This is a genomic window from Altererythrobacter sp. CAU 1778 (genome assembly GCF_054482795.1).
The window spans coordinates 374,648-432,318 of sequence record NZ_JBTLRP010000001.1 but is presented as its reverse complement, the minus strand read 5'-3'; the positions used below and the strand labels follow the sequence as shown (position 1 = coordinate 432,318).

Genomic DNA, 57,671 nt, shown 5'->3' with positions numbered 1-57,671 from the left:
ACGTGCTGCAGGACTATATCGACCGTGCGCCCGACGAGATGGCGCGCGCCAAGTATTCCGCCAGCCGCGAACGTTCCGTCGGCCTCGGCGTCATGGGCTTCCACTCCTTCCTCCAGTCGAAGAACCTCGCGATGGAAAGCGCGATGGCGAAGGCCTGGAACCTCAAGATGTTCAAGCACATCGAAGGCAAGGCATCGGAAGCCAGCATGATGCTGGCGCACGAACGCGGCGCTTGCCCGGACGCGGAAGAAATGGGCGTGATGGAACGCTTCAGCTGCAAGATGGCAATTGCGCCGACGGCGTCGATCAGCATCATCTGCGGCGGCACCAGCGCCTGTATCGAGCCGATCCCGGCGAACATCTACACGCACAAGACGCTGTCGGGCAGCTTCATCGTGAAGAACCCCTATCTGGAAAAACTGCTTGCTTCGAAGAGCAAGGATTCCACCAATGTCTGGAACTCGATCCTCGAGAAGGGCGGCTCCGTCCAGCACCTCGACTTCCTCAGCCCGGAAGAAAAGGCGACCTTCAAGACGAGCTTCGAAATCGACCAGCGCTGGCTGCTCGAATTCGCGGCCGACCGCGCGCCCTATATCGATCAGGCGCAGTCGCTGAACCTGTTCATCCCGGCCGATGTCGACAAGTGGGATCTCGCCATGCTGCACTTCCAGGCATGGGAGAAGGGCATCAAGTCGCTCTACTACCTGCGGTCCAAGTCGGTCCAGCGCGCGGGCTTCGCCGGCGGCGTCGAAACCGACAACACCAAGGACGCGACCAAGTTCGAACTCACCGCCGCAGCAGCGGGCGAGCAGACGGATTACGAGGAATGCCTCAGCTGCCAGTAAGCAATGACGTGACCTCCAAGGTCACAGGCAAGGGGGCCGCGCGCGCCGCATTGGCGCTCGCGGCCCTTGCCGTGCTGGCATCCTGCGCATCGCAGATCGATGCTGGCGTAGCGCAGAGCGCCGGGACGCCCGGCTTCTGGTGGGGCGTGTGGCACGGCTTCATATTCCCGTGGAGCTTCATCGGCTCGCTCCTTAACCCCGACATCGCCGTTTACGCCGTGCCCAATCGTGGCGGGTGGTACGATTTCGGCTTCTTCCTGGGAGTGACCGTGCTGGGTGGCGGATCGTTCTTCGGATCGAAGAAGCGGGGCGGTTAGGATACGACTGCCGACAGCCGCGCAACCAGCGCCTCGGCTGCCGCGCTGACTTCGCGCCAGGTCCGCTCGAACCCGTCGTCGTCGCCGTAATAGGGGTCGCCGACGGCGCGCCCTTCCTCTCCCGCAACGCAATCGCTCAGCAGGCTCAGCCTAACTTCCGCTGCTTCTGGCCGCAGGGCGATCAGGTCGGAAAGATTGCGCGCATCCATGGCGAGGATATGCGTGAAGCACATGAAATCGTCGCTTGCCACTTGTCTTACGCGAAGGTGCGAAATGTCGATGCCATGTCGCTTCGTCGCGGCGATAGCGCGCGGATCGGGTGGCTTGCCGACGTGCCAGCCGCCGGTCCCGGCAGAATCCACATCCACCTTCAGTCCTGCTTCGCGCGCTGCATGGGTGAACGCTCCCTCCGCCATGGGGGAGCGGCAAATGTTTCCGAGGCAGACGAACAGGATGCGCGCACGGGGCGCTTTCATCAGAGGCCTTCGCCCAGATAGAGCTGGCCTTCGCCATAGAGGAAGGACTGGTTGAAGCGGCCGTAATTCTCCAGCGCATGGCGATCGGGGATCGTCACCCTGCCCCGGCGAAAATCGACCACGCCCTGTTCGCGCAAAGACCGCAGGATGCGGTTCATGTGGATCGCGGTTGTGCCGCAGGCATCGGCCAGATCGGCTTGCGTCAGCGGGAAGTGATAGCCGCTCGCATCCGCCAGCCCGACGTAGTTCAACCGGTGCCACATCTCTGCAAAGAGATGCGCGACACGGCCGTCTGCGTTCAGCTGTTCCATCTTCATGATCCATTCGCGGTGGATCGCTGCATCCAGCAGGGTCGAGAACCACAGCACCCGCGCAAGCCGTGGCTTGTCGCGCATCACCGCCTCGAGCTTCTCGTGAGGGACGAAAGCCGCGCGCGCTGCGCCGACGGTCACGATGTCGTGATCGAGGCGCTTCAGCGCGAAGGCGTGCAGGTCGACGAAGTCGCCGGGCACCTGGATGCCGACGATGTGACGCTTTCCGTCCTCGATGATGCAACGAAGCATGAACCCTTCGACGAGCATGGTGGACACGTCGACATAATCGCCGCGCCGGATCACTGTATGCGTGCTGGAATAGCGCTGATCGTCTGTCGCCAGCGCTTCCAGATATTGCGCATCCTCGACGGAAAAAGTGTGGCGCAAACGCCCCTTGAGGAAAAGACCTGTCAGGGGATAGTTGTCATCCTCGCTCGCCATAAGGCCCCAATGGACCGGCCACGCGATAGTTCCGCCGCAAGGCCGCAGAATTCCTGCCTTTCCTTCGGCATCACGCAATCGGAGGTGGCGGACAGCGGGGAAAGCCTGCCTCGGTCCTCCTGAATGACGGCGGATCAGCCTGCGCCGTTTCAGGGCGTGCCGATTCACCGGAGCGAAAACTGTGCTATGCCTTCGCGGTGCGAAGTGTCACACTGCCGCCAAGGTTTCAGGGGAAGCGCGCATGGCTCAAGACAGATTTCTCAAGGTTTCGCGCAGGAGTGTGCTGGCGGGCGGCGCTGCCACCGCGGCCGCTTCGAAAGCCTCGTTCGCATCCGCGCAGGACATGTCAGCCGCAACACCGGGTCCCGCCAAGATGCCTCTCAGTCTCACGGTAAACGGCGAAACTCGCCGGCTCGAACTCGACACGCGCACGACCCTGCTCGACACGCTGCGTGAGCATCTCCAACTCACCGGCACCAAGAAGGGCTGCGATCACGGCCAGTGCGGCGCTTGCACCGTCATGGTGAATGGGGAGAGGATCAATTCATGCCTCAGCCTCGCCGTGCAGCACGATGGGGACGAGATCACGACGATCGAAGGCCTCGGAACGCCCGACGACCTGCATCCGATGCAGGCGGCCTTCGTGAAGCACGACGGCTACCAATGCGGCTATTGCACGCCGGGGCAAATCTGCTCCGCCGTCGCGGTGCTCGATGAAATTCGCAAGGGCGTGCCCAGCCACGTGACCGACGACCTGACCGGCACGGTGCGGCCGACCAATCTCGAACTGCGCGAACGGATGAGCGGCAATATCTGCCGCTGCGGCGCCTATTCGAACATTGCCGAAGCAATGGCCGAAGTCGGAGGGGCCTGACCATGCGCAGCTTTACGTACGAACGGGCGAAAAACGCGGCGGAAGCGGCGCAATCCGTTGCCTCCACGCAAGGGGCGAAATTCATCGCCGGGGGTACCAATCTGCTCGACCTGATGAAGCTGGAGATCGAAACTCCGACGCATCTCGTCGATGTGCAGGACCTTGGCTTCGACACGATCGAGGAAACGCCCGAAGGCGGTCTCCGGATCGGTGCGCTGGTGTCCAACACCGCGCTGTCCGCCCATCCCAAGGTGCGCCGCGATTATGCCGTGCTGACCCGCGCGATTCAGGCCGGTGCCTCGGGGCAATTGCGCAACAAGGCGACGACGGGCGGCAACCTGCTGCAACGCACGCGGTGCGTCTATTTCTACGACACCAACATGCCCTGCAACAAGCGCAAGCCGGGGGACGGCTGCGCTGCGCTGGGCGGCGCTTCGCGGCAGCTTGGCGTCGTCGGGGTGTCGGACAGCTGCATCGCCACCTATCCCGGCGACATGGCGGTGGCGTTGCGGGTGCTCGACGCGGTGGTGGAGACAGTGAAGCCCGATGGATCGACGCGGGCCATTCCCATCGCGGACTTCCATCGCCTGTGGGGCGAAACGCCGCAGAACGAGACCGCGCTGGAGCCGGGGGAACTGATTACCGCGGTCACTCTGCCGAAACCGCTGGGCGGGAAGCATTTTTACCAGAAGGTGCGCGATCGTCGGTCCTACGCGTTCGCGCTGGTTTCCGTCGCCGCCGTGATCCAGCCCGACGGTACCGGCCGCGTCGCATTCGGCGGGGTCGCGCCCAAGCCGTGGCGCATGGCTCAAGCCGATGCGCTGTTGCCGCAAGGCGCAGGTGCCGTGGTCGCGACGGCCTTCGCAGATGCGCGCCCGACGGAGCAGAACAGATTCAAGATCCCGCTCGCCGAACGCGCGCTCGCGGGCATTCTCAACGAAGCGAGGAGCTGATCCGATGGAATTCAACGCTCCTGCAGGAACGAACCTGTTCGACGATGCGCGGATCGTCGGCAAGTCCACGCCGCGCATCGACGGACCGCTCAAAGTCACCGGCACTGCGCCCTACGCTGCCGAACGGCACGATGTCGCCGCCAACCAGGCCTATGGCTGGATCGTCGGTTCGGCGATCGCGAAAGGCCGTATCAGGACGATGAACCTCGCCGATGCGCGCCGCGCGCCCGGTGTGCTCGCCATCGTCGCTGCGACGGAGCACGACCCCGTCGGGACCAGTCCGTTCAACCAGGCGCCGCTGTTCGGCGGGCGCGAGGTCGCGCATTACCATCAGGCAATCGCCGTCGTGGTCGCCGAAACGTTCGAACAGGCACGCGCTGCCGCAGGGCTGATCCGTACCGAATACGACAGTGTGAAGGGCGTACACGATCTCAGCACGCTGAAGTCGAAATCAAAGATCGGCACTGGTTTCAGCGGCGAGAAGATGCACGAGACGCTGGGCGATTTTGACGCCGCCTTCGGCAGCGCCTCCGCCCGCGTCGATGCCACCTACACCACGCCCGACGAAACCCACGCGATGATGGAGCCTTTTGCCACCATCGCCGCCTGGGAAGGCGAAAAGCTGACAGTCTGGACGTCCAACCAGATGATCCAATGGGGCAAGGGTGCGCTGGCCGGCATCCTCGGCATTCCGCCTGAGAACGTCCGGATGGATTCGCCCTATATCGGCGGCGGGTTCGGCGGCAAGCTGTTCGTCCGGGCCGACGCGGTCATGGCCGCACTCGGCGCGAAGGCAGCCAGGCGCCCGGTCAAGATCGCGATGCAGCGCCCGCTGATGGTCAACAACTCCACCCACCGTCCTGCGACGGTGCAGCGGGTGCGGATCGGGGCGGGATCGGATGGCAGGATCACGGCCATCGCGCATGAATGCTGGTCCGCCAACATCACCGGCGAGAATGGCGAGCACGGCACCTTGCAGACGCCCAAGCTCTACGCCGGCGCGAACCGGCTGGCGGCATCCTACGTCGCGCAGATCGACCTGCCCGAAGGGAGCGCCATGCGCGCTCCGGGCGAGGCACCGGGCCATATGGCGCTGGAAGTCGCGATGGACGAACTGGCCGAACAGCTCGGCATGGACCCGGTCGAACTTCGCATCGTCAACGATGCGGCTGAACGCGTGCCCGGCAATCTCGAAATGAAGATTTCGGACCGCCATCTCGTGCGTTGCCTGACCGAAGGGGCCGAGAAATTCGGCTGGTCCTCTCGCAAGGCGAAACCCGGCCAGAGCCGCGAAGGTCGCTGGCTGACCGGCATGGGCGTTGCGGCGGGTTACCGCGCGGGCCCCGCAACCAAGTCGGCGGCGCGGGTGAAAATGTCGGACGGTGGGCGGTTGACCGTCCAGACAGACATGACGGACATCGGCACCGGCACCTACACCATCATCGCGCAGACCGCGGCGGAAACGATGGGCGTGCCGCTCGATCACGTCACGGTCGAACTGGGGGATTCCGACTTTCCCGTATCCTCCGGCTCCGGCGGGCAATGGGGCGCGGCCAGCTCCACTGCGGGCGTTTATGCCGCCTGCGTCAACCTGCGTCGGCAAATCGGCGAGAAGCTGGGTTTCGATGGCGCTGCCGCGACTTTCAAGGATGGTCGCGCCACCGTCGGAAACGAAAGCTGGGACATCTCCGATGCGGGCGCTCTCAGCGCAGACGACGAGATCACCTTCGGCGATTTCAAGCAGGAATACGACGTCGGCACTTATGCCGCGCATTTCGCGGAAGTCCGCGTCGATGCCTACACCGGCGAGACCCATGTCACGCGGATGCTGGCGGTGTGCGATGCAGGCCGCATCCTCAACCCGCTTTCCGCGCGCAGTCAGGTCATCGGTGCGATGGTCATGGCCGCGGGCGCCACGCTGATGGAGGATCTGCACGTCGACAAGCGGTTCGGCTTCTTCGCCAATCACGATCTCGCGGGCTACGAAGTGCCGGTCCATGCCGATATTCCGCACCAGGATTGCATCTTCCTCGACACGCTCGACCCGATCATCTCACCGATGAAGGCCAAGGGCGTCGGGGAACTTGGCATTTGCGGACCGAACGCGGCGGTCGCTAATGCGGTGTACAATGCCACGGGCATCCGCATCCGCGACTATCCGCTGACGCTGGACAAGTATCTCGAGCAGCTACCTGCCATTGCCTGATGGTGCTGCCGAAATGAACGAAAGTACCGACTGGCTGGTGACCGGGCTGGAAGACGACGTCCGCCCCCGGATGTTCGAGGCTGCGGGACGCGCGGAGCCTTTCGCCCTCGCCACTATCGTGAAGGCCGATGGCGGCCCGCGTCCGATCGGCGCACAGATGGTCGTCACTGCGGCAGGCAGCTGGGGCTTCCTTTCGGGCGGATGCATAGAAGACGACGTCGCCTTGCGATCGCGCGAAGTCCTCGTGGACGGCAAACCGCGCCGCGTGATCTACGGCACGGGCAGCCCGATGATCGACATGCGCCTGCCCTGTGGCGGAAGCATTGAGGTCGCGATCGAACAGGTGATGCCGGACGATCCTGCGCTCGCCGAATTGCAGAAGCTGACGGAGGCGCGACGCCCGGCACGCTGGACCAGCGATGGCCGTTCGCGCCAGTGCCTGCCGAACGATGCGCCAGCCCCGCCAGCCACGATCACCTGCCTTTACGAACCGCGCCAGCGCCTGATCGTGGTCGGCAGCGACCCCTTCGCGCTGGCGATGGCGGGACTTGGCCAGACAATCGGCTGGGAAACCATGCTCCTCACCCCGTTCGGCCCGGAAAGCGCGCCACCATCGGGCGGTGGCTACGACAGGCGGTCGCTGGATGATTCATTTGCCGACCTCCGCGCCGATCGCTGGACGGCCATAGCCGTTGCGACGCACGATCTCGAGAAAGACCATGAGGCGCTCGTTCCGGCGTTGCAGTCGGAAGCGGGGTTCGTCGGCGTGCTCGGCTCGCGCCGCAAGCTCGATACACGGCGCGAGGGGCTGCGCGCGGCCGGCCTGCGCGAGGAGCAGATTGCACGCCTGTCGGCGCCGATAGGGCTCGACATCGGCGCGTCATCCCCTTGGGAAGTGGCGCTATCCGTCATCGCTGAGATTGTCGCTGCAAGGCAGGGCCGCGCTTCGGCAGCGAACAGGATGCAGCAAGGACCCCATGTCGCGGCCTGAGCCGAAGGGCTGCCATGCCGTCGTCCTCGCCGCAGGCGCGGCGAGGCGGTTCAACGGCGCGAAGCTGCTCGCCCCCGTACGTGGTCGCCCTCTGGTGCAATGGCCGACCGCCGCCGCTCTTGCGTCCGGCGTCGAGAGTGTGACGGTCGTCTTGGGCGCGCGCGCGCAGGAGGTCGAGGAGGCGCTCCGCCCGCTGGCCGGGGCGCACCTGTCGGTGGTGACGTGCGCGAACTGGCAGAACGGCCTGTCCGCTTCGCTCCAGTGCGGCGTTGCCACCCTGCCGCCAGACGCGCGTGCCGTGCTGGTGTTTCTCGGAGACATGCCCAGCCTAGATGCCGGACTGGCTGACCGGGTTTTGCACGAAGTGCTCCGGGGCGCCCCTGCGGCCTTTCCGGTGGTCGACGACAAGCCGGGGCATCCCGTTGCCCTGTCCCGTGCCCTGTTCCCGGATATCGCCCGGCTGCGCGGCGATCAGGGCGCGCGAAAGTTGCTCGAGAAACTGGACGGGGTCGTTCGCATTCAGACCGACGACGAAGGTTGCCTGCTGGACATCGACACCGCCGAAGACCTCGCCCACATGGTTCCTCCGCCGGAAGCTTTCTAGCCGGGCTGGGTCGAAATCCTGCGATTGGCAGAGCGACCCGTCAGAATACGGGGTCGCCAGATCGCCAAGCCGGAAATCAGCAGCATGGCGTCTATCAGCACGATGCGCTCGTAAGCGTCGCTGAATACCGCCAGGTGGACAGCAGCGCTGATAGCCAGCGCGATGCCGAGCGGGCATCGCAGGCGGTCGTCAGGCAGCCACGCCGGACGCATTACGGCGGTGGCCCATCCCAGGCCCATTAATCCCCAGAACCCCGCCACCAGCGGGACGTCCGGACCGCCCATGAAGCGCATCCATCCCGTCGCCAGTAGCGCCAGCGGAATGCCCCATACCGTCACTGACCACGCCGCGGCGAGCCGCTGCGTCGGCAGTCCCTTGCGCCGACGCTTGCGCAGCCAGAGCGTGGTTCCGGTGGCCGTCATCACGCTGAGGGCAATTCCGAACGCGATATAGGCCAGCTCCACCGGCAGACCTGCGTAATTGCCGAAGTGCAGATTGTAGGTCGATGCGGCCGCCTGCCTCCCTATTGCTCCGTCCGACACGCCGACCTTGCCCAGAAAATCGCCTGCCCCGTCGAAGGTATAGACTTCCCCGTAGATCAGCCGCCGCGGGTGTTCTGCGATGATCTGCACGAACTGCCCGCGGGTCTTCGGGTCGTGCACGACGACATAGGTGGGGTTCGTGAGGGGGAAACGCTCGGCCACAGTGTCCATCGCGCGCGCGATGTCGGCCATGGGCGCTGGCGTCGGATCATGCCGGGGCTCGTCTCCGAAGATGGTGGCATAGACGGCGTCCGTGTCGTTGCCGGTATACAGATGGGCAAGCGCACCCGCGCCTGCGTAACTCAGCCCGATGAACGCGCCGGTCAGAGTGATCGCGAGCGTGAAGGGAAGCGTCCATACGCCCAGCCGGTTGTGCCAGTCCGCACGTGCAAGCTGTCCGTCATGGCGCGAGCGGAGCCGAAAGGCATCGCGGAAGATGCGCGGGTGGGCGAGCACTCCGGTGATCAACAATGCCGCCAACGCCACGCCCAGCGCACCGACGAGGATCATGCCCCACACGATCGGCAGCGTGAGATTGATATGCAGGGCGGCGACGAACTCCGTCCAGGTGTGCGCCTCGCGCCCGGCGACCCGTCCGGCGCCATCGACGTACCATGCCTTGTTGTCGGTGGTGACGACCGCGCGCGGCAAGTCAGGCGTCGGCATTCTGATGTAGAGATGCTCGGTTCGCGGAGAGTCCTGTTCGAGAGCGAGCACATTGGGGACCGCCGCCTGCGCGGCCTGCGGCGTGAGCGTCAGGCTTTCCGCAATTCCGGGCTGTTCCCAGCGCTGCCATTTTTCGAGCACGACGATCATCGTGCCCGTCACTGCGATGAGGTAGATCAACGCCCCTGCCAGCAGGCCGATCGCAGCGTGGCCGGAAAGCGCCCGCTGCACCAGCGACTGGTCCTTCGTAACGTTCGTCATGCGATCACCCACAGGATTGCGCCGGTCGCCGCGACCAGCAACGGTGGCCGGGCCATTCGGGTCACAGAAGGCAGGCACATCTGCCATATCATCAGGCCAGCCCAGACCAGCGGCTGAAGCATGAAGGCGGTGGCGACCGAATTGGCCTCTAGCGCCCCATCCGCCTTCATCAGCGCGTTGACGCCGAGGGCAAATACCAACGCGGCGACGAAGGACGCTGGCACCACCATGGCGAACACCGCCAGGCGCCGACCGACCGCAGACCGATCCGCGCCTAGCGCAATCGCCGGCTCCTTCGCGCTCCGCCGGACTTTGGCCGGAGAGACTACCGCCGCATGGAGCAACGGTACGAAGGCGGCGGCGATGGCCAGAGTGAAGCCCACGGCGACACCCCATGCGCCCTCGAGGATACCGAGCCAGACGAGAGAAGCGATGCCGATCGCCCAACCGAGATGGGCGATCCGGCTATCGCCGCTCCAGCCCAATCGAAGCAGAGTGACTGCCAGGACGAGGCTCGACAGGGGAAACGCAAGCATCATCAGAACCCGAAGCTGAGCGTGCCCATGACCGAGCGCGGCGCGCCGTAGAAGCTCTGGTCGAAGGTCAGGGACGACAAATATTTCGCATCGGTCAGGTTTCGGACGTTGACGCTCAGTCCGATGCTGTCGGTGACATCGTAATGTGCCATCAAATCGACGATGGCGTAATCGCCCTGTTCGATACGGATGGGCGCGCCGGTGGTCACCGACACCGTGCCGGGCTCATAGTAAAAGTCGCTTTGGTGCCGAAACGAAGCGCCGAACTTCAGCGCTTTCAGGCTTTGCGGCGACCAAACCGCGTTGAGGCGCGCGGTACGGCGGGGCACGAAGGTCCGCGCCGCGTCGCCGTCCGCTCCGCGTACCTTCATTGCAGTGTAGCCTCCGGTCAGTTGCAGGCCCGGCAGCGGACTGCCGGCGATCTCGAACTCGACGCCCTCGGATTTCGCATCGACGCCTGCGTAGATCGTGCGACCAAGTGCCGCATCAAAACCGGCAGCCTCCGCGGTGTTCTTCTGGTTGGCGCGGAATACGGCGGCGCTGGCGAACAGGCGACCGCCCAGCCATTCGCCCTTCAGGCCAGCTTCGACATTGTCGCCGGTTACGGGGTCCAGCAGCCGGTTGTCTGCATCGAACTGCGTCTGCGGATTGAAGATGGTGGCGTAGCTCGCATAGGCCGAGATGTTCGCGGTCAATTTCAGCGTCGCGCCGACGAACGGCAGGAACTTGTCGGCGTCGAAATCCTGCGGCGCGCCGTAGGATGTGCCCTCGCTCTTCGCGTGAGAATAGCTGCCGCCGATCATCAGCTTGAAAGGATCGGCCGAATTCAGGCGGACCAGTCCGTAGACGCTTTCCCGCGTCGAATCGATGTCGAGGCTTTCGGACAGTTCGGGAAAGTCGGGCCGCGGAAACGTCCCGTCAAACAGCGCGCTCAACGGCACCGACACACCGACCGTGGAATAGTCGTAGGCGGACGACTGGACGTAGTTCTGCGTGCCGCGCACGGCGCCGAACATCACGTCGTGTTCACGCCCGCCCGCGGTCACTTTGCCACCGACGTGAGCGTCGAAGGTCAGATTCCGGGTTTCGCCTGAAAACTTGCCGGGATAGCTGAAAATGCCGAGGCCGGTTTCCCGGTCCGGATTTCCGTAGACGTAGAACAGCTCGTCGTCCTCGCTCGCGGCGCGGCGCATCACCGTGGCGCGGACGAACCAGTCTTCGTTGAAATTGTGCGTGATGTCGCCGAAGATCTGGCGATCGATCACCCCCCATCCGGCCCAGTCGGGACCGGTATTGTCGGAGCGGCCGAAGTCGATCCGCGTTCCGTCGGTGTAGACGAGCGGCACGCCGCCCCATTGCGCCCCGCTGCTCTGGTGATCCTGATGGGCATAGCCCGCGCTTGCAACCGTATCCGGACCGAGGTCCGCTTCGACGATCCCGTATCCCGTCCAGCGTTGGAGGTTGTAACGTTCAAGATGGCTGTCGGTGTCGAGATAGGCGCCGACACCGCGCAGGCGGATGCTGCCATCGGCGGTCAGCGGGACACTGACGTCGGCATCCAGCCGCTTGTGGTCGAAGGAGCCATATTGTCCCGAGACCTGCCCCCGCGCTTCGCGATACGGACGCTTGCGAACGAAGTTGATCAGGGCAGACGGGTTGCCGGTCGGCGAAAGCAGTCCGGGCGCACCGCGCACCACTTCGATCCGGTCGTATATGGCCGTGTCGAGTGACCCGGTCTGGATGCCGAACGCGAACGGCAGGCCGACGCCGTCGATCTGGAACGTCTGGATGTCGAAGCCGCGCGCGGAATAATAAACCCGGTCCGTTTCCGCCGCGAGCACGCTGACGCCGGGTACGGTCGCGAGCAACTGGTTCACATCGTTGAGCTGAAAATCCTCAATCTGGGCGCGAGTCACCACGCTGACGGATTGCGGCGTTTCCTTCTGGCTCAACGGCAGGCGGGTGGCAGTGCGCTGCTGCTCTACCGCGTAGTCGTCACGCCCTTCGGAACGGACGCCCGTGACCACGATCTCCGCTCCGGAAGCCTCTACCGGCCGGACTTCGGCAGCGGCAACGCTGCTTGCTGCAACGGTCGCGAACAGGAACGGGGTGACGGGGTCCATCGATGCTTCTCCAGATTGATTCGAGTGCGCCTCTATCAATCTGACGCGCTATTGCAAATCATTTGCAATAGCGTTTTGTGGAACACCGTTGCCGTGAAGGCTGAATAAAAGGGGCGGCGCGACGATCGGTTCGTCACACCGCCCACCATCATTTCCCTGATTATTCTGCGGCGTTAGCGAGCGCGTTTTCGATCGCAGAGAGGGATACCAACTTGAAGTTTTGCGCTTCGCCGCCGTTGACCCCGTCTTGCGCGATGAAAATGCCGCCGGGAAAGGCGGGGCCGAAATCGCCGCTTTTGGCCTCTATGCCGTCGGTTTCCTCGGTACTTCCGAAGCGTCCGGCAGCGATGCGGAACCGGCCCGCCGGTGTCATGTTCGGGAGGGCGAAGCGCATATAGGCGTTGTCGCCCTGGCTCGAGGCGTAGAGCCAGCCGCCTTTCGTGCCGGAAGGCACCAGCGCCAGACCTTCGAGGTCGGCCACAAGCATCCGGTTGTCCACCGGCACGACGAGCTCGCCTGCCGTCGCGCCAGCGGAGAAGCGCCAGATGCCTGCATCTTCCTCCCCGATATAAAGCGTACCGTCGCGCGGATCGATGGCGCAGCCTTCCGGCTGGCTCGGCACCGTCATGGACCGGCGCAAAGTGGCCTTAGGCGCAGCGCCGAGGGTGACGACCCACTTGCCGATGTTTCCCTGCTTGGGCGCGGTGTAGACCACCAGTTGCCCGGCTGAATCGCGGTAGCCGCAGATCCCATACGCCTCCCCCGCTCCGGCCGCGACGCTTCCGAGGGGAGTCAGCGTACCCGGCCCGGTATCGAGGCGGAACAGTGCGATCTTCCCATTGGCCAAGTCGCTGCGGTCGCTGGCGAAGACGATGACGCCGTCGTCGCCCATGTCCGCGAGATCGACATTGTTGAGCCCCGCCTGCGCGTGGAAACTGAGGATGCGGCCCTGCAGGTCGTAGACGTAGAGCCCGCCCTTCTTGTCCGTCGCCACGATCAGGCTCTTCTCCGGCGCTGCCGGATTGCGCCAGATCGCCGGATCGTCCGCCGCGTCCTCGTTTGCCGTGCCGACGGGCTCGGTCTCGGCCACGGCGTACACCGACACGGCCGGGTTGCCGCCGATCGGAATGGTGGCGCAGGCGCCAACCAGTCCGAAAAGCGACAGGGCGAGCAGGGAATGTTCGGCGCGCATCAGAAGGTGAACCTCGCGCCGGCCTTCATGGTCCAGTTGTATTCCTCATACTGGAACGGGTTCTGGCGGCCGCCCAGCGTATTGTAGGCGAAATACTTGGCGTTGTTGATGTTCACCCATTCGTAGAACAGCTGCAGGCGTTCGCTCGCGCGGAACTTGGCCGACAGGTCGAGCTGGAAGTGATCGTCGACGTAGCGATCCAGCGCGGCTTCGCTGCCCAGTTCGTCGAGATACTTGTCACGATAGGTGCCAGACAGGCGGATATCGACCGGCCCCTTGTCGTAGCCGAGTGAGACATTGGCCGTGTGCTTGCTGGTCGATGGCAGCGCGATGTCGCGCGGCCCTTCAGCCGCCACCAGCGTCACCGTGCCGCTCGCATCGGTATAGGTGTAGTTCGCCTGCACGACGATACCGTCGAGCGTCCCGGTGAAAGCCTGCGAAACGCCAAGCTCGACACCGAAGATATCCGCTTCGTCGCCGTTGAACCAGATCGTCGCTTCGTCGAACGGCACGCCGCGGAACGATCCGTTGAAGGGCGCATCGTCGGCCTCGAACGTGGTTTCGACCAGGAAGTCGTCCAGTTGCTTGTAGAACAGCGAAGCGAAGATCGCGCCGTTGTTGCCGAGGTAGTATTCGGCCGCAGCGTCGAAATTCCAGGCCCGCGTCGGCCGCAGGTCCGGGTTGCCGAATTCGCCTTCACGCTCGCCATCGTCGGCTTCCTCCACCGCGACGCGGGGCGCCTGCTGGAAGGGGCCGGGCCGCACGACCGAGCTATAGCCAGCCGCGCGCAGGATCAGGTCGGGCGCCGCTTCGAAGCGAAGGTTAAGGCTCGGCAGCCAGTGGTCGTAATCCTTCTCGATCGAGACGGGAGCGACGATGACCGTGTCATCCGTGGCGATCGCGCCGCCGGGCAGGGTGCCGTCTTCCTCCACCAGCAGAACGTCGTTTCCGCGCAATGTGTTCGAGGTGTTCTCGTACCGCAGGCCACCGATGACGGAGAGCGTCGCACTGTCCCAGCGGCCGAGCAGATACCCGGCGAGAATATCCTCCTCGACGCTGAAATCCCCCACCGCGCTGTCGAAAGCGCTGTCGATGTCCTGCAGCTCGAAGGCGGTACGATTGGCGTCGAAATAATCGCGGGCCTCGCCGAAGCCCGGCACGGGGGCGATGTCCGCGATGCGGTAGGTCGGGCCTGCGCCCAGAACGTCGGCCAGCGTGACGTCGTCCAATTCGTAGAATTCGACCTCGGCATCGTAGCTCTTTTCGCGCCAGCGGCCCTTGACGCCGCCCTGCACGGTAATCGTGCCGGCGTCGGTCGCGAAGCGGCGTCCGAGGTCGAACTTGGCGGAATATTCCTCGTCCTGCGCGTCGGACAGGGCGACATATTCGATGTCGTTCAGCTCGTAGGCGGACGGGTCGAAGAAATCGCCCGGATCGTTCAGCAACGCGTAGGTGGGCACACGCGGGTCCGCGTAATCGAACCCGAGCGTCAGACCTTCGCCCTCGTATTCGCGTTCGAACTGGGCCGGGTCGATGCTGCCGTTCTCGCGCTCGGTCGACTTAGACCAGCTGGCGGAATAATCCGCGAACCACGTGCCCCAGTCGCTTTCGCCGCCTGCCACGATGCTGCGGATTTTCTGGCTTTCGAAGCGGTCCTTTACGTCGCGTTCGACCGTGATGGCTTCGTCATCGGAATAGACCAGCGCGTCGCTGGTGCCAGACACGCTGGCATCGCCCAGGTCGAACGTCAGGCGGCGGCGGTATTCCTGGTCGTCGAACTGGCTGTAGATGCCCCGGACGTAAAGTTCGGTGAAGGCACCGGCCCGCAGGTCCAGACCCAGCGTGGCGCTGATCCGTTCGCGCTCGACATCGTAATCGCGGTACTGGATTTCCTCGGCATAGACCGTGCCGTCGTCGGCGATCTCCCAGTCGTCGGCCTCGATATTGTCCGTCTCGAAGGTCCGCTTGTAGTAGGACAGGCCACCCGACAGGCCGAGATTGTCGCTCACCCTGTAGGAGAAGTCGACGCTGCCCTTCGGGCTGATGGCGTCGGCATAATCGTTGTAGCTGCCTTCGAGCTTGACGGTGAGAAGGTCCTTCTTGCGGTCGAACGCGCTGGTCGTCTCGATCTCCACCGAAGCGCCGATGGTGTCGCCGTCCATGTCCGGCGTCAGCGACTTCTTGACCTCGATCGATTCGATGATGTCGCTCGACACGACGTCGAGCGCGACTGCGCGCGTATCGCTTTCGGGCGATGGCAGGCGCACGCCGTTGAGCGAGGTTGCGTTCAGCGTCGGATCGAGACCGCGCACCGAAACGAAGCGCCCTTCGCCCTGATCGTTGAGCACGTTGGTACCCGGCAGGCGGCGCAGGCTTTCCGCCACGTTCTGATCGGGAAACTGGCCAATGGCGTCGCGGGTAAGCACGTCGGAGACCGTGTCGTTCTCACGCTTGCGGGACAGGGCGCTGGAAAGGTTGGCCGCCTGCCCGACGACGAGGATTTCATCGTCACCGACGCCGGAAAGCGCGATGTTGGCGCGCACCGTGCCGGTCGCGGGAACGCTGACCGCGACTGTCTGGGTCGTCGCGCCGATGTAGTTGACGCGCAGGGTATAGTCGCCCGCCGGAACATCGGCGAAAACGAAGCTGCCATCCCGTTCGGTCACCGCGACGCGGCCCAGTTCGACAAGCTCGACCTGCGCGGAACGCAGGGCGATGGTATCTGTCGTATCCGAAACCGAACCGGCGATTTCGCCCGCATACGCGATTGAAGGTACGGCGAGCGCGAGAGCCGAAGTGCCCGCGAGAAGTGCTTTGGTAATGGTCATGTTTTGCCCCGAAAGTGGATTCGGGGCGCGGATACGCAGAGCTTATGACAGGCTCTTGGCGAATTTCTTGCAGTCCCGTGACAAGCGCGAGATCGAGCGACTTATCCCTGTCATGCACGTCACACGCGGTCGGCGTGCGCGTTCAGATCTGGGGGTGCAAGGCAGGCAGGTCAGCGAAATTGCGCGCGCATGACGCCAGAGTCTCGCGCGCCCAGGCGACATCTGCCGCCTGGGCCTGCGGGGACAAGGGCCTGATCTTCTCTGGCGGCGGGAAGGTACCGTATCCGGCGAACAGCACGTGCCAGCTCGCTGCGGAATAGGCCTGCACCGGATACCGGTCACGATTGACCTGCGCGATGTCGGCGTGAGTGAACCACCCGGTGATAATGGCCCTGAGATTTTCGGAAAGGTTCTGGTTGGCCGCGCAGTCGCGCCAGTACGACGTGTCACTGCGCTGGGCGAGGCGGTAATGCGCGACGATGTAGTCGCGGATGCCTTCGTAGCGCGCGGCGATGGCCCGATTGAACTGGTCGCGGTGGGCAGGCGTGAAGCCGCCGGCTTCGTAGCTGTCCGCAAATTCCAGCGCGGTCGTGATGACGATATGCAGCGCTGTCGCTTCGAGCGGTTCGATGAACCCCTGCGCCAGTCCGGCAGCAAGGCAGTTGCGCGTCCAGCTGTTCTCGAGCCGACCGACCTTCATCTGCAACACCCGCACATCGCCCACCGGATCGCCGAGCGCCGCGCGCAATTCCGCCTCCGCGTCCTCGTCCCCGATGTGGCGCGAGGAATACACGTATCCATTCCCCACCCGCGTCGTCAGCGGGATGCGCCAGCGCCAGCCGGCGCGCATGGCGATGCTTTCGGTCTGCGGTTTGACCGGCCTGTCATGCGGTGTCGGCATGACCACGGCGCGATCGTTGAACAGGTTTCCGGCGAAGGAAATGTGCCGCGCGCCAAGCGCCTGCTCCGCTATCATGGCGCGAAAGCCTGAACAGTCGACGAAGACATCACCCGCGATCCGCCCTCCGCCCTCGTACAACAGAGCAGCGACATCGCCTGCTGGCGTCAGCTCGACCTCGCCGACCTTTTGCTGGAGGTGCTCCACACCCCGCCGCACGGCCCAGTCGCGCAGGAAAGCGCCAAGCTTGTGCGCGTCGAAGTGGTAGCCATAGCTGGGCGGAAACGGGAAGCTGTCCGCCGGGATCGGCCCCTTTCCCTGCCCTGCCAGAACGCTGGCCAGAAACCAGTCGTCCGGGTGCGCGGGCACATCGAACCCGCGTCGCGCCAGCGCGCAATTGTGGATGAAGCCGGGTTCGGTGTGCAGGTCGACCGGGCCGGGAAAGGCATGGAAATAGCTGCCAAAGCCGGGCCGCGCGCTCCATCCGGTGAAACGTATGCCCAGCTTGCAGGTCGCATCGCAGGCGGCCATCCATTCGGCCTCATCGATGCCGAGATGGTCGAACATCGCCTTCATCTGCGGGGTCGATCCCTCGCCCACGCCGATAATGGGGATATCCGGGCTCTCGACAACGGTGACGCGCCCGCCCCGCCCGCCCCACCGTTTGTGGAGCAGGCAGGCCGTGATCCACCCCGCGCTGCCGCCACCCAGGACGACGACGTGGGGCGGGCGCGGAACGCTCACTTGACGGGCTGGAGCCTGATGGCGAGCCCGCCGCCGGGGGCGAGGCGGAAGCTGTGCTTCTCGCCCGCCTTCACGGTGAAGTCGTCATATGCGATATCGTGCTGTGCATCGGTGAGGTAGGTCGCGTTTTCGCCGTCCTTCCACACGCTGGCGCGGTAGGTCGTGCCGGGGGTGAGGAAGGCGAAGTCCAGCGTCACTTCGCGTGCGGTCGCGTCGTTGATTCCGCCCGCATACCAGTCCTCCGAATTGCGATCCTTGCGCGCGAACACGGCATAGTCACCGATTTCGCCCGCGACCAGATGGCTTTCCGACCAGTCGGTCGGGACCGCGGTGATGAATTCCATTTCCCTGGGATGTTCGGCCAGGCTTTCGATGAAGTCGGCAGCCATCTGGATCGGCGAATAGATTGCGAGATACAGGCCCAGTTGCTTCGCCAGCGTGGACGCGATCGGCTGGTCGTTGTCGCCTTTCAGGCTGAGAACGCCGGGCGTGTAATCCATCGGGCCGGACAGCATCCGGGTGTAGACCAGCGTCGGTTCGTGATCGGGCCCGTTGGCGAAGGCGCCCCAGGCGTTGTATTCCTGCCCCCGCGCACCTTCGCGCGCGACCCAATTGGGATATGTGCGGCGCAGGCCAGTGTCCTTGACCGGTTCGTGCGGGTTGACGGCGATGCGGCGGGCGGCCGCTGCCTCAACCACGCGCAAGTGATGCTGCACCTGCCGCTGCCCGTCGTGCCATTCCATGGACTGGCCTTCGCACGGATCGGCGATGTCGGCATTGCAGCTGATGATCGAGCCGGCATCGGCGACGTAGCCGGTCTTCACCCAATCGACGCCCAACCGCTGGTATAGCGCCATGGCATCGTCCAGCTGCGCCTCGTAATTGGCGATATTGCCGCCGGTTTCGTGATGCCCGATCAGCCGCACGCCCTTTTCCCGCGCATAACGAGTGACTTCTTCCAGGTCGAAGTCGGGATAGTCCTGCGTGAAGCTGAAGTCGCGGCCGTTGCCGAACCAGGTTCCATCCCAGCCAATATCCCAGCCTTCGACCAGCACACCGCGGAAATCATTGGCCGCAGCATAATCGATGTAGTCCTTCGCGCGCGCAGTCGTCGCGCCGTGCCGCTCGCCCTGCGACCATGTCCACCGATTGGAGATCATGCCCCACCAGATGCCGATGTAGCGGCCCGGTTCCACCCAGCTGACGTCCCCTAGCACGTTCGGCTCGTTGAGATTGAGTTCGAGGTCGTTCTCGACCAGTCCGGCGGCATCGTCCGCGATGCGCAGGGTACGCCACGGGGTCGCGAACGCGCCTTCGCGCACGACCTTCGCGCCGCGGCTCGACGGGGCGAGCTGGGCGCGGAACCGCTGCCCGGTCATGCGCTGCAAGGACATGCCCGAATAGTTCACCAACGCCGCTTCGTGGAGGGATAGGTGCGTCCCGTCCTCTAGCCGGAAGGTGATCGGCGTGTGCGCGACGGAGACGCTGTCGATCGGCGTGTTCTGATAAAGTTGCTCGTAGCGGTTCCAGTCGCCCGACTGGATCCACCACGCCTGCCCGGCCGGCGCGATGACGAATTCGGTCAGCTCGTCCGCGATGCGGGTCTCGCCGCGATCGGGAAGTTCGTAACGAAAGCCCACCCCGCCGTCGAACACGCGCATTCGCACGGTAAATTCGCGCGCTGCCGCGTCCTGCTGGCGGAAGGTAACGGCAAGTTCGTTGTGCCGGTCGACCACGAACCGACGCTCGCCCCAGGGCTGTTCCCAGGTCGTGTCGGCGCTATCGGTCCCTTGCGCGACCACGGCGAAATTGCGTCGCAGCGAATCCTCGTTCTCCAGATTGAAGCCCAGGCTGGATGGAGCGATCAGCTCCTTCCCGTCGCGCGTCACCGACCAGTTGGGTTTGCCTTCGCCATCGACGGCGAGGGACGCGGTGATGCGCCCGTCGGGTGAGGACACGCTCTGCGCGATGGCCGCGGGCGAGGTGCCAAGGGCCAGGGCCGCAAGGGTGATGGCAGTGAAAGAGCGCATGGATCAGATCTCCAGAATGATGGCGGCGTAGGGCGGCAGGTGTCGTTGGTCAGCGCCGTTCATGCTGCACAGCGCGCGGCCCGGCAGCGCGCCGAGCGTGAGTGTATCGGGGCCGATGTTGAACAGGCAGCGCACGCGCTGGCCGTCGGCTTCACGCGTCAGGTCGAGCAGCGCACCGTCGCTGGCGCATGATATGACGCGTCCGTGCTTCAGCGCCGGATTGTCGCGGCGCAGGGTCAGCGCGTATCGAGTGAAATTGAGCAGCGAGGCATCGTCCGGCCGTTGCCGGTCGACCGCGCGGGCGTGGTTCTCCTCCCCCAGCGGCAGCCACGGCGCGTCGGAGCCGAAGCCGCCGTCTGCGCTTTGCGTCGTCCACGGCATGGGTGTGCGCGCGCCGTCGCGCGACAGCGTGAGCGGCCAGTTGGCGATGGCTTCGGGGTCTTGCAGATGGTCGAACGGTATCTCGACCTGCGTCAGCCCAAGCTCCTCTCCCTGATAGAGGATGATGTTTCCCCGCAGGCTCGCCAACAGCAGCGCCTTCATGCGCGCGAAGGCATCGCGCTGTCCGTTGTCGATCCATCGGGTAAGCGCGCGCGGCGCGTCGTGGTTTTCGAACGCCCAGCTCGGCCAGCCAACGCCCGGTTCTTCCGGCCAGTGCGACAGCGCGTCGCACACCAGCTTCGGTGTCAGCCGGTCGGCATAGAGGAAATCGAAGCCGTATGCGGAATTGAGATGCGTTTCCCCGGCGGTGAAGGCTTTCATTTCCGCATCGGCATCGTCACCGCCCACTTCTGCGACGGTGAAAATCGCTCCTGTGTCCCTGGCATATCGGTCGGTCAGCGCGCGGATACGCTCGATGAATTTCGGGATGTCGGGATGCGACTGGTTGTGGATCCGCAGCTGGAAATCGAACGGTCGCGTGCGCGCCTTGCCGTTCGCGGGCGCTGGCGGATTGTCGCGCAAGGCAAGGTCGTGCATCGCGAAGTTCAGCGCGTCGATGCGGAACCCGTCGACGCCGCGATCCAGCCAGAAACGCATGACGTCCAGCACCGCATCCTGCACCGCGCGGTTGTGCAGGTTGAGCTGCGGCTGCGAAGACAGGAAGTTGTGCAGGTAATATTGTCCGCGTCGGGCGTCCCACGTCCATGCAGGACCCCCGAACACGGATTGCCAGTTGGACGGAGGCGACCCGTCGGGCTTGGCATTGGCCCACACGTACCAGTCCGATTTGTCGTTATCGTTGCCGGACCGGCTTTGCGTGAACCATGGATGTTCGTCGGATGTGTGCGAATAGACCTGATCGATCAGGACCTTGAGCCCAAGCTCATGCGCACGGGCGACCAGCGCGTCGAAGTCTTCGAGGTCGCCGAAAATCGGGTCCACCGCGCAGTAATCGGACACGTCGTAGCCGAAGTCCTTCATCGGGCTGGCGAAGAAGGGGCTGATCCAGATCGCATCCACCCCCAGGTCCGCAACATGGTCGAGCCGCTGCGTGATACCGGGCAGATCGCCGATGCCGTCGCCGTTCGAATCCATGAAGCTGCGCGGGTAGATCTGGTAGATCGCCGCACCCTTCCACCAGGGGAGAGCGCCGGTCATTGCGCCACCTCGCTTACCCGGCAGACGGCCCAGCCGAGCGCGGGGAGAGCGAAAGCGGCACTGCCGGGAGCGGTCACGCCGGACGGGCAATCGCCCTGCAGGCTTTCGAAGGCGCGTACATCGTAGCCGAGCGTCACATTGGCGCGCCGCGGCTTAGCGCTGGTGTTGAAGATCGCGAGATACTCCGAATTGGTGGCGGGATCGAAGCGGCTGACGGCAAACACGCCCGGCTCCTGTTCGTAATGCCGAACGACCTGCCGACCGCGCGTGAAGGCCGGATGGGCTTTTCGCATGGCAGATAAGCTGGCGATGTGACGGTAGAGCGGGTGGCGGGTATCGAAATTCGCATCCGCCGTGGTCGCCTCCGTGCCGATCAGGTCATTGTCGTTGTAGACCGCCGTACGGCTGGGAAACATGTCCTCTCGCGCAAGCTGGTCGACGCCGTCGCCGACGAAACCCTGCTCGTCGCCGTAATAGATCACCGGGCTGCCGCGCAGGCTCAGCATCATCGCATGGCCTAGCATCACCCGCGCCAGCAATTCGTCCTGCGCGATGCCGGGCCTGTCGGCCTTCAGCAGCGTCGAGAAACGGCCCATGTCGTGATTGCCCAGGAACGTCGGCAAAGTCCGCGCCGTGGCTTCGCCGCCTTCGTACAGAACGTCGCCATCGAACAGATGCGCCAGCACGACCGTACCGGCATCCCGGCCGAGGATTTCGCGCATCGATGCCTGGAAGGCGAAGTCGAGCACGGCGGGCAATCCGTCGCGGCGCGTGTATTCGGCGATATAGCCGTTCTGCGGCACGTCCTTGTAAACCTCCCCGAACATATGGAAGTTCGGGATGCCGGCGTCGGCAGCGACGCTCTGAATTGCCGGCACGAATTCCTGCCAGAAGCCCGGATCGACATGGCGCGCGGTATCGATGCGGAAGCCGTCGACGCCGTAGTCATTCACCCAGCCGGAGAAGATTTCGATCATTCCGGCCCGCACGCGCGGATGCTCGGTGAACAGATCGTCGAGGCCGGAAAAATCGCCGTAGCGGCTGTCCTCTCCCGTGAAGGAGCTGTTGCCGCGATTGTGGTAGTAGATCGGATCGTTGAGCCAGGTCGGCACCTTCACCTCCCGTTCCGCGTCCGGCACCACCGGGACGTAGGCGTAGGCGGGATCGGTCAGCCCGGCGAAATTCGCAGCGCTGCTGTCGCCGTCCCCCACGAAGCCGTGATTGATGCGCGGCCCGTCCGGCCCGCCGCGCGTCGAGTAGGGATAGTCGCCGAGGCCGCGGTATTCGAAATTGGTGGCAGGCCCGTCCGCATAAGTAATTACGTCGGCCGTGTGGTTGGTTATGATGTCCATATAGACCTTCATCCCGCGGGCGTGCGCGGCCTCGACGAAGGTCCTGAACTCCTCGCGCGTGCCGAAATGGCTGTCGGGGCGCGTGAAGTCTGTGACCCAGTACCCGTGGTAACCCGCGCTCTCTCCGCCTTGCGGCCCCTGCACTGGCTTGTTCTGGAAGATCGGCGCGAACCAGATCGCGGTCACGCCCATGCCGTGGATGTAGTCGAGCCTTTCGGTCAGGCCCTTCAAGTCACCGCCGTGAAAGAAGCCCTTGGCCGTCAAATCGAAACCTGTCGCCAGCCGGTCGCCGGCGATGCCGCCACGGTCGTTCGCCGGATCGCCATTGGCGAAGCGGTCGGGCAGGACGAAGTAGACGATCTCCTCCGACGCCTCCCGCGCGCGGAAATCCTGCGGCGGGGCCGCAGGCACGGCCGGTGACGTTTGCGCAGAGGCGCAGGCAGACATGGCCAGCATTGCGGCGGTCAGGGGGTAGGCGGCCTTCACGCTGGCACCTGCTGCTTATCTCTGCCCGCAAAAGCATGCACGAAGTCGAGATGGCGCGGCATCGCCTTCACGTCCTCGACCAGCGTCGCCTCGATCGTTTCGAGCATCGCGCGCAGGTCCGCTTCCGGCATCGCATTCGCCATGGGGTTGTAACCGCCCGCGTCCACGCCCTGCCCGACAAACACCTGAAACCAGCCGACCTCGGTGAACAATTCCTCGTGCTCGCGATGGATGAACCCCGCTCCGCGCCACTGCGCGATCTTGGCGTTCAGCGTCTCCGGCAGCTCCATCGCGCGCACCGCGTCCCAGAAAGGCTCCCCTTCCCGCGCATTCGCGGCGTAATGGAGGATCAGGAAGTCGCGTATCCGCTCCCACTCGAAGCGGCTCTGCGTGTTGAACCAGTCGCGCATGGCGGGATCGACAGCGCCCGAAGGCAGCACCGCCAGAAACCGGCTGATCGCGCTCTGGATCAGATGGATGCTGGTCGATTCCAGCGGTTCCATGAACCCGGCAGCTAGGCCAAGGGCGAGGCAATTTCCGCGCCACGGGTCGCGCCGCCCGGTGGTGAAGCTGATGGGACGCGGATCGGCCTGCGGGGCACCGTCGAGATTGCCGAGCAGTGCTTCGGCCGCTTCGTCGTCGGTCCAGTGCGCGCTCGAATAGACCATGCCGTTGCCGATGCGGTGTTGCAGCGGGATGCGCCATTGCCAGCCCGCCTTGTGGGCAATCGATTTCGTGTAGGGCGTGAAATCGCCGCCGCCTTCGCAGGGCACAGCCAGCGCGCGGTCGCAGGGGAGCCAGTGCGACCAGTCTTCGAATTTCGCTTCCGACAGCAGCGCGCGAAATCCGGTGCAATCGATGAAGAAATTGGCCTCTATGCGCCGCCCGTCATCCAGCAGCAGCGCGGCGACCTCGCCGCTCGCCCCGTGCCTTTCCACCGAACCGATCCGCCCTTCGTGCCTGACCACCCCGCGCGCTTCAGCGTAGCGCCGCAGGTAGGCAGCGTAGAGGCCTGCATCGAAATGGTAGGCGTAGGGCATCTCGCGCCCGCTTCCGGTCCTGCCGCGGTGCATCCGCATGGTCCGTGCGGCCAGTTCGTTGAGCGAATAGCGCTGTAATGGAAGCGCGAAGCCCAGTCGCTGCGCGCGGAGCCAGTAGTGCTGGAAAGGCAGCATCCCCGCGCCCCGGCCGATTTCGCCGAACGCGTGCATGTAGGACGCGCCTTCGCGCAGCCAGCCGTCGAACTCGATGCCGAGCTTGAAGGTCGCCATGGTCTCGCGCACGAATTCCGCTTCGTCGAGGCCAAGCGCACCGTTGAAGAGGTGGATCTGCGGGATCGTCGCCTCGCCCACGCCGACCGATGCTATTGCCTCGCTCTCCACCAACACGATGGAACGGCCGGGCGGTGCGAAGCGAGCCAGCGCGGCGGCAGCCATCCAGCCGGCAGTTCCGCCACCGGCGATTGCGAAGCGTCTGGTTCGTGTTTCGGTCATGCGTCCAAACCTCAGGCATGACCGGATGGGAAGACCCGTCGAAGGACTTCCGCATCCGGCCAGTCACGGGCGACGCGGGCGGGAGGAGAATTTGCCCGCGTCGACCCGATACGGCTCTAGAAGCGGTACGATGCCCCGATCAGGTAGGTCCGGCCATACTGTTCGTAATCGACGATATGGCTGCGGTCACCATCGGTGTAATTGACGAAGGGTTCGTCCGTCAGGTTCAGCGCCTGCAAGGTGATCGACAGTCCGTCGAGCATGGTGCCATCTTCGAACCGGTAGCCGATCTGCGCGTCGAAGATCGATTCCGCATAGGTCTGGCGGAAATCGCGCGAGGCGGAGATGCCGATGAACTCTGCCAGGAATGACGAGCGATAGCGGTGGCTGAGCCGCGCTTCGAAGCCGCTGTTCTCGAAATAGACGGTCGAATTGACCACCCATTTCGACAGGCCCGGCGTCTGCACATCGAACGTGTCACCATTGGGCAGCGTCACGTCGAGACGGCTCTTGGTGTAGGATGCGCTGGACTGGAAGCCGAAGCCGTCGAGCGCCGATGTCACCATGCGGAACGGCAGCGATGCGGTGGCCTCCACGCCGAAGATATAGCCTTCGGCGCCATTGTCGGGACCGTTCACCAGGCCGAGCGTCTGCTGCCCGCTCTGGTTGAAGGCGTCGAGCGCCGCACCGTCGAGCGTCGGCACGAGGTAGGAGAAGTCGCGCACCACCGAAGCGCCGGGGTTCACGAAGTCCTTCAGCCACTTGTAGTAGGTAGCGACCGCGACATAGCCCTCGCCGCCGAAGTAATACTCGAACGAGCCGTCGATACCGTCCGCAACGTAGGGCCGCAGCTCCGGATTGCCGCCGCTGCCGCCGAAGATCGAGTCGAGCGGACCTTGCGGCTGGTTGGAGATCGACGCGTTGTAGGACGCGTTGAGCTGGTCCATCCGCGGGCGAGTCAGCGTGCGGGCTGCGCCGATGCGGAACTTCAGATTGTCCGCCAGTTCGAAGTTGAGCGTCGCGCTGGGCAGGACGTGGGCATACTTGTCGCCGGAGGTGACCGGCGTACGCGTCGCCCCGATGCCGCCGGGCGAGTTGAAGCCATCCGAAGACTGGTCCGTGAAGACCATCTGGACGCCGAAATTGCCCGTCATCGGAATGCTACCGAACGTCGAATCGAGATCCGCGCGCAGGTAGCCCTGCCAGACCTTTTCGCTGACCGCCCAGTCCCCCGGAAACGGCAGGTCGGAACTCTGCACGTCGGTCAGGACATAGGTGCCGTTGTTGAGCAACACGAAGGGATTGTAGGTCAGCTGCGGTCCGAAGCCGAGGAAACCGAGGAAGGCCGTCGGCTCCAGCAGCGCGTCGCTCGGCACCGGCAGGCCCGTTACCGCGCCCTGCCCGGCATAGACCGACGTTCCGCCCGCGAGGCTGAGGAAGTTCTGCGTGATGTCGCGCGACTTGCTGCGATCGGAATAGGCGATCCCGGCGACCACGTGCTCGATCAGCGGGTGATCGACCTTGCCGACCGCCTCTGCCCGCGCAGCGAACAGTTCGTCTTCGGTCGAGGTGTCGTTGATGAAGCCGGCCTGCACGATGCCGCCGGCACCCCAGCCGCGCGGATCGGTCAGCTGGATCAGCGCCGGATCGGAATAGTCGATCACATTCGAGAAGGCGTAGGGGAAGCCGCTGCCCTGCCGGGTGTAGGTCACCGTGTCGCTGGGGTTGATATTGCCCGCGGCGTAATTGAGGCCCGAATAACTCTCGATCTGCTGGAGGCGACGATCGGATTTCGAATAGGACACATCGAGGTTGAGGATGACGTCGTCATTCTCGTACTTAGTGTTCCAACCGGCAGCAAAGGTCTCTGTGTCCTTGCGCTCGTAATCGTTGCGGACGACCGGCTGAACGTTTTCGAACGTCACTGAATCCGGGAAATCCCCGCCGCTGTTGTCGGTGATCGTCGTGCCCGCGCCCCAGCCGGGGTTGAACGGAAATTCCATCCCGCGCGTCGGAATCTTCTCGCGATAATCGGCGTAGAAGACGTCGAGCGTGGTGTTCCACTCAAGGCTAGGCTGCCATTCCACCGTGCCGAACAGGCCCAACCGGTCGAGATCGACGGACTTCGCAAACGGCTTCATGCCGCCGACCACGGTGTAGCCCGCGTCGTTCGGGTAACCCCAGGCGTTGAACTTCTCGACCTGGCTCGGGCTGGACTGATAGGCCGCGCCCACTGCGATGCCGAGCGTGTCGTCAGCGAACTGGTCGACATAGGTGCCGGTCGCGCGATAGCCCCAACCCTCGATGTCGGGGTTGAGCGAGCCGCCTTCGTTGAATTCGAGCCGACCGCTGAGCGAGATGATACGCTCGTTCTTCGACAGCGGGCGGATGGTGCGCAGGTCGACCGTGCCGGCAAGGCCCTGCCCGATGAGGCCGGCGTAGGGCACCTTGTAGATGACGCCCTGGTCGATCAGTTCGGAAGGGTACTGATCGTATTCGACCGCACGGTTGTCACCAGAAGATGCGATCTCGCGCCCGTTGAGCAGGGAGGTGGAGTAATCCGGGCCGAGGCCACGGATCGACAGGCTCTGCGCGCGGCCGTTGATGCGCTGCACGGCGAGGCCGGGCAGGCGGCCCAGCGTTTCCGCGATGGAGACGTCGGGCAGCTTGCCAATGTCCTCCGCGCTGAACGCTTCCGCGATCACCGGGCTTTCGCGCTTCAGGTTGACGGCGTTTTCGAGCGCCTGGCGATAGCCGGAGACGATGATGACGTTCTCGTCCGAGCCATTGTCGGTTTCGGATACGTTTTCGTCGCCCGGCTCGACCGATGCTTCCTGCGCGTACGCAGGAGCCGATACGACGGCGAGGGCCATGATGACGGCGCCAGTGCTGATTCCACCGGCCAGACGGTTGCGAAGTGCCATTATTGCAGTCTCCCCTCGGGCCCGGCGCTTTCGGCGCGCCGGTGCCCCGTTAAATCTCGCAGCAGCGCAAGCATTGCGTCTCGTTGCGTTCGGAGCGGAGTATGTCGGCCGGGGCAGGCATAGGAAGACGGCATACGTATACGCACTGCTGCGATTGCTGGGCGCAGTCACCCGAAAGTCACACTGTCCGGCGCCGTTTGCCGAGCCTCTTGCGGGCGGCGCGGGGCGCTCTATCATCGCCCGTGCGGGGCCTCGCGGCCCCCGGGGGAGAGAAATGGGACGAAAGGCGACAGGTCGCCCGACCAGCTTCGACATCGCCTATGCTGCGGGTGTCTCGCAGCCGACCGTCAGCCGTGCGCTGCGCGGCGACCGTTCCGTCAGCGCAAAGACCCGCGAGAGAATCGAGCAGATCGCCCGCGACCTCAATTACACCGTCGACAAGAACGCCTCTTCGCTGCGCAGCCAGCGGTCGAACACCATCGCGCTGCTGTTCTTCCAGGATCCGACGCCTGACGAAAGCATGATCAATCCCTTCTTCCTCGCCATGCTGGGGTCGATCACGCGGGCCTGCGCCGATCGCGGGCTGGACCTGCTGATTTCCTTCCAGCGGATGGAGGATGACTGGCACGTCCAGTACCAGGACAGCCACCGGGCCGACGGGCTGATCCTGCTCGGCTATGGCGACTACACCAAATATCGCGAGCGCATGGATCAGCTTACCCGGCAGGGCACGCATTTCGCGCGCTGGGGTTCGGTGTCGAGCGATACGAGCGGCGTGACCGTGGGAACGGACAATGTCGCCGCGGGACGGCTGGCGGGCGAGCACCTGCTCGATCGCGGGCGAAGGCGGATCGCGTTCCTCGGCAACGCGGACGAGCACTACCCGGAATTTTCCGGCCGCTATTCCGGCTTCTGCGCCGCGCTGCGCGATGCCGGGATCGAAGCCGATGCCGCACTGCAGGTGGACGCACTGACGACCGAAGGCGAAGGCTACGCCGCGGCGCGGACGCTGATCGGGCGCGGCGGGCAATTCGACGCGATCTTCGCCGCGAGCGACCTGATCGCCATCGGAGCGATGCGCGCGCTGGCGGAAGCGGGACGCTCCGTTCCGGGCGATGTCGCGGTGGTCGGGTTCGACGACATTCCTGCCGCCAGCCTGACTACGCCGCCGCTGACGACGGTCATGCAGGACATCAAGGGCGCGGGCCGCACGCTGGTCGATATCCTGCTCGCCCAGATCGACGGACGGGATCTTCCGCCGCAAAAGCTCCCCGGCAGGCTGGTCGTGCGCGGCTCCAGCGGCAGCGCCTGAACGCCGCTTACATTCGTATGCGTATTGAGGCCGGGCGGGATACGTGCCAGCCCGCTCGTTTGGCGCGAGGCAGCAAAGACGGTCAGCGCATGGGAAAGGGACGACACCTCGCGATGGAGAAACCACGCCAGAGCTTCTGGGGCCTGTGGAACATCAGCTTCGGCTTCTTCGGCATCCAGATCGGGTTCGCATTACAGAATTCGAACATGAGCCGCGTGTTCCAGACGCTGGGTGCGAGCATGGACGATCTGCCCGCGCTGTGGGTGGCCGCGCCGTTGACCGGCCTGCTGGTCCAACCGGTGATCGGCTACCTTTCCGACCGGACATGGAACAGGCTGGGGCGACGCAGGCCGTATTTCCTGACCGGCGCGATCTTCGCGGCCCTTTCGCTTTTCCTGATGCCGCTTTCGCCCGGCTTTGGCGCCCCACTGCTGTTTGCCGCGGCGATGCTGTGGCTGCTCGATGCAAGCCTCAACGTCTCGATGGAGCCGTTTCGCGCCTTCGTCGGCGATATGCTGAGAACGGACCAGCACAGTGCGGGCTACGCCGTGCAGACCGCCTTCATCGGGACAGGAGCAGTGGTCGGATCGATCTTTCCCTGGCTGCTCGACCAGATGGGCGTCGCCAACGTCGCGCCGGGTGGCGGCATTCCCGACACCGTGCGCTGGAGCTTCTGGGCGGGCGCTGCTGCGCTGCTGGTGGCGGTGCTGTGGACCATTGTGACCACGCGCGAGTATTCGCCGGAAGAACAGGCGATCTTCGATGCGGACAGGGCCGCCGTCGACGAGGCGCAATCCTTGCGCGCGCTCGGCAGCAAGAGCGTCGGCTCGGCGGGCGTATGGATCGGCTCGGGCGTGGTGGTGTCGCTGGCCGTCCTCCTGCTCGATCTGGAGAAGGAGCTGCTTCTGCTGGGAGCGCTGATGGCACTTTACGGCGTACTCAGCGCCATTGCGATTCGCATGGCCCGCCAGGGCAAGGCGGCGAATATGCTATCGAGCATCGTGGGCGATTTTTCAGGAATGCCCGAAGTGATGAAGCGGCTCGCCGTGGTGCAGTTTTTCAGCTGGTCGGCGCTGTTCATCATGTGGATCAACACCACTCCGGTCGTGACGCAATATGTGTTCGCCAGCACCGACACGGCCAGCACCGCCTATAACGACGGGGCGAACTGGGTGAACGTGCTGTTCACGGTCTACAACGGGGTCGCTGCCATAGCCGCGCTCGCGCTGTTGCCGTGGCTCAGCCGCAGGGTCGGGCAGGTGCGGACCCATTCGATCTGCCTCGCGCTCGGCGCGGCGGGATTCCTGATCTTCTTCTTCGTGCGCGACGCACAATTGCTGTTGCTGGCGGAAGTCGGCATCGGCATTGCGTGGGCCAGCATCCTTGCCATGCCCTACGCCATTCTCGCCAGCAATCTGCCGCAGGCCAAGCTCGGTATCTACATGGGCCTGTTCAACATCTTCGTCGTCGTGCCGCAGCTGCTGGTCGCGACGGTAATGGGGCAGATCATGCTCTGGCTGTTCCCGGGCGAGCCGATCTGGACGATGCTGTTCGCGGCAGTCACCTGGCTGATCGCGGCCGCCGCGATGCAGCGGGTGAAGGCCGTGCTGCCATGAGCCTGATCGGGGCGGTGGAAGCCGGGGGCACCAAGTTCGTGCTGGCCCTCGCGCGCTCCGACGGCGGGGTGCTCGCCCGCACGAGGCTGGATACGCGCCATCCCGACGAAACCTTGCCCGACATGGCGGAATGGTTCGCTTCCGCCGCGCAGGATCATGGTGCAATCGGCGCTTTCGGCATCGCGAGTTTCGGCCCGATCGACATCGACCCCGCCTCCCCCACGTTCGGCACCTTCACGACCACGCCCAAACCGGGCTGGAGCGGGGCGCGATACCACGATGCGCTAGAGCGTTTCTGCGCCCCTCTCGCCATCGACACCGACGTCAACGGCGCGGCACTGGGCGAACAGATGGCCGGCGCGGGCCGTGGCAAGCGCACGGTGGCCTACACCACAATCGGCACGGGCATAGGCACCGGCGTCGTCACCGCAGGACAGACGCTTGGCGGCGTATCGCATTACGAAAGCGGGCACATCCGACCGGCCCGCCCGTCTGGCGACGACTGGCCCGGTCACTGCCCGTTCCACGGAGACTGCCTCGAAGGGCTGGCATCCGGCCCCGCGATCATGGCGCGCTGGGGGCACGACCTCTCGCAGGCGAGCACGGAGCAGATTGCGCTGGTGGCGGACTACCTTTCCGAATTCGCCATGACGCTCGCTCTCCTGCACATGCCCGACGTGATGATCTTCGGCGGCGGCGTGGTGAAGGCGCCCGGACTGCTCGACGCCCTGCGCGCGAAGACCCGCCGAAAGCTGGCCGGATATGCGGAACACTACGACCGCGATCTGACCGGCATCATCGTGCCTCCCGCCCTCGGCGACGATGCGGGCATCACCGGTGCGATCGCGCTGGGCCGCCAGCGGCTGGAGAGTGCGACCGCCCGGAATTAGGCGGCACGGTTTCGGCCAGTTCGCGTCCCTGCGAGAAACCAATGCGCCCTTCGCGCGCTGACCCTTCACAGGAGGAGTTCTCAAATGGCCGCACGCGCATATTGGCAGGGGCAGATCAGGCTGGCGCTCGTCTCGATCCCCGTGGAAATCTACACCGCAACCAAGAGCGGCGCGAAGATCAGCTTCAACCAGATCCACGAACCGAGCGGCAAGCGCATCGCCTACGAAAAGGTGGTGCCCGGCATCGGGCCGGTCGATCGCGACGAGATCATCAAGGGCTACGAAATCTCGAAGGGCGAATACGTCCTGCTCGAGGACGAGGAAATCGAAGCGGTCAAACTGGAAAGCAAGAAGACGCTCGAGCTGGTCCAGTTCGTCGATGCCTGCGAGATCGATCCGCTCTATTTCGAGAAGCCCTATTACGTCGCGCCGAAGGACGACCTGGCCGAGGAGGCATTCGTCGTCCTGCGCGAGGCGCTGCGCAAGGCGAAGAAGGTGGCGCTGGGCCAGCTGGCGGTGCGCGGGACCGAAAAGCTCGTCGCCATCAAGCCCTGCGGCAAGGGCCTGTTGCTGGAAACCCTGCGCTACGCCGACGAGGTGCGAAAAGGCCAGTCGTTCTTCTCCGAGATCGACGATACCAAGCCGAAGAAGGAACTGCTCGACCTCGCCACCGCGCTGATCGAACAGAGGAGCGCCCCTTTCGATGCCAGCGAGTTCGAGGATCGCTATGTCGATGCGCTGCGCCGCCTGATCGACAAGAAATCCAAGTCGAAGAGCAAGAAGGCGATCATCGAGGATACAGGCGATACGACTGGCGGCGGCGGCAACGTGATCGACCTGATGGCAGCGCTGAAGAAGTCGGTCGGCAGCGATGCCAAGCCCGCGGCGAAAACCCCGGCCAAATCCGCCACCCGCCGCAAGAAGAGCGCCTGACATGGCGCGGGCACGCCGGGACGATCCGCTTGCCGAATACAATGCCAAGCGCGATTTCGAGAAGACGCCCGAACCCGCAGGCAAGACTGAAAGCAGCGCAAGCGGCAACGCCTTCATCGTGCAGAAGCACGACGCCACGCGCCTGCACTGGGATCTGCGGTTGGAAGTGGGCGGCGTCATGAAAAGCTGGGCCGTCACCAAGGGCCCCTCGCCCGATCCGGACATCAAGCGGCTCGCCGTGCGGACCGAGGATCATCCGCTGTCCTACAACAGTTTCGAAGGCACGATCCCCAAGGGTGAATACGGTGGCGGCACCGTGATGCTGTGGGATCGCGGGACGTGGGAGCCGATTGCGGGGAAGAGCGCCGCCGATATCGAGGACGGCCACCTGCACTTCTGCCTGAATGGCGAACGGATGCAGGGCGAATGGCTGCTCGTCAGGCTGAAGAAGAAACCGGGCGAGAAGCGCGAGAACTGGCTGCTGCGCAAGCTGAACGACAAGTACGCCGAGGCGGGCGATGGTCTGGTCCAGCGCGAATTGACCAGCGTGCTGACAGGCAGGTCCATGGCCGAGATCGCCGCTGACAGAAAGGGCGAGTTCTCCCTCGAAGGCAAGAAGGACGACGCCTTCCTGGCGCAGATGGAGAAGGCGAGCGCGCACACGGCGAAAAAGCGCAAGGCACCGAAAAAGGACGCCCCTTTACCGGATTTCCGCAAGCCCCAGCTCGCCACGCTGGTCGGCGACGTGCCGACAGGCAATGGCTGGATGCACGAGATCAAGTTCGACGGCTATCGCGCGCTGGTGGCGGCGAAGGGCGATGAGGTGCGCGTCTACACCCGCAGCGGCAAGGACTGGACCGATAAGTTCGCACCTCTGGTCGAGACGCTTGCCGCGCTCGATCTTCCGAGCTGCCTGATCGATGGCGAGATCGTCGCGGTCGATGCCAGAGGCAATCCCGATTTCTCCACGCTTCAGGGCGTGCTGAAGCGCGGTCACGGCGCGCAAGGCCGCGACGACGCGCTGCAATTCCACGCTTTCGATCTCCTCCAGCTCGGCGGGGAGGATTTGGCCGACCTGCCCAATATCGAGCGCAAGGAACGGCTGGAAGCGCTGCTCGGCACAGCCGAACCGCCGGTCTTCGTTGCCGATCACGTGATCGGGGCGGGCGAAAGGCTGCTGCGGCAAATGTGCGACGCGGGGCAGGAAGGCATCATCTCCAAAACCGTTGACGGGCGCTACTCCGGCTCGCGCGGCAAGCGCTGGGTGAAGGTCAAGTGTACGCGGCGGCAGGAATTCGTCGTGATCGGCTACAAGGCCAGCAGCGCCAAGGGTCGCCCTTTCTCCTCGCTGCTCATGGCGCAGAACGAAGGCGACACGCTCGTCTACAAGGGCCGGGTCGGAACCGGCTTCTCATCCGACGATCTGGACGATCTCGCGGGAAAAATGGCCCGGCTCGAACGCAAGTCGCCCCCGGCAGAGGTCGACAAGGCAATCGCCCGCGGTGTCACATGGGTTTCGCCCAAACTGGTCGCCGAGGTCGCCTTTGCCGAATTCACCGCCGACGGGAACATCCGCCACGGCAGTTATCTGGGCCTGCGCGGCGACAAGAAGGCGGACGCCGTTACCCCGGAAAAGGCCGAGCCCGCGCCCCCCGCAACCGAACCTGTGAAAATATCCAGCCGCGAGCGGGTGATCTTTCCCGACAGCGGCCGAACCAAGGGCGATCTTGCAGACTATTACGCCGCCATCGCGCCCGCCATGCTGCCCTTCGCTGCGCGCCGGCCGGTCAGCCTGGTGCGGTGTCCGCAGGGCCGGGGCAAGAAATGCTTCTTCCAGAAGCACGACAGCGGCTCCTTCGGGGATGCGGTCCACCATGTGCCGATCAAGGAGAAGGACGGCGGTAGCGAGGTCTACCTGTGGATCGACGACCTTCGCGGCCTGCTGCAGTGCGTGCAGATGGGGACCATCGAGTTTCATGGCTGGGCCGCGCGCAGCAGCGATGTCGAGGCGCCCGACCGGATGATCTTCGACCTCGACCCGGACGAAGGGCTGGACTTTGCCGCGGTCAAGAGCGCGGCGGTCCATATCCGCGACCGGCTGGCGGATCTCGGCCTCGTCAGCTTCGCCATGCTTTCGGGCGGAAAGGGCGTGCACGTGGTCGTCCCGCTGAACACCGGACACGATTGGGACACGCAAAAGGATTTCGCGCGCCGTTTTGCCGAGGCGCTGTCCCTTGCCGAGCCCGACCGCTTCACCGCCACGATGAGCAAGGCGAAGCGCAAGGGCAAAATCTTCATCGACTGGCTGCGCAACCAGCGCGGCAGCACCGCTGTCCTCCCTTATTCCGCGCGCGCCCGCAGCGGCGCGCCGGTGGCAGTGCCCATCGCCTGGAACGAATTGAAAACCATGGAAGACGCGCACCCCTTCACCATCGACGACGTGAAACGCCTGCTCGATCGCGCGGCGAGCAAGACGCAGGCGGGCTGGGGTTTTGCCGACCAGAATCTGCCCGAGCTCTGACGGCGGGAAGGCTTTCAGCCGTCGTTTCGTGTGCGAAGTGCGATTTATCGCAAGCTTTTCGATCCGGTGATCGCTATAGGCACCGCCTTCGGGGTTGTCCGTTCGCGCCTCTGCGCCTGTCGCGCTTCAAAAGCGAACCGCCCTTTTCGCAGCTCCCATCCCGCATTCGGAGCAGCGGCAACCAATTGCGAGTTTTGATGTCATTCGAAGATTTACCGGCAGTCTTGGCTGAGACGCTGTCCGAACGCGGTTTCACCGCCCCCACCCCTGTCCAGTCTGCGGTAATCGCGCCCGATGCGAAGGGACGCGATCTGATCGTTTCAGCGCAGACCGGCTCCGGCAAGACGGTCGCCTTCGGGCTGGCACTGGCCGACGAACTGCTCGGCGACATCCTGCCCGGCGGAAAGCCGCGCGCACTGGTGGTGGCGCCGACCCGCGAACTCGCATTGCAGGTCAGCCGCGAACTCGCGTGGCTTTACGGCAGGACCGATGTGCGCATCGCGACCTGCGTCGGCGGCATGGATGCGAGCAAGGAACGCCGCTCGCTGAAGGGCGGACCGGCGATCGTCGTCGGCACGCCGGGCCGGCTGCGCGATCACCTTGAACGCGGCGCGCTCGACCTGTCGGGGCTCGCTGGGCTGGTCCTCGACGAAGCCGACGAAATGCTCGACATGGGCTTCCGCGAGGATCTCGAGGAACTGCTCGATGCCTCGCCTGATAAACGCCGCACCCTGCTGTTCTCCGCGACCCTGCCCCCGCAGATCGTCCGCCTGGCAGAACGCTACCAGGCGAATGCCCTGCGCCTGACCCTCGCTGGCGAGAGCCGCGGGCATGGCGATATTTCCTATCAGGCGATCACCGTCGCCCCGTCCGAGATCGAGAACGCCGTCGTCAACCTGCTGCGTTTCCACGAAGCTGAAACGGCCATCTGTTTCTGCGCCACGCGCGACAGCGTCCGGCGGCTTCATGCAACCCTGCAGAACCGCGGTTTCGCGGTCGTGGCGCTGTCGGGCGAACATTCGCAGTCGGAGCGTAACCAGGCTCTCCAGTCCCTGCGCGATCGCCGTTCGCGCGTCTGCGTGGCGACCGATGTCGCCGCGCGCGGTCTGGACCTGCCGACGCTCAGCCTCGTCATTCATGTCGAGATTCCGCGTGATGCCGAGACGTTGCAGCATCGTTCCGGGCGGACGGGCCGCGCCGGTAAGAAGGGCACCGCCGCCATCGTCGTTCCGTACAATCGCCGCAAGCGCGTCGAGGGAATGCTCAGAGGCGCGAAGATTTCGGCGGAATGGATGGAAGCCCCATCGGCGAAAGCCATCCGGGCGCAGGACCACGTCCGCCTGATGGAAAAGCTCACCGAGCCGACCGAATACGACGACGCGGACCGCAAGGTCGCGCAGGAACTGATGAGCCGCCTGGCGCCGGAAGACATCGCGGCCGCGCTGGTCCGCGCCCACCGCGACAAGATGCCGCAGCCCGAAGAACTGATCGCGGATACGCCTGCCGCGCGCGAAAAGGCCAAGGCCGACCAGCATCGCCCCGGTTTTGAGGACGTGGTCTGGTTCAAGATGGGTATCGGTCGCCGCCAGAATGCCGAGCCGCGCTGGCTGTTGCCGATGATCTGCCGCCGCGGCCACGTGACGCGCAACGAAATCGGCGCGATCCGCATTGGCCAGAACGAGAGCTGGTTCCAGATACCGCGCGCTATGGCGCCGAAAGTGACCGACGCGATCGGCCGTACGGCTTCCGCAGATGACGATCACGACGCCATCCTGATCGAATTGAGCAACGAAGGCCCGCGCGTCGAGGCCCGGCAGAACCGCAAGCACGGCGGCCCGGCCAGGGACGGCAAGCCCTTCGTCAAGGCGCATCGCGGCAAACCCGGCGGGCCCGGTAAGCCGAAGCGAAAGCCCGCGCGCCCGTCGCGGGACAGGTAGCAAGAGACGCTTGGCCCGACCGTGTTCGCACAGTCGGGCCATTATTTTCCGCTACCGTTTGTTCGGCGCCACCAGGGTGCTGGACGCGCCGTAATGGTCCATCCAGTCTTCGGGCGGCAGCGGTAGCGGCCTGCTTTCGGTCCTGCGCGCAGGCGTGAATGCTGGTCCCGGTCGCTGTTGGCGGACCTGTTCCAGCCAGATCACCCCGTCATACGCGCCGCTGTTGCCGCGTGTGGTGACGATATCCCGATCGCCGTCACCATCCACGTCGCGGGCGATGAAACCATCGTACATTCCCCGGACCCGCCGCGAGATATCGTGGCCCTGCCAGGGCCCGCCTGCACTGCCGGGATTGGCGAACCATGCGAGGCGACCGACCGTTGCCGAGGCGTCCACGCCCGGACTGTCGAAATCGCGCGCCGTGTCAGTGTATCCGCCTTGCAGGATGTTGAGCCCCGAATAGCCGCCGGTCACGAGGTCGGGATCGCCGTCTCCATCGAAATCCGCCAGCGCGATGCCGATGGGCATATCGGGCAGGATGTCGCCGATACGGTGGTAGGTCCACGGCGCGTCGAGGGCCGCAGGCTGTTCCAGCCAGCCGACGGCGGGCAGACCGCCCGGCGCGCGGGTATCTCCGCAGAGTTCCATCACGCCGACCACCAAATCCTGCCGACCGTCGCCGTTCAAATCCGCGAAGTCGGACTGGAAGGCGGAGGTTCTGACTTCGCAGCCCCCGTCGGCGGCTTCGATGACGATTTCATGGCTCACCATGCCCACTTCGCCACCCGGAGCGCCGGTCCCGGTGTTTTCGAGGACGAACGCCGTCTGCTCCAGCCGGGCTGCTGCCAGCACGTCGAGATCGCCGTCGCCGTCGATATCGACCGGCATGGCCGTGTTCGGAACGTCGCGGCGGAACAGCACCTGTTCCCTCCAGCTCTCATCGTCGAGTGGATCGCCCGCGATGCGAAACAGCGAGGTCGCACGGTCCGCACGGGGGCCGTCCGGGTCGACGATATCGCTCGCACCCTTGTTCGCACCCAGCACCTCGACCCTTCCGTCGCCGTCCAGGTCAGCGACGAAGACCCGCAACCAAGAGCCGCGGTTCTGCGTCACCGAGGGAATGAGCGCAGGCCAATGCCCACCGCGCTGCCCCGTGGCAGGATTGCGGAAGAAGGCGAGATGCGCTTCCTCGTTGGCAGTCACCAGATCGGTCCAGCCGTCGCCGTCGAGATCGCCTGCGGCCACATCCTCGATCGCTGCAACAACCGGCCCCTGTGCCACGGTGACGAGGTCCCAGCGATCCGCGTCTGGCGTGCCGTAGGCGATCCGCAGGTGATGCGAATCCTCGTGCACCGATACGATGTCGGGAATGCCATCGCGGTCGATGTCCGCTTCGATAAGCCCGTCGCCGCCACGGATCGGCACGCCGCCGTTCACTTCCTCGTCGTCGATGCGGTGCTCGCGCCACGAGATGTAGCGGCCATCCGCCGCCACGGCGCGGCTCGGCGTGTCCGCCACTGACGGCACCGCCGAACTGTCCGGCGTGGCAATGGCTGCGCAACCCGTGAGAAGCACGGCTCCCATCGCAGCCAGCGGAGGCATGGCAGGATGCATGTCAGGCCGTCAGCGGCACATTGGCCGGGCTTGCATCGAGATCTGCCCGGATCGTGCGCGATGCCGTTAGGTAATGCAGCCCACCCCATAACGACGCGACGCAGCCGGTAATGAGCATCGCGAGAGCGAGCGGGTTAGCCGTTCCGCCTGCCGCGAAGTCATCGCTGAGATAACCCACGATGAGCGGCCCCAGCCCCAGACCGATCAAATTGATGAAGAAGAAGAATATCGCTGAAGTCAGCGCGCGCATCCTCAACCCCACCAGACTGTGCGACACGGCCAGAACCGGGCCGAGATAGGACGCCGACAGCAAGTGAAACACACCCGTCAGGACCAGCGCCAGCGTCAGCACCGACGTGTTCAGTATCACCAGAAGCACCGGCGTGATCGCCAGGATCAGGATCGCCGGCCCCCATGCGTACCAGCGCGCATCGCGGGCGCCCAGCCGGTCGGTCATCCAGCCGCCGAAGAACGAACCTGCGCCACCGCCAAAGCCTGAGGTGAGCGCCATCCAGACGCCGAGTTCGGTCAGGCTAATCTCGAAGTTGCGAAGGAAGTAGGACGGCAGCCAGTTGCCGATGCCGTAGATGACCAGCGCCTGCAGGCTGCCCGCCAGCGTGAGGTTGCGAAAGGTTCGCCGCGACCACAGGAAGGAGAGCACTTCGCCGAAAGGCGGCGCGGCGGCGGTATCCGCCTGCCGGCCTTCCGACCAGCCGCGAACCGGCTCCTTCACTGTAAACCGGAGGAAGGCGGCAACCAGCACGCCCGGCAGACCGACGACGAAAAATGCCGTCCGCCAGCCGAAGGTATCGGCAATCCATCCGCCGAGCGCGAAGCCCAGCAGGATGCCGATGTAGATGCCGATGGAATAGACCGACAGGGCAGTCGCGCGCTCTTCCTTGCGAAAGATGTCGGAGATCATCGAGTGTGCCGGCGGGCTGCCCCCCGCCTCGCCCACTCCGACGCCGATCCTCGCGAGCAGCAGGTGGACGTAGTTCTGCGCAAGTCCGCTCACCGCGGTCATCATGCTCCATACCGTCAGCGCAAGCGCGATGATGCTGCGCCGCGTCCCCCGGTCCGCCCAGCGCGCGATCGGGATGCCGCACGAGACGTAGAACAGCGCGAAAGCAAAGCCGGAAAGCAGGCCCAATTGCGTATCCGACAGGACAAGCTCCGCCTTGATCTGTTCCTGCAGGATGACCAGCAGCTGGCGGTCGACGAAGTTCAGCGCGTAGACGAGCGTCAGCACGCCCAGCACGAAGTAGCGGTAGGACTTGCGTGCGTATGGCGTTTCGACCGCCGTCGCCGGCGCGCTTTCGTTATTCATTCTCGCTCTCCCGAAGTTCTATTCTTGTCGCCACTGCCGCCATCATTCGCAGGGACAGCGGACAGCCCAGCGAGGAAACCCCACGAAAGCCCGCTGGCGCGCCGCCGCCGGTTGAATGCCTCGTTTAACTCGAACATCCCCGGATAGGGGTCCGCAGCGGGCCTCGCTCGGCCGTCGAACCGCATGAAGTTCTCGCCGTTCGCGTAAGCCGGCCATGCCGGGCCGGCACTGCTGCCGGGCCGGCCGTTCTTCATGAAGCTGACCCAGTAGCCGAGCATGGCATCGGACAGGGCGCGGTCTTCCTCGCTGCCAGGGGCCGGCCACTGCGCGGGCAGCGCACCTGTCGCGAAATTCCCGAAGACGAAGGGCAGCTCCCCGGCGTGGAATCCGCACAGGCCGCGAGCATCGGCGGCAGCGTAGCAATGATCGAACACGAAGAGATAGGCTTCCAGCCCAAGCGCCGTCTGGTCCCGGACCATCCGTTCGACTGCGTGACCGTAGATGCCGTCCCGCGTCGCGGCGATGAGCGCTTCCTCGCCCTGAGCGTAGGGATAGAGCGCCAGAAAATCGGCCGCGAGATCGCCGTAGGCCGATACGATGCCCGCCCGGTAATCCTCCGCGCTTCCGGCCATCGGCGGCAGCAGCGCGCGCTGGGTCACGACTTCACGGGAGTTGAACCCTGCGAGGAGGGGGACGCGCGCCTGTTCGCCCCGGTCGAATATGTCGACCAGTTGATCCGGCAAGACTTTGCCGTCGATCGTTCCCTGCGCGGGAAAGTTCGCGGCAGAGGCGCGGTTCGTCAGGGCCTGGGCGTCGAGCAGGCGGGCATCGCTCAGAATGGAGATGCCGAGGTTCGCGAAGGTCTGCGCGCCGATCGCCTCGGCGGAGGGCAGGCCATGCGTCGGCCGGTCGAGCAGCGGGAAGGTCCGCAAGTTGGTGCTCTGCACGATCGCCTTGTCGAACAGCCCGCGCGCCTTGGGCGAGGCCATGAGGTAAGTGACGCTCAGCGCCCCGGCGGATTCGCCCATCACGGTCACATTGTCGGGGTCGCCTCCAAACGCGGCGATGTTGTCCCGCACCCAGCGCAAGGCGGCAATCTGGTCGAGCAGGCCGTAGTTGCCGGAAATTCCATTAGCTGATTCGGCGCTCAGTTCCTCGTGCGCGAGCCAGCCGAGCGGGCCCAGTCGATAGTTGGGGGAGACGAACACGACCCCACGCCGCGCGAAATTTGCCCCGTTGTACAGACCCAGACTGTTGGCCCCGATCCGCAGCGATCCTCCGTGGAGCCAGACCACCACGGGCGCGGCGCGGGCGCCTGAAGGTGTCCAGACATTGAGGTTGAGGCAATCTTCCGACATCCGGGCCGGCGGATCGTTGTAGACGCTCACCGCAGGCACGGGCGGCTGGATGCAGGCGGGGCCGAATTCGCTCGCATCGCGCAGGTGGGTCCAGGTCGAAGGGTTACGCGGCGGGCGCCAGCGCCACTCGCCGGTCGGAGGGGCGGCATAGGGTATGCCGAGATACCGCTCCACGCCCTCCCCGGACGTGCCGCGAAGCTGCCCCGATGCGGTCGCGGCAATCGCATCGCCGCGCGACGTCGGCTGGACAGCGGAAGTGGCGCAGCCCGCCAGGGCGGCCATGGCGACCGCCAGCATGGCAGCCGTGGCCCCGCCCCGCCTCATGCGCCGCCGAACTCGGATTGCAGGCGCTTCTTGTCGAGCTTGCCGGTGGTCGCCAGCGGTATGCTGGGCACGCGGATGATCGCATCGGGCATCCACCACTTGGGGAACCGTTCGCGCAAAGGCTCCATCAGCGCTTCGTCGCTCAGTGCGGAGCCTTTGGCCAGTTCGATGACCATGACCGGGCGCTCGCCCCATTTGTCGTGGTGCCGCGGGATGACCGCGACCTTGGCAATGCCGGGGACCGCGCCGACGACGGCCTCGATCTCGACGGGATTGATCCACTCACCGCCCGACTTGATGAGATCCTTGCTCCGCCCGGTGATCCGCACATTGCCGGAGCGGTCGATCACGGCGAGATCGCCCGTGTCGAACCATCCGTCCGCTGTGGCAGGCCGGTCTTCTCCGAAGTAACGTTCGACGACCGCAGGCCCGCGCACATGGAGCCTGCCTTCATTCTCGCGCTGCCGATCAAGAGCGCGGCCAAGATGATCGGTGATCTGAAGGTCCACTCCCAGCGCGACCGTTCCGGAACTGGTCGTCGGATGCGTCCCGGTGCCCGGACACATTGCGGTGCCGAGCGGCGACAGCTCGGTCATGCCCCAGGTTTGCTGCACGTCGATGCCCCGCGCCGACATCCGCCGATGCAGCGCCTCGAGCATGGGCGCTCCCCCAACCATGACGCGCCGCAGCGAGGGGAGCGACATTCCGGTTCGGTCGAGATGGTCGACCAAATCTAGCCACACGGTCGGCACGCCGACAGCTATCGTCACCGCGTGACGAGAGATCAGGCCCGCAAGGCTCGCACCGTCGGTGTCCCGCCCCGGCAGAACGAGGGTCGCGCCGACCGCGGCGCAGGCAAAGGGAAGGCCCCATCCATTCGCGTGAAACATCGGCACCGCTGGCAGGACGACATCGTCCTCCACTATTCCGGCGACCCCGGCCTGCAACTGGCGCAGCGTGTGCAGGAACACGCCGCGATGGGTGTAAGTCACGCCCTTGGGCGCGCCGGTGGTGCCCGAAGTGAAACAGAGCCCGCTGGGGCTGCGTTCGTCGAAGCCGCCCCATTCGGCATCGCCGTGACCGGCATCGGCAACGAAGCGTTCGACCCGCAAGCCAGGCGCTTCGGGAAGCGAGGCATCGTCGCTTTCGTCGATTACGAAAACCCGCTCCAGATCGCAGCCATGTTCCGCAATTGCGCGGAGGAGTTCGCGCTGGTCGCCACTCGCGATGAGCACGCGCGCCCGCGACTGGCGCAGCATGTCGGCCAAAACGTCGGCACCCAGCCGGGGGTTGAGCGTATGGCACACCCCGCCGATCCCCATGATGGCGAACCACGCTTCCATGTGCGCCTGCGTGTTCCAGGCCAGCGTAGCGACACATTCGCGCGCTTCGACACCCGCCTCTTGCAGCACTCCGGAGAGCCTGCGCGCTCGCGCGCACAGCTCGCGATAGGTGATGCGCGCATCGGGCGTCCCATGCGCGGCGGTGACGACGAATTTGTCCGGATGCCACTTGGCGGCATGGGTGATGAACTTGTCGAGCGTCAGCTCGTAGTCCTGACTTGTTCCGTGGTTCACCGGCATGACGCGACGGGTCCCGAATTTGGTGGTGACGCCACGCCGACGTTCCAGTGCCACGAGATCTTGCCATCGGCAAAGCGGCGGCAGACGAGTTCGTCGTGCAGGCGGAAAGCTTCGCCCAGTCCGCCGCTCCGCACCGCGAAGTCATCGGTGATGTGCATCAGATTGCCCTGCGCGCCATAGCCCTCCCACGGCGCTTCGCCCTTCGCGAAGGCGAGCCAGCTGCGGAACATCCGGTTGGCAAAGGCGCGCTCAGCCTGCGTGTCCGGAATCTGCGGCCAATTGTCCGTGATCCGGTCCGTATTTCCCAGCACATAGGGTATCTCGGACGCATGGAAGGCGTGGAGACCGGCTGCATCAGCGGCAGGGTAGCCGTGGTCGAACAGGTACAGCCATCCGTCCTGACCGATGGCGCGCTGGTCGCGCATCATCCGTTCCGCCGTCCAGCCGTAAAGCGCATCGCGCGTGGCTGCGAGCATACTTTCGTCGATGTCTGATGCGGGATATTGCGCGAGGAACCGTGCGGTAAGGTCGCCATAGCTCGCCGCGATTGCCGTGCCATATGCGTCTGCCGATGCTGGCGCGGGCGGCAGGAGGCGCCTGAGCGAACGAATCTCGCCGCTGTTGAACCCGGCCAGCAGGCGGACCGCTGCCTGCTCTCCACTCGCGAATGTCTCGTAGGTCTGGCGCGGCAGCACCTTGCCGTCGATCGTGCCCCAGGTGAGGAAGCCGGACATCAGCGCCGTTTCCGTCAGATCTTGCGCGTCCATGCGCCGCATTTCCGCCAGATCGGCCGCCTCCAGCTTTTCTTGCAGCCACGCACCCTGTGCATGGGCCGGTTCGTGACCATGGGCAGCCCGGTCGAGCGCGGGGCTGGAAATCATGTAGCCGCTTTGCGAGATCGCCCTGTCGAACAGCCCCTGCGCTTCGGGCGATGCCATCAGGTACATGACGCTGAGCGCCCCGGCGGATTCGCCCGCGATCGTCACGCGGTCGGGATCGCCGCCGAAGGCCGCGATATTGTCGCGCACCCATTCGAGCGCGGCGATCTGGTCGAGCAGGCCGTAATTGCCCGAAATGCCGTCGGCGGACTCGTCGCTGAGTTCCTCGTGCGCGAGCCAGCCGAGCGGGCCGAGCCGGTAATTGATCGAGACGACGACCACGCCCTCGCGCGCCATCGCGGACCCGTCGTACATGCCGAACTTGCTGGCACCCGACACGAGCGCTCCGCCGTGAATCCAGACGAACACCGGCGCCTTGGCCGAGCCTTCGTGCGACCAGACATTGAGGAACAGGCAATCCTCACTCATCGGAGTGGGGTCTTCGGCGTAAATGGAATTGGCCGAGGCACTGACCGGCAGCTGGATGCAGGACGCCCCGAACCCGGTCGCGTCGCGCACGCCGTCCCAAGCGGAAGGCTTTGCCGGTGGTCGCCAGCGCCGATCGCCGACCGGCGGGGCGGCGAAGGGGATGCCCTTGTAGCTGGAGACGCCACCATCGACTGATCCGCGCAATTCGCCCTGCGCCACCCGTACCAGCGGCGCTCCCGCCGCTGCGGAGGAAGCGAGCGATGCAGGTGATGGCGCTGCGGAACATCCCGCCAGCGCCACCGCCGCCAGAAGTCCGCCGAGAAGTGTGCGGTAAGCCAATGTCGTGGATCCCGTCATGCGAGGGTCAAAGGGTGCAGGAGGCGCGTGTCCGGAGAGGGTGGAACGCGCGCCTCCCGCAAGCCGCCGATCAGAACGTCAGGCTCGTGCGGATGCCCCAGGTGCGCGGCTGGAGACGCGCATAGCGTCCGTCCAGGAATGCCTCCGGGTGGACGTATGTGATCGCATCGTTGTCGAAGACGTTTTCGACATAGCCCGTTACCGACAGGTCGGAGCCGATCTTCACGCCCGTGTAGAAGTTGGCAAAGGTGTAGGCGTCGGTCGTGTCGTATTGCGGAGAGACTACGCCGGGCTGGCCCGGCACGTTCGGGAACAGTCCGGGAAATGATCCGACATAGGACAGGCTGCCCGTGACGAAGCCATTCGCCGTCTCGTTCACGGGAAAGCTGTAGGTTGCCGAGGTCGAGCCGGCGAACTTGGGCGCCGCCAGCCGCACGTCCTGAACCGCGCCGGAAATCGCCGCTTCCTGCGGAGTTAGCGAGTCAATCCGGGCATCGATATAGGCCCCGCTCGCCGAAAGCCGGAGCGCATCGGTGGGGTTGGCGATCAGCTCGAACTCGATGCCCTTGCTGTATGCGCCGCCGATATTGGTGGCGAACTGCACCGAGTCCGAAACGCGGTTGGCCTGCACCTGGATGTTGTTCCAGTCGATGTAGAACGCCGCCAGATTGGCGATCAGACCGCCGTTCAGGAAGTTGGTCTTGATGCCAATTTCGTAATTGGTCAGCTTGTCGGACGTTGCCCCGTCAGGGATGATGATGTCCGCCGGGTTGACCGTGCTGGCCAGACCGGCACGCGCATTGACCACCGGCGGGCGGAACCCGGTGGAAGCCGTGGCGTAGGTCGTCACGTTATCGCTCGGCTTGAAGGACACGCTCGCCTTCCAGCTTACCTGGCTGTCGCTTGCCTTGACGCCTTCGTCAGCGGGGATCTCCGTAACCGTCAGCGGTATGTTGCGAAGGCCGAGGATGGCCGCGAGCAGGTAATTGCTGTTGTAGCCGCCACCACGCGTCGTGGTCTGGACGTCCGTCCCGCCATAGCGCAGGCCCCCCGTCACCCAGAACTGGTCGGAGAAACGATAGGTCGCCTCGCCGAAAATCGCCTTCTCGGTGATGTCGGTGAAGTTCTTGAACCGCTGGTAATATTCGTCCGGCAGGCCCGTCAGGTTCCGCTCCGCGAGGAATTCGGGCGAGCTGCGGTATTCGAAAGTCACGTCCCGCCGCTTGTCGAAATAGAACGCGCCGACGATCCATTCGAACGGGCCGCCGTTCGGGTTCGAGGCGAGCCGGGTTTCCTGCACGAAGATCGTGTCATACCCCACCGCGTCCAGCGCGAATGGGAAAGCCTGCGCGAACGTCCCTGCAAGGTCGACGATGAATTCGCCGTTGATGTCGGCCACCGTGCTCGAACTCGTGAGTTCAGCGAAGCCAATGTCCCACACGATCGTGGCGTTAATGTTGCTCAACTCGCTCTGGAACAGGTCGGGCCGGTCGGTGCGGCGCGTATATGTGCCGAGCGACGGGTTGGTTAGCCCGCTGTCTGCCGGCTTGCTGTGTTCGTAATTGCCCGTCAGCCGTACCGAAAATTCGGGGGTCGGTTCGATCAGGAAGGATGCCCGCGCGCCGTAATTGACCAGCGAGTTCGCGCCCTTCACGCCCGTGCCGATATTGTCGACCCAGCCGTCCTCGTCCTTGTAAAATCCAACGAGGCGAAAGGCTGCCTGATCTTCCTTCACCGGCAGGTTGATCATCGCGTTGTAACGCTGCCGCAGCCCGCCGCCTTCGGTGTAACCGAAATCGACCAGCGCCGATGCTTCGACGCCGCTTGGGTCGGGCGCATTGGTGATCACGCGCATGGCGCCGGCAAGCGAGCCCGAGCCGAACAGCGTACCCTGCGGCCCGCGCAGAAATTCTACCCGCTGGACGTCGTAGAGATTGGGATCGAGAATGGTGGAGTTGCCGTTCGCGGAAATCGGCAGTTCGTCGATGTAGATGGCCACCGGGGCTTGCAGCCCTGCGCTGTAGCCGTTCGTCGAGATGCCGCGTGCGGTGAAATTGTTGAAGTTCTGGGTCGGGCGGTTGAGCACAACGCCGGGCGTTTCGCGGGCCAGCCGTTCGTAGCCGACGATCCCCTTCTCGGTCAGTTCTTCCTGTTGGAACGCGCTGACGCTGAGCGGCACGTCCTGAAGGCTTTCCTCGCGCCTCGTCGCCGTCACCAGGATGACATTGCGATTCTCGGCAGCGGGCGAGATTTCCTCAACCGTATCGGTTTCCGCCTCGGGACCCTGCGCGTCCTGGGCATGAGCCGATGCCGAAACGATGGCGGCCAGCGACGCGGACACCGCGAAAAGCGATTTCATATTCCTCTCCCAAAACAAGCTGGGTCTTCCCTCAGCCAGCCGTTCAATAGCATCGCTAACGCAGCTGTCAATATTCACTCACTTGCGCGTGAATGAAAGCGTGGGTGGGCGTCTGGGGATGACTGGGAATGTTATTCACACCCTTGATAATCAAAAAAATGGCGATACGAAGCGGGTTGGCGTCCTAGGGCGCAGCGCAGCCGATCCCGGACGCGCCAGAATTGCAGGAGCCGTGCGTGTCGACGAAGCCAGGTCGCAAGAAGGTCCAGACGAAGGCGGAACGCCGCGCGGAAACGACGGAGCAGTTGCTCGACGCCGCAGAAAACCTCTTCTCGCAAAGGGGCTTTCACGGCGTGGCGTTGAAGGACGTGGCGAAGGAAGTGGGCGTCCATCACACGCTGGTGAACTACTATTTCGACGACAAGCAGACCCTGTTCGAACAGGTCTTCGCCCGCCGCGCGATCGTGGCGAACAAGGTCCGCCTCGAAGCGCTCGACCGCTACGAGGAAGAAGTTGGCGAGAACATCACCGTCGAAGGTGCGCTACGCGCGTTCCTCGACACCAATCTCGACCTCTACGACAAGGGCGGCCCGCAATGGCGCAACGCCGGCACGCTCGCCGCAGTGGTCGCCAGTACGCCCGACTGGGGTGCGGAGATGTTCGACAAGTGGTTCGACCCGGTGGTCCTTCGCCTTACCGGCCTGCTGGAACGCGCCATGCCGGAATGCAGCCGGGAGGAAATCTTCTGGGGTTTCCACTTCGTTTCGGGCGCGCTGATGCTGACGCTGGCGCGCACCGGACGCATCGACAAACTGTCCGAAGGCCTGTGTCTGTCAGACGATTTCGACGCAGTGAAAGCGCGTTTGGCCACGTTCATGGCCGCCGGTTTCCGCGAGATATGCGCGGGCGGAAAGCCTCCCGCCTAGGCACTGACCAGTCCCATCGCGCCCCGTCAGCCGAAAGCGGAAATCAGGACCACGAGCGCCGTCACCATGAAGCCGACACCGCCCGACAGGAATGCGTCGCGGTGCTCGAACCACCATGGCCGCCCCTTGTTCTGCTGCCCTTTCATCGCACGGCTACCGTCGCAGCGCCCGACCATCCGCCGCCAAGCGCGCGGAACAGGGCGACTTGGTTGCGGGAGACTTCGGAATCCTGATCGGCCAGCGCGGCGCGGGCTTCCGCCAGCGTACGCTCCGCATCGAGCAGGTCGAGCGAGTTGACCACGCCTTCGCGGTTCTGCGCGCGCGTGATCCGCGCCGCACGCTCGGCAGCGGCGGAGGCATCGCCCAGCAAGCGCCGCCGCTCCAGCGCTCGGGCATAGTTCGACAGCGCCGTTTCGGTTTCCTGCAGCGCGGTAAGGACAGTTCCGTCGAAACCGGCGACCGATTCCTCCACCCTCGCATTGGCCGCGTCTATGCGGGCGTAAATCGGCTCGCGATTGGGGAAGGCCCAATCGACCAGCGGACCGAGAAAAAGTCCGAGCGGCCCGCCGGAAAGCAGATTGCCGAGGCTCGACGCCGTGGAGCCGACCGAGCCGCCAAGCGTGATGCGCGGATAAAGATCCGCTCGCGCCACGCCGACGCGCGCGGTTTCTGCCAGCACCCGCTGTTCGGCGGCACGCACGTCAGGGCGGCGCGCCAGCAGCGCGGCGCCATCGCCGACCGGCAAGGGCGTCGTGATCTCCAGCGGCACCGACCGCTCCCCGGACACGGCGGGTAGCTGTGACGGTGAGCGGCCCGTCAGCGTCGCGAGCGCGAACAGCGCGGCACGGCGTTCGGCCTCTATCGCGGGAAGGCTGGCAGCGCGTTGTTCACGCAGCCCCTCGATCCGCGCGACGGTCAGCCCGTCGGTCAACCCTGCATCGTGACGCAGCCGCGTGAGGCGCAGGCTGTCGTCGAGCAGCGCGACGATGGAGCGCGCGACATTCAGCCGCGCCGCGGCGCTGGCGGCGTCGGCATAGGCCCGCGTCGTGTCGGCGACCACCATCACCCGCACCGCATCGGCATCGGCCTGCGCGGCGGCAATATCGCCCTGGGCCGCACTTACGTTGCTTCGGACCCGGCCGAACAGGTCGACTTCGTAGGCCAGGTCCGCGCCGAGCGAGAAGCTCGCCCCGCTGCGATCCTGGCCCGGCAGGGTCTGTGCTTCGGGTGTTCGGGCATAGCCGCCCGAAGCGTTCAGACCGACTTGCGGAAGACGGTCCGCCCGCGCTCCGCGCAGCGATGCGCGCGCCAGTTCGATCCGGGCGACGGCCTGCCGGATGTCGGTGTTCGCCGCGAGCGCATCGGTCACGAGCGTGTCGAGCACCGGATCGTTGTAGAGCCGCCACCAGTCGCTTGGCAGCGGGCTGGGGGTGACCACGTCCGGTTCGGCGGAAAGGAAGGGGCCGGCGTCCGTCGCGAGGGACCGAGGGGAGGTTGCGACGTTGCCCGGCCCCGCCGCACAGGCCGCAAGGACCAGCGCGGAAGCGGCGGAAAGGATGATGTTGCGAATTTGCATGATGGCTTGTCCTATTCTGCGGGCTGGAGCGCGGCTGGTTCCGGTTCGCGAGGCGTCTTTCCGCGCAGCGTCGCAATGCGATCGCCCAGCGCGCGGCTGACGACGTAGAAGGTCGGCGTGAAAACGAGCCCGAAGCCGGTCACGCCAAGCATTCCGAAGCACACCGCCGTGCCCAGTGCCTGCCGCAGTTCGGCCCCTGCCCCGGTCGCGATCACCAGAGGAACCGAACCGAGAATGAAGGCAAAGCTCGTCATCAAAATCGGGCGCAGGCGGGTGCGCGCAGCTTCGACTGCCGCATCGGCGGGGGACAGGCCGTGCAATTGCTCCCCCTGACGCGCGAATTCGACGATCAGGATCGCGTTCTTGGCTGACAGCGCAATCAGCACGACCAGCCCGATCTGCGTCAGGACATTGTTGTCCATGCCCATCAGATTGACCCCGATCATCGCCGCCAGCAGGCACATTGGCACGATCAGGATGATCGCCAGCGGCATGATCAGGCTTTCGTACTGCGCGGCGAGCACCAGGAAGACGAGCAGCACGGCAAGGCCGAACACGTAGATCGCCGTGTTGCCGGTGCTCGACTGCTGGAAGGCGATGCCGGTCCACTCCGTCGAATAACCCTGCGGCACGACCTCTGCCGCGACCTTCTCCATCGTCACCAGCGACTGGCCGGTCGATCCGCCCGGCGCCGTGTCACCGTCGATCGCAACGGCGGGAGCAAGGTTGTAACGACTGACGCGGTAGGGGCCGGTCGTGTCGGTGAAGCTCGCCACCGATCCCAGCGGCACCATCGATCCGTTGCCGGAGCGCGCATAGAGACCGGCGATGTCGCTGACATCGTCGCGATAGGCGCTGTCGGCCTGCGCGGTGACGCGATAGGTGCGGCCAAGCAGGTTGAAGTCGTTGACGAATGCGCTGCCCAGATAGACCGAAAGCGTGTCGAAGATGTCCGATGGGGCAACGCCCAGCATCTGCGCCTTTTCGCGGTCAATGTCGGTCCGCACGCGCGGGGTGCCGGTATCGAAGAAGGTATAGACCCCTGCCAGCCCTTCCTGTCCGTTCGCCTTGCCGATCACGGCATTGGCGATGTCCTGCAGCTGGCGATAGCCCTGCCCCGAATTGTCCTTCAGCATCATGCGGAAGCCGCCAGCCGAACCGATGCCCTGGATCACGGGCGGCTTGATGATCATCAGCCGCGCCTCGTTGATGTCCGCGGTCGCGGCCTGCGCTTTCGCGATCAGTTCATCGACCGACCGGCCATTGCCCTGCCGGTTCTCGAAATCGTCGAGCACCCAGTATGCCGCCGCCGAACTGGCCGACTGCGTCTGCGTGGTGCCGTCGAAGCCGGATAGCATCACCGTGCCGGTGATCCCCTCGATCGGGAGGACACGCTCGGCCACCTGCTTCATCACCGCATCGGTGCGGGTGGTGGCGGAACCCGGCGGCAGCTGGATGACCGAAACGAAATAGCCCTGGTCCTGCTGCGGCACGAAACCGGTGGGCGTCGCTGCCAGCGTCAGGCCGGTGAGGGCGATCAGCACGGCGTAGGCCGCCATCATCCGGCGCGGCATGGCGACCAGCCGCGCGGTGCGCTTCGCGTACCAGTTGCTGAACCTCTCGAACCCGCGATTGAAGCGGTTGCCTGCGTTCTCGACAGCGTGGCGCCAGCGCGGTGCGTCGGCGGGGACGCTTTCGTGCGGACGCAGCAGCATAGCGGAAAGCGCGGGAGACAGTGTGAGCGAGACGAACAGCGAGATCACCGTCGCAGCGGAGATCGTAACTGCGAACTGCTTGTAGAATTCGCCCGACAGGCCGCCCATGAACAGCGTCGGCACGAACACCGCGCACAGCACTAGCACGATGGCGACCAGCGCGGAGCCGACCTCGTCCATCGAGCGGCGCGCGGCCTCCAGCGGCGTGTATCCCGCCTCCAGATTGCGCTCCACGTTCTCGACCACGACGATTGCGTCGTCGACCACGATGCCGATCGCGAGCACCAGCCCGAACAGCGAGAGATTGTTGAGCGAATAGCCGACAATCGCCAGCACCGCGAAGGTGCCGACCAGCGAGATCGGGATGGCGAGCACCGGGATCAGCGAGGCGCGTGCTTTCTGCAGGAAGACGATGATCACCAGCACCACCAGCACGACCGCTTCCATCAGCGTGTGCAGCACGGCGTCGATGCTCTGCGAAATGAATTCGGTCGGGTTGTAGACGATGCGGTATTCGAGCCCTTGCGGAAAATCCGCAGCCAGCTCGTCCATCGACGCCTTGACCCCTTCCGCCGCGGCGAGCGCGTTGGAACCGGGCTTCTGGAACACCGGCAGGATGACGGAGTCCATGTCGTTGAGATAGGCGCTGGTCGCGTAATCGGCTGCGCCGATTTCCACCCGTGCGACATCGCTGACCCGAATCTGGCGGCCCTGATCGTCGGTCCGGATCACCACTTCGCCGAACTGCGCGGGATCGGTAAAGCGCCCCTGCGTCTCCACGTTGAGCTGGAAAGCGGCATCGGGGCTCGGCTGCTGGCCGAGCGTACCGGCCGCGACCTGAACGTTCTGGCTCCGCAATGCGCGCACGATGTCGCTGCCGGTCAGTCCGAGCGCGGCGGCACGGCCGGGATCGATCCACACCCGCATGGCAAGTTCGCGCTGGCCGAACATCTGCACGTCGCCCACGCCCTCGAGCCGGGCGAGCTGATCCTTGATCCGCGTCTGCGCGTAATTGGAGATATATTCCCGATCGAGCGACCCATCGGGCGAGATCAGGTTCACCACCATCAGGAAGTCGGGCGTCGTCTTGCGCGTCACGATGCCGAGCCGCTGGACCTCTTCGGGCAGGCGGGCCTCGGCGATGGCGACGCGGTTCTGCACCAGCACCTGCGCCTCATCCAGATCGGTGCCCGGCGCGAATGTGACGGTGATCGTCATGCGACCGTCGCCGGTCGACTCGCTCGATTGGTAGAGCATCCCGTCGACGCCGTTGATTTCCTGCTCGATCGGATTCGCGACCGTATCGGCGACGGTTTCTGCCGAGGCGCCGGGATACACCGCGGTCACCGTGACCGTCGGCGGCACGATGTCGGGATACTGGCTGACGGGCAGGAAGAAGTAGCTGATCGCCCCGACCAGCGTCACCAGCACGGCAAGTACGGCGGCGAAGATCGGGCGGTCGATGAAGAAGCGGGAGATGCGCATGGGATGGTGTCCGGTTCTTGTCGGAGTGGCCGGAAGCGGATTCCGGGCTTTGATAGGTGGCCTCAGCCCGCGATCGTGGCGGAGCCGGCGCGGACCGGTGCGGGTGCCGCTTCTGCGGCGGTTGCCGCGTCGCGATTGGGTGGCGCAATGCGGCCCAGCTCCGCGCGGACCTTCTGGCCCGGCATCGCCATCTGGACGCCCTTGATGATCACGCGGTCATCGCGATTGAGGCCGCTTTCGATGACGCGCAGATTGCCGACCAGCGGGCCGAGCGTAACCGTGCGCGCCGCAACGGTGCCGTCCTTGCCGACGACCAGCAGCAGTTTGCGCGTCTGGTCCGTCGTTACGGCGGTGTCGGGCACCAGCAAGGCGTTGCGCGTGCCGCCGGTGGCAAGGCGCATTCGCCCGAACAGACCCGGCGCGAGGAAACCTTCGCCATTGCGGACAACCGCGCGGGCGCGGATCGTGCCCGACTGATCGTCGAGCCCGTTGTCGGTGAAGTCGAGCGTGCCGTGCCACTTGTAGTCGCTCTCGTCCTGAAGCTGGATGTCGACCGGCGTACCCTTGTCCAGCCCTTCGCGACGCGCCTTCAGAAACAGCGCTTCCGAACCGGCGAACTCGAAATAGACCGGATCGACGGCGTTGATCGTGGTGAGCAGCGTCGCGCTCTCTCCACCGCCACCCGATACGAGGTTGCCCGCGTCGATGCGGCGGTCGGAGATGCGGCCAGATATCGGCGCACGCACCGTGGTGAAGCCAACGTCGATGGAGCGCGACGACACTCTTGCGCGCGCGACTTCGAGCCCGGCCTCGTTGCTGCGAACCTCGGCACGAAGCCGGTCGATCTCGGTGGCGGCGACCGCATCTTCGGCAATCAGACGCTGTGCGCGGGCAAGATTGTCCCGAGAAAGGGCCAACGCACTCTGCATCCGCGCGACTTCCGCCCTGGCCTCGGCCAGCGCTGCACGCAGGCTACGCGAATCGATGGTGAAAAGCGGCGCGCCCTGCCGGACGAATTGCCCGTCGGTGAAATGGACGCGGGTGATCTGACCCGATACCTGCGGGCGCACCTCGACGCTGCGGCTCGCCCGGAAACGACCGACGAACTCGTCCCACTGCGTGACCTGCTGCTGCAGCGGAGCGGCAGCCGTCACGACGGGCACCGGTGGCGCAGCAGGAGCAGGAGCGCCGCCCCCCAGCAGCCACCAGCCCGCGACCACCACCAGCAGAGCGGCCAGTCCGAGGATCGCGCGCAAATGGCTTGGCCGGCTTTCGCGGGTATCGTCGTGTGCGCGCTCCAGAGATTCATCTGGCAGCGCCTGTTCGTCCCGCTGGTCAGGGGTGTCGTCATCATAGGGATCGAAGGGTGTGTCGAGCATGGGAGAGTTATCCGACCTTGCAAATGGGCGAGCGAAATCGCTCTCGAAAGCGGGAGCTTTCGCAGTGGAACACGCAGCAATTCGAGAGGCCGGGACGCAGTGACCCAGCCACACAGCTCCGGCCGAAGCCGGCTTGCCTTTAATCTATACCGCTAAGTATGTAATGTGGCGTTCAGGTCAAGAGCTTTTTCTGTACCGATCGATATTTTTTTCGCAACTGCGAAAAGCGATCAGCGCGACGGCCATGAATTGAGTGCCGATTCTGCCACTTGCATCAATTCGGCCCGGGTTGCTCCAGATTGTGCCTGCACGGACATCCCCTGCATCAACGCCAGCAGGTAGCGTGTGATGGCGTTCGCGTCGGTCGGGACGATGAACTCTCCTTCTTCGATCGCGCGCTGCATCCGAGCGACGATCAGCTGCTTCGCAGCCTCAGCCCTGGCATTTACGTCATCGCGAATGGAGGGTTCGACGCTCTGGCAGGCGACGGACGAGATCACGCCCATGCAGCCCCGGTTCTCACCGCCGGTAGCAACGTCTACTGCGCCGAACAGCAGCGTTTGGGCCACTTCGCGGGAGGTCGGCGCCTGCACCGCCTCACCGATATAGGCCATCTTGTCCCGCTCGTAGAGATCCAGCGCTTGCCGGAACAGGGCGTCCTTATTCCCGAACGCTGAGTAGAGGCTGGGCCGGGAAATCCCCATCGCTTCGGTCAGTTCGGTAAGCGATGCGCCCTCGTAACCCTTTTGCCAGAACACCTGGAGTGCTGCGCCCAAGGCTTCCTCGGTGCAGAATTCACGCGGGCGTCCACGGGTTGCAAGCTTTTCCATACTAACCAGTATGGTATTTTCGCGCCGCCGTTGCAAGCTGCTTTGCAGCAGCAGTTTTCGCCGAGCAGTCATGGTCGAGCTCCCCGACGGAAGGGAGCGTGCCCAGCTCACATGAATGGTCGATCACGCTGGCTGCTGTAACGGCCGGTTGTCTCGAACGTCAGACACCTGTTCCGCCGTTTTGCCGACCCAATATCCGTGAACCCGGGACCGAAACGCAAAAATGCCCCACTGCAAGCAGTGAGGCTATCGAAATCTCTGTGTGCATTACGGTGGTTGCGGGGGTTGGATTTGAACCAACGACCTTCAGGTTATGAGCCTGACGAGCTACCGGACTGCTCCACCCCGCGGCACCGTATTCATGCGCATAATGTTGATGATCGCAGAAGCGACTCTCAACGTTCGAGGCCACAGGCCTCCATGACGCGCCGCCCCAGCCCGTTTGAACCAGAGACGCAAAAGCCGCCGCTCGGTTAGACCGGCAGCGGCTTTTGAAATCATGAATGGGTTTTCCCGCAACCGCTGGCTTTAATGCCTGGCGACGTCCTACTCTTCCAACGCTTGAGCGTTAGTACCATCGGCGCTGTCTGGTTTCACGGCCGAGTTCGAGATGGGATCGGGTGGGGCACAGACGCTATGGCCACCAAGCAATAAAGCCAGCGGAAGCGGGTTTAAATCGATGCACTTTGCCTTGTTAAGGCAGGGCGATGATCTGGCTGGACAAGTCCTCCACCGGACCTTCCTGCAATGCAGGACTGTCGTTGATGGTGGGATTCATCAAGCATGATCAGAGTTATTAGGACCGGTTAGCTCCACACATTACTGCGCTTCCACACCCGGCCTATCAACGTGATGGTCTATCACGACTCGAAGATTGCTTATCTTGAGGGAGGCTTCCCGCTTAGATGCTTTCAGCGGTTATCCCGTCCATACATAGCTACCCTGCGGCACCGCTGGCGCGATGACAGGTACACCAGAGGTATGTTCACCCCGGTCCTCTCGTACTAGGGGCAACTCCTCTCAACAATCGACGCCCACGGCAGATAGGGACCAAACTGTCTCGCGACGTTCTGAACCCAGCTCACGTACCACTTTAATTGGCGAACAGCCAAACCCTTGGGACCTGCTCCAGCCCCAGGATGTGATGAGCCGACATCGAGGTGCCAAACGATTCCGTCGATATGAGCTCTTGGGAATCATCAGCCTGTTATCCCCGGCGTACCTTTTATCCGTTGAGCGATGGCCCTTCCACGAGGGACCACCGGATCACTATGACCGACTTTCGTCTCTGCTCGACTCGTCAGTCTCGCAGTCAGGCAGGCTTATGCCATTGCACTCTCGCAGCCGGTTTCCAACCGGCCTGAGCCTACCATCGCGCGCCTCCGTTACTCTTTAGGAGGCGACCGCCCCAGTCAAACTACCCGCCACAGAGGGTCCCAACACCGGATAACGGTGCGTGGTTAGACATCAGAAAACAGCAGGGTGGTATTTCACCTATGGCTCCACGACAACTGGCGTCATCGTTTCAAAGCCTCCCACCTATGCTACACAACTCTTTCCTAATGCCACTCTGAAGCTGCAGTAAAGGTGCACGGGGTCTTTCCGTCTAACCGCGGGTATCCCGCATCTTCACGGGAACTTCAATTTCGCTGAGCATATCCTGGAGACAGTGGGGAAGTCGTTACGCCATTCGTGCAGGTCGGAACTTACCCGACAAGGAATTTCGCTACCTTAGGACCGTTATAGTTACGGCCGCCGTTTACTGGGGCTTCAATTCGGAGCTTGCACTCCTCCTCTTAACCTTCCAGCACCGGGCAGGCGTCAGACCCTATACGTCGTCTTGAAGCCGACTTAGCAGAGTCCTGTGTTTTTGATAAACAGTCGCTACCCCCTGGCCTGTGCCCCCTGCAAAGACTTGCGTCGATACAGGGCCTCCTTCTTCCGAAGGTACGGAGGCAATTTGCCGAGTTCCTTCAGGATACTTCTCTCAAGCGCCTTGGTATACTCTACCTGACCACCTGTGTCGGTTTCGGGTACGGTCTATAATGAAGAGGCTATTTCCTGGAACCGCTTGGCAGCCTGCCCAATCCAATAAGGACAAACTACTTCCACGATCCGTCACACATCTTCAGGCCCACGAATATTTACGTGGTTCCCATCGACTACCCCCTTCGGGCTCGTCTTAGGGGCCGGCTAACCCTGCTCCGATTAGCGTTGAGCAGGAACCCTTGGTCTTTCGGCGAGAGGGCATCTCACCCTCTTTGTCGCTACTCATGTCAGCATTCGCACTTCCGATACGTCCAGCGTCGGTTACCCTTCGCCTTCACTCGCTTACGGAACGCTCCGCTACCGCTGCAGTAAACTGCAACCCTAAGCTTCGGTGCATATCTTTAGCCCCGTTACATCTTCGCCGCAGGAACCCTTATTTAGACCAGTGAGCTGTTACGCTTTCTTTAAAGGATGGCTGCTTCTAAGCCAACCTCCTGGTTGTTTTGGGATTCCCACATGCTTTCCCACTTAGATATGACTTGGGGACCTTAGCTGTAGGTTAGGGCTGTTTCCCTTTTGACGACGGACCTTAGCACCCGCCGTCTGTCTGCCAGACAAGACTCGATGGTATTCGGAGT

Annotated in this window: 37 protein-coding genes, 1 tRNA gene and 2 rRNA genes (2 of these 40 running past the window's edge); 14 read left to right on the top strand and 26 right to left on the bottom strand. The window is 64.5% G+C overall.

All coding sequences use genetic code 11. The annotated features are described in order from the left end of the window. Positions 1-845, top strand: partial view of a ribonucleoside-diphosphate reductase subunit alpha gene (locus ACXYN8_RS01875; RefSeq protein ID WP_458887576.1) — the 3' portion only. The gene continues 1,189 nt to the left of window position 1, outside the view; 845 of the gene's 2,034 nt are visible here — the last part of the coding sequence; its start codon lies beyond the left edge, outside the window; it ends in the stop codon at positions 843-845. Then, a complete protein-coding gene (locus tag ACXYN8_RS01870; RefSeq protein ID WP_458887575.1) occupies positions 827-1,162 on the top strand; it encodes a hypothetical protein in 336 nt (111 codons plus the stop codon). Before ACXYN8_RS01875 ends, ACXYN8_RS01870 begins: the two co-directional genes overlap by 19 nt. Here ACXYN8_RS01870 and ACXYN8_RS01865 read toward each other — a convergent pair. Both ACXYN8_RS01865 and ACXYN8_RS01860 read right to left on the bottom strand, forming a co-directional pair. After that, positions 1,159-1,638: a low molecular weight protein-tyrosine-phosphatase gene (locus ACXYN8_RS01865; protein WP_458887574.1), complete on the bottom strand. Its 480-nt coding sequence runs from the start codon at positions 1,636-1,638 to the stop codon at positions 1,159-1,161. The two genes, ACXYN8_RS01870 and ACXYN8_RS01865, sit on opposite strands and share 4 nt — an antisense overlap. Further along, the gene (locus ACXYN8_RS01860; protein WP_458887573.1) at positions 1,638-2,393 is read right to left on the bottom strand and encodes a Crp/Fnr family transcriptional regulator; all 756 of its coding nucleotides are present in this window, start codon (positions 2,391-2,393) and stop codon (positions 1,638-1,640) included. The genes ACXYN8_RS01865 and ACXYN8_RS01860 overlap by 1 nt, the downstream gene beginning before the upstream one ends. A 241-nt stretch (positions 2,394-2,634) precedes the next feature. Between ACXYN8_RS01860 and paoA the strand changes: the two genes are divergently transcribed. Genes paoA through ACXYN8_RS01835 form a run of 5 tightly spaced genes read left to right on the top strand, consistent with a single transcriptional unit; the run spans position 2,635 to position 8,021 of the window. After that, on the top strand, positions 2,635-3,267 hold the full coding sequence (paoA, locus tag ACXYN8_RS01855) for an aldehyde dehydrogenase iron-sulfur subunit PaoA (protein WP_458887572.1): 633 nt from the start codon (positions 2,635-2,637) through the stop codon (positions 3,265-3,267). Positions 3,268-3,269: 2 nt separating this feature from the next. Then, positions 3,270-4,220 (top strand): FAD binding domain-containing protein, encoded by a 951-nt coding sequence (locus tag ACXYN8_RS01850; protein WP_458887570.1) that lies wholly within the window; start codon positions 3,270-3,272, stop codon positions 4,218-4,220. A gap of 4 nt (positions 4,221-4,224) precedes the next feature. Beyond that, positions 4,225-6,426 (top strand): aldehyde oxidoreductase molybdenum-binding subunit PaoC, encoded by a 2,202-nt coding sequence (gene paoC / locus ACXYN8_RS01845; RefSeq protein WP_458887569.1) that lies wholly within the window; start codon positions 4,225-4,227, stop codon positions 6,424-6,426. 13 nt (positions 6,427-6,439) lie between these two features. Then, complete coding sequence (locus tag ACXYN8_RS01840) at positions 6,440-7,417, top strand: XdhC family protein (RefSeq protein WP_458887568.1); 978 nt, start codon at positions 6,440-6,442, stop codon at positions 7,415-7,417. Continuing rightward, positions 7,404-8,021 carry a nucleotidyltransferase family protein gene (locus ACXYN8_RS01835; protein ID WP_458887567.1) on the top strand — a complete coding sequence of 206 codons (618 nt, stop codon included), beginning with the start codon at positions 7,404-7,406 and terminating at the stop codon, positions 8,019-8,021. The genes ACXYN8_RS01840 and ACXYN8_RS01835 overlap by 14 nt, the downstream gene beginning before the upstream one ends. Here ACXYN8_RS01835 and ACXYN8_RS01830 read toward each other — a convergent pair. The 11 genes from ACXYN8_RS01830 to ACXYN8_RS01780 form a co-directional block, all read right to left on the bottom strand. Next, entirely contained in the window at positions 8,018-9,490 is a 1,473-nt protein-coding gene (locus ACXYN8_RS01830; RefSeq protein WP_458887566.1) for a PepSY-associated TM helix domain-containing protein, read from the bottom strand. The genes ACXYN8_RS01835 and ACXYN8_RS01830 overlap by 4 nt on opposite strands. Continuing rightward, positions 9,487-10,029, bottom strand: a complete 543-nt coding sequence (locus ACXYN8_RS01825; RefSeq protein WP_458887565.1) for a hypothetical protein — start codon at positions 10,027-10,029, stop codon at positions 9,487-9,489. The genes ACXYN8_RS01830 and ACXYN8_RS01825 overlap by 4 nt, the downstream gene beginning before the upstream one ends. Then, entirely contained in the window at positions 10,029-12,149 is a 2,121-nt protein-coding gene (locus ACXYN8_RS01820; protein WP_458887564.1) for a TonB-dependent siderophore receptor, read from the bottom strand. Before ACXYN8_RS01820 ends, ACXYN8_RS01825 begins: the two co-directional genes overlap by 1 nt. Before the next feature lie 160 nt (positions 12,150-12,309). Then, positions 12,310-13,341, bottom strand: coding sequence for a phytase (locus tag ACXYN8_RS01815; RefSeq protein ID WP_458887563.1), 1,032 nt, complete (start codon positions 13,339-13,341; stop codon positions 12,310-12,312). Next, the gene (locus ACXYN8_RS01810) at positions 13,341-16,169 is read right to left on the bottom strand and encodes a TonB-dependent receptor (protein WP_458887562.1); all 2,829 of its coding nucleotides are present in this window, start codon (positions 16,167-16,169) and stop codon (positions 13,341-13,343) included. Before ACXYN8_RS01810 ends, ACXYN8_RS01815 begins: the two co-directional genes overlap by 1 nt. A 142-nt stretch (positions 16,170-16,311) precedes the next feature. After that, positions 16,312-17,811: a tryptophan halogenase family protein gene (locus ACXYN8_RS01805; protein WP_458887561.1), complete on the bottom strand. Its 1,500-nt coding sequence runs from the start codon at positions 17,809-17,811 to the stop codon at positions 16,312-16,314. Next, entirely contained in the window at positions 17,808-19,841 is a 2,034-nt protein-coding gene (locus tag ACXYN8_RS01800; RefSeq protein WP_458887560.1) for a glycoside hydrolase family 97 protein, read from the bottom strand. The genes ACXYN8_RS01805 and ACXYN8_RS01800 overlap by 4 nt, the downstream gene beginning before the upstream one ends. 3 nt (positions 19,842-19,844) lie before the next feature. Then, positions 19,845-21,440 (bottom strand): alpha-amylase family glycosyl hydrolase, encoded by a 1,596-nt coding sequence (locus tag ACXYN8_RS01795; RefSeq protein WP_458887558.1) that lies wholly within the window; start codon positions 21,438-21,440, stop codon positions 19,845-19,847. Then, complete coding sequence (locus ACXYN8_RS01790) at positions 21,437-23,248, bottom strand: alpha-amylase family glycosyl hydrolase (RefSeq protein WP_458888885.1); 1,812 nt, start codon at positions 23,246-23,248, stop codon at positions 21,437-21,439. The genes ACXYN8_RS01795 and ACXYN8_RS01790 overlap by 4 nt, the downstream gene beginning before the upstream one ends. A 26-nt stretch (positions 23,249-23,274) precedes the next feature. Beyond that, positions 23,275-24,771: a tryptophan halogenase family protein gene (locus tag ACXYN8_RS01785; protein ID WP_458887557.1), complete on the bottom strand. Its 1,497-nt coding sequence runs from the start codon at positions 24,769-24,771 to the stop codon at positions 23,275-23,277. Positions 24,772-24,887: 116 nt separating this feature from the next. After that, positions 24,888-27,695: a TonB-dependent receptor gene (locus ACXYN8_RS01780; protein ID WP_458887556.1), complete on the bottom strand. Its 2,808-nt coding sequence runs from the start codon at positions 27,693-27,695 to the stop codon at positions 24,888-24,890. A gap of 274 nt (positions 27,696-27,969) precedes the next feature. Between ACXYN8_RS01780 and ACXYN8_RS01775 the strand changes: the two genes are divergently transcribed. The 6 genes from ACXYN8_RS01775 (at position 27,970) to ACXYN8_RS01750 (ending at position 36,904) form a co-directional block, all read left to right on the top strand. Then, positions 27,970-29,007: a LacI family DNA-binding transcriptional regulator gene (locus ACXYN8_RS01775; RefSeq protein WP_458887555.1), complete on the top strand. Its 1,038-nt coding sequence runs from the start codon at positions 27,970-27,972 to the stop codon at positions 29,005-29,007. A gap of 113 nt (positions 29,008-29,120) precedes the next feature. Continuing rightward, positions 29,121-30,623: an MFS transporter gene (locus ACXYN8_RS01770; protein ID WP_458887554.1), complete on the top strand. Its 1,503-nt coding sequence runs from the start codon at positions 29,121-29,123 to the stop codon at positions 30,621-30,623. After that, entirely contained in the window at positions 30,620-31,513 is an 894-nt protein-coding gene (locus ACXYN8_RS01765) for an ROK family protein (RefSeq protein WP_458887553.1), read from the top strand. The genes ACXYN8_RS01770 and ACXYN8_RS01765 overlap by 4 nt, the downstream gene beginning before the upstream one ends. A gap of 84 nt (positions 31,514-31,597) precedes the next feature. Then, positions 31,598-32,446 carry a non-homologous end joining protein Ku gene (gene ku / locus ACXYN8_RS01760; protein WP_458887552.1) on the top strand — a complete coding sequence of 283 codons (849 nt, stop codon included), beginning with the start codon at positions 31,598-31,600 and terminating at the stop codon, positions 32,444-32,446. A gap of 1 nt (position 32,447) precedes the next feature. Continuing rightward, a complete protein-coding gene (gene ligD, locus ACXYN8_RS01755; protein ID WP_458887551.1) occupies positions 32,448-34,967 on the top strand; it encodes a DNA ligase D in 2,520 nt (839 codons plus the stop codon). Between the two features lie 197 nt (positions 34,968-35,164). Further along, on the top strand, positions 35,165-36,904 hold the full coding sequence (locus ACXYN8_RS01750) for a DEAD/DEAH box helicase (RefSeq protein WP_458887550.1): 1,740 nt from the start codon (positions 35,165-35,167) through the stop codon (positions 36,902-36,904). A 51-nt stretch (positions 36,905-36,955) separates the two neighbouring features. Here ACXYN8_RS01750 and ACXYN8_RS01745 read toward each other — a convergent pair whose 3' ends face one another. From ACXYN8_RS01745 to ACXYN8_RS01720, 6 genes are all read right to left on the bottom strand, one after another. After that, positions 36,956-38,518, bottom strand: coding sequence for an FG-GAP repeat domain-containing protein (locus ACXYN8_RS01745; RefSeq protein WP_458887549.1), 1,563 nt, complete (start codon positions 38,516-38,518; stop codon positions 36,956-36,958). Between the two features lies 1 nt (position 38,519). Beyond that, positions 38,520-39,845, bottom strand: a complete 1,326-nt coding sequence (locus tag ACXYN8_RS01740; RefSeq protein ID WP_458887547.1) for a spinster family MFS transporter — start codon at positions 39,843-39,845, stop codon at positions 38,520-38,522. After that, complete coding sequence (locus tag ACXYN8_RS01735; RefSeq protein ID WP_458887546.1) at positions 39,842-41,527, bottom strand: carboxylesterase/lipase family protein; 1,686 nt, start codon at positions 41,525-41,527, stop codon at positions 39,842-39,844. Before ACXYN8_RS01735 ends, ACXYN8_RS01740 begins: the two co-directional genes overlap by 4 nt. Then, positions 41,524-43,110 (bottom strand): AMP-binding protein, encoded by a 1,587-nt coding sequence (locus ACXYN8_RS01730; protein ID WP_458887545.1) that lies wholly within the window; start codon positions 43,108-43,110, stop codon positions 41,524-41,526. Before ACXYN8_RS01730 ends, ACXYN8_RS01735 begins: the two co-directional genes overlap by 4 nt. After that, positions 43,101-44,774, bottom strand: coding sequence for a carboxylesterase/lipase family protein (locus ACXYN8_RS01725; RefSeq protein WP_458887543.1), 1,674 nt, complete (start codon positions 44,772-44,774; stop codon positions 43,101-43,103). The genes ACXYN8_RS01730 and ACXYN8_RS01725 overlap by 10 nt, the downstream gene beginning before the upstream one ends. Positions 44,775-44,844: 70 nt before the next feature. Beyond that, a complete protein-coding gene (locus ACXYN8_RS01720; RefSeq protein WP_458887542.1) occupies positions 44,845-47,133 on the bottom strand; it encodes a TonB-dependent receptor in 2,289 nt (762 codons plus the stop codon). A gap of 236 nt (positions 47,134-47,369) precedes the next feature. On the opposite strand from ACXYN8_RS01720, the gene ACXYN8_RS01715 reads away from it, so the two are divergent. Continuing rightward, the gene (locus ACXYN8_RS01715) at positions 47,370-48,059 is read left to right on the top strand and encodes a TetR/AcrR family transcriptional regulator (protein ID WP_458887541.1); all 690 of its coding nucleotides are present in this window, start codon (positions 47,370-47,372) and stop codon (positions 48,057-48,059) included. Between the two features lie 142 nt (positions 48,060-48,201). Here the strand turns inward: ACXYN8_RS01715 and ACXYN8_RS01710 are convergent, their stop codons facing one another. The 7 genes from ACXYN8_RS01710 to ACXYN8_RS01680 form a co-directional block, all read right to left on the bottom strand. Then, a complete protein-coding gene (locus ACXYN8_RS01710; RefSeq protein WP_458887540.1) occupies positions 48,202-49,635 on the bottom strand; it encodes an efflux transporter outer membrane subunit in 1,434 nt (477 codons plus the stop codon). An 11-nt stretch (positions 49,636-49,646) separates the two neighbouring features. Further along, positions 49,647-52,835, bottom strand: coding sequence for an efflux RND transporter permease subunit (locus ACXYN8_RS01705; RefSeq protein WP_458887539.1), 3,189 nt, complete (start codon positions 52,833-52,835; stop codon positions 49,647-49,649). A gap of 62 nt (positions 52,836-52,897) precedes the next feature. Next, complete coding sequence (locus ACXYN8_RS01700; RefSeq protein ID WP_458887538.1) at positions 52,898-54,214, bottom strand: efflux RND transporter periplasmic adaptor subunit; 1,317 nt, start codon at positions 54,212-54,214, stop codon at positions 52,898-52,900. Between the two features lie 230 nt (positions 54,215-54,444). Continuing rightward, complete coding sequence (locus tag ACXYN8_RS01695; protein WP_458888884.1) at positions 54,445-55,044, bottom strand: TetR/AcrR family transcriptional regulator; 600 nt, start codon at positions 55,042-55,044, stop codon at positions 54,445-54,447. A 273-nt stretch (positions 55,045-55,317) separates the two neighbouring features. Continuing rightward, positions 55,318-55,394, bottom strand: a tRNA-Met gene (locus ACXYN8_RS01690). A 183-nt stretch (positions 55,395-55,577) separates the two neighbouring features. Next, a 5S ribosomal RNA gene (rrf, locus tag ACXYN8_RS01685) occupies positions 55,578-55,692 on the bottom strand. 128 nt (positions 55,693-55,820) lie between these two features. Then, a 23S ribosomal RNA gene (locus ACXYN8_RS01680) occupies positions 55,821-57,671 on the bottom strand (it continues 939 nt past the right edge of the window).

What these genes read in the sequence shown, in the direction of transcription:
- ACXYN8_RS01720 (WP_458887542.1), bottom strand. Translation starts at nt 47,133, where the DNA reads ATGAAATCGCTTTTCGCGGTGTCCGCGTCGCTGGCCGCCATCGTTTCG.
- ACXYN8_RS01725 (WP_458887543.1), bottom strand. Translation starts at nt 44,774, where the DNA reads ATGACGGGATCCACGACATTGGCTTACCGCACACTTCTCGGCGGACTT.
- ACXYN8_RS01870 (WP_458887575.1), top strand. Translation starts at nt 827, where the DNA reads ATGCCTCAGCTGCCAGTAAGCAATGACGTGACCTCCAAGGTCACAGGC.
- ku (WP_458887552.1), top strand. Translation starts at nt 31,598, where the DNA reads ATGGCCGCACGCGCATATTGGCAGGGGCAGATCAGGCTGGCGCTCGTC.
- ACXYN8_RS01835 (WP_458887567.1), top strand. Translation starts at nt 7,404, where the DNA reads ATGTCGCGGCCTGAGCCGAAGGGCTGCCATGCCGTCGTCCTCGCCGCA.
- ACXYN8_RS01810 (WP_458887562.1), bottom strand. Translation starts at nt 16,169, where the DNA reads ATGACCATTACCAAAGCACTTCTCGCGGGCACTTCGGCTCTCGCGCTC.
- ACXYN8_RS01785 (WP_458887557.1), bottom strand. Translation starts at nt 24,771, where the DNA reads ATGACCGAAACACGAACCAGACGCTTCGCAATCGCCGGTGGCGGAACT.
- ACXYN8_RS01865 (WP_458887574.1), bottom strand. Translation starts at nt 1,638, where the DNA reads ATGAAAGCGCCCCGTGCGCGCATCCTGTTCGTCTGCCTCGGAAACATT.
- ACXYN8_RS01745 (WP_458887549.1), bottom strand. Translation starts at nt 38,518, where the DNA reads ATGCATCCTGCCATGCCTCCGCTGGCTGCGATGGGAGCCGTGCTTCTC.
- ACXYN8_RS01710 (WP_458887540.1), bottom strand. Translation starts at nt 49,635, where the DNA reads ATGCAAATTCGCAACATCATCCTTTCCGCCGCTTCCGCGCTGGTCCTT.
- ACXYN8_RS01695 (WP_458888884.1), bottom strand. Translation starts at nt 55,044, where the DNA reads ATGGAAAAGCTTGCAACCCGTGGACGCCCGCGTGAATTCTGCACCGAG.
- ACXYN8_RS01795 (WP_458887558.1), bottom strand. Translation starts at nt 21,440, where the DNA reads ATGACCGGCGCTCTCCCCTGGTGGAAGGGTGCGGCGATCTACCAGATC.
- ACXYN8_RS01860 (WP_458887573.1), bottom strand. Translation starts at nt 2,393, where the DNA reads ATGGCGAGCGAGGATGACAACTATCCCCTGACAGGTCTTTTCCTCAAG.
- ACXYN8_RS01700 (WP_458887538.1), bottom strand. Translation starts at nt 54,214, where the DNA reads ATGCTCGACACACCCTTCGATCCCTATGATGACGACACCCCTGACCAG.
- ACXYN8_RS01830 (WP_458887566.1), bottom strand. Translation starts at nt 9,490, where the DNA reads ATGACGAACGTTACGAAGGACCAGTCGCTGGTGCAGCGGGCGCTTTCC.
- ACXYN8_RS01735 (WP_458887546.1), bottom strand. Translation starts at nt 41,527, where the DNA reads ATGAGGCGGGGCGGGGCCACGGCTGCCATGCTGGCGGTCGCCATGGCC.
- ACXYN8_RS01775 (WP_458887555.1), top strand. Translation starts at nt 27,970, where the DNA reads ATGGGACGAAAGGCGACAGGTCGCCCGACCAGCTTCGACATCGCCTAT.
- ACXYN8_RS01825 (WP_458887565.1), bottom strand. Translation starts at nt 10,029, where the DNA reads ATGATGCTTGCGTTTCCCCTGTCGAGCCTCGTCCTGGCAGTCACTCTG.
- ACXYN8_RS01740 (WP_458887547.1), bottom strand. Translation starts at nt 39,845, where the DNA reads ATGAATAACGAAAGCGCGCCGGCGACGGCGGTCGAAACGCCATACGCA.
- ACXYN8_RS01770 (WP_458887554.1), top strand. Translation starts at nt 29,121, where the DNA reads ATGGAGAAACCACGCCAGAGCTTCTGGGGCCTGTGGAACATCAGCTTC.
- paoA (WP_458887572.1), top strand. Translation starts at nt 2,635, where the DNA reads ATGGCTCAAGACAGATTTCTCAAGGTTTCGCGCAGGAGTGTGCTGGCG.
- ACXYN8_RS01790 (WP_458888885.1), bottom strand. Translation starts at nt 23,248, where the DNA reads ATGCTGGCCATGTCTGCCTGCGCCTCTGCGCAAACGTCACCGGCCGTG.
- ACXYN8_RS01850 (WP_458887570.1), top strand. Translation starts at nt 3,270, where the DNA reads ATGCGCAGCTTTACGTACGAACGGGCGAAAAACGCGGCGGAAGCGGCG.
- ACXYN8_RS01820 (WP_458887564.1), bottom strand. Translation starts at nt 12,149, where the DNA reads ATGGACCCCGTCACCCCGTTCCTGTTCGCGACCGTTGCAGCAAGCAGC.
- ACXYN8_RS01750 (WP_458887550.1), top strand. Translation starts at nt 35,165, where the DNA reads ATGTCATTCGAAGATTTACCGGCAGTCTTGGCTGAGACGCTGTCCGAA.
- paoC (WP_458887569.1), top strand. Translation starts at nt 4,225, where the DNA reads ATGGAATTCAACGCTCCTGCAGGAACGAACCTGTTCGACGATGCGCGG.
- ACXYN8_RS01800 (WP_458887560.1), bottom strand. Translation starts at nt 19,841, where the DNA reads ATGCGCTCTTTCACTGCCATCACCCTTGCGGCCCTGGCCCTTGGCACC.
- ACXYN8_RS01815 (WP_458887563.1), bottom strand. Translation starts at nt 13,341, where the DNA reads ATGCGCGCCGAACATTCCCTGCTCGCCCTGTCGCTTTTCGGACTGGTT.
- ligD (WP_458887551.1), top strand. Translation starts at nt 32,448, where the DNA reads ATGGCGCGGGCACGCCGGGACGATCCGCTTGCCGAATACAATGCCAAG.
- ACXYN8_RS01840 (WP_458887568.1), top strand. Translation starts at nt 6,440, where the DNA reads ATGAACGAAAGTACCGACTGGCTGGTGACCGGGCTGGAAGACGACGTC.
- ACXYN8_RS01730 (WP_458887545.1), bottom strand. Translation starts at nt 43,110, where the DNA reads ATGCCGGTGAACCACGGAACAAGTCAGGACTACGAGCTGACGCTCGAC.
- ACXYN8_RS01765 (WP_458887553.1), top strand. Translation starts at nt 30,620, where the DNA reads ATGAGCCTGATCGGGGCGGTGGAAGCCGGGGGCACCAAGTTCGTGCTG.
- ACXYN8_RS01705 (WP_458887539.1), bottom strand. Translation starts at nt 52,835, where the DNA reads ATGCGCATCTCCCGCTTCTTCATCGACCGCCCGATCTTCGCCGCCGTA.
- ACXYN8_RS01780 (WP_458887556.1), bottom strand. Translation starts at nt 27,695, where the DNA reads ATGGCACTTCGCAACCGTCTGGCCGGTGGAATCAGCACTGGCGCCGTC.